The organism is Blastococcus carthaginiensis, from assembly GCF_030731085.1.
GTDB lineage: Bacteria > Actinomycetota > Actinomycetes > Mycobacteriales > Geodermatophilaceae > Blastococcus > Blastococcus carthaginiensis.
On record NZ_JASNFN010000010.1, the window covers coordinates 173,014 to 223,530 of the forward strand.

The 50,517-nt window shown below is 73.6% G+C and carries 48 protein-coding genes and 3 rRNA genes; 33 read left to right on the forward strand and 18 right to left on the reverse strand.

Translation table 11 applies throughout. From position 1 onward, the window contains the following. The first annotated feature begins 80 nt into the window (after positions 1-80). Entirely contained in the window at positions 81-659 is a 579-nt protein-coding gene (locus tag QOZ88_RS10320; RefSeq protein ID WP_305999693.1) for a hypothetical protein, read from the forward strand. 46 nt (positions 660-705) lie between these two features. On the opposite strand, the gene QOZ88_RS10325 is transcribed toward QOZ88_RS10320, so the two are convergent. From QOZ88_RS10325 to QOZ88_RS10335, 3 genes are all read right to left on the reverse strand, one after another. Further along, on the reverse strand, positions 706-1,473 hold the full coding sequence (locus QOZ88_RS10325; RefSeq protein ID WP_305999694.1) for a sulfite exporter TauE/SafE family protein: 768 nt from the start codon (positions 1,471-1,473) through the stop codon (positions 706-708). Beyond that, the gene (locus QOZ88_RS10330; RefSeq protein WP_305999695.1) at positions 1,470-2,249 is read right to left on the reverse strand and encodes a sulfite exporter TauE/SafE family protein; all 780 of its coding nucleotides are present in this window, start codon (positions 2,247-2,249) and stop codon (positions 1,470-1,472) included. Before QOZ88_RS10330 ends, QOZ88_RS10325 begins: the two co-directional genes overlap by 4 nt. A gap of 83 nt (positions 2,250-2,332) precedes the next feature. Then, on the reverse strand, positions 2,333-2,722 hold the full coding sequence (locus QOZ88_RS10335; protein WP_305999696.1) for a universal stress protein: 390 nt from the start codon (positions 2,720-2,722) through the stop codon (positions 2,333-2,335). Positions 2,723-2,913: 191 nt separating this feature from the next. On the opposite strand from QOZ88_RS10335, the gene QOZ88_RS10340 reads away from it, so the two are divergent. After that, the gene (locus QOZ88_RS10340) at positions 2,914-3,792 is read left to right on the forward strand and encodes an arginase family protein (RefSeq protein WP_305999697.1); all 879 of its coding nucleotides are present in this window, start codon (positions 2,914-2,916) and stop codon (positions 3,790-3,792) included. Between the two features lie 22 nt (positions 3,793-3,814). Here the strand turns inward: QOZ88_RS10340 and QOZ88_RS10345 are convergent, their stop codons facing one another. Continuing rightward, complete coding sequence (locus QOZ88_RS10345) at positions 3,815-6,364, reverse strand: DEAD/DEAH box helicase (protein WP_305999698.1); 2,550 nt, start codon at positions 6,362-6,364, stop codon at positions 3,815-3,817. 480 nt (positions 6,365-6,844) lie between these two features. Between QOZ88_RS10345 and QOZ88_RS10350 the strand changes: the two genes are divergently transcribed. Next, positions 6,845-7,702 carry an SDR family oxidoreductase gene (locus QOZ88_RS10350; protein WP_305999699.1) on the forward strand — a complete coding sequence of 286 codons (858 nt, stop codon included), beginning with the start codon at positions 6,845-6,847 and terminating at the stop codon, positions 7,700-7,702. A gap of 106 nt (positions 7,703-7,808) precedes the next feature. On the opposite strand, the gene QOZ88_RS10355 is transcribed toward QOZ88_RS10350, so the two are convergent. Together QOZ88_RS10355 and mmuM are read right to left on the reverse strand one after the other, a co-directional pair. After that, the gene (locus tag QOZ88_RS10355) at positions 7,809-8,291 is read right to left on the reverse strand and encodes a putative immunity protein (RefSeq protein WP_305999700.1); all 483 of its coding nucleotides are present in this window, start codon (positions 8,289-8,291) and stop codon (positions 7,809-7,811) included. Between the two features lie 103 nt (positions 8,292-8,394). Next, the gene (gene mmuM / locus QOZ88_RS10360; RefSeq protein WP_305999701.1) at positions 8,395-9,291 is read right to left on the reverse strand and encodes a homocysteine S-methyltransferase; all 897 of its coding nucleotides are present in this window, start codon (positions 9,289-9,291) and stop codon (positions 8,395-8,397) included. Positions 9,292-9,323: 32 nt separating this feature from the next. On the opposite strand from mmuM, the gene yidD reads away from it, so the two are divergent. Together yidD and arfB are read left to right on the forward strand one after the other, a co-directional pair. Continuing rightward, positions 9,324-9,797, forward strand: a complete 474-nt coding sequence (gene yidD, locus QOZ88_RS10365) for a membrane protein insertion efficiency factor YidD (RefSeq protein ID WP_305999702.1) — start codon at positions 9,324-9,326, stop codon at positions 9,795-9,797. A gap of 35 nt (positions 9,798-9,832) precedes the next feature. Then, a complete protein-coding gene (arfB, locus tag QOZ88_RS10370; protein ID WP_305999703.1) occupies positions 9,833-10,300 on the forward strand; it encodes an alternative ribosome rescue aminoacyl-tRNA hydrolase ArfB in 468 nt (155 codons plus the stop codon). Between the two features lie 18 nt (positions 10,301-10,318). On the opposite strand, the gene QOZ88_RS10375 is transcribed toward arfB, so the two are convergent. Then, positions 10,319-11,218, reverse strand: coding sequence for an alpha/beta hydrolase (locus QOZ88_RS10375; protein ID WP_305999704.1), 900 nt, complete (start codon positions 11,216-11,218; stop codon positions 10,319-10,321). 32 nt (positions 11,219-11,250) lie between these two features. Next, a complete protein-coding gene (locus QOZ88_RS10380) occupies positions 11,251-11,913 on the reverse strand; it encodes an N-acetyltransferase (protein WP_305999705.1) in 663 nt (220 codons plus the stop codon). A gap of 65 nt (positions 11,914-11,978) precedes the next feature. On the opposite strand from QOZ88_RS10380, the gene QOZ88_RS10385 reads away from it, so the two are divergent. Next, positions 11,979-12,449 carry a nuclear transport factor 2 family protein gene (locus QOZ88_RS10385; protein WP_305999706.1) on the forward strand — a complete coding sequence of 157 codons (471 nt, stop codon included), beginning with the start codon at positions 11,979-11,981 and terminating at the stop codon, positions 12,447-12,449. 146 nt (positions 12,450-12,595) lie between these two features. On the opposite strand, the gene QOZ88_RS10390 is transcribed toward QOZ88_RS10385, so the two are convergent. After that, the gene (locus QOZ88_RS10390; protein ID WP_305999707.1) at positions 12,596-13,171 is read right to left on the reverse strand and encodes a helix-turn-helix domain-containing protein; all 576 of its coding nucleotides are present in this window, start codon (positions 13,169-13,171) and stop codon (positions 12,596-12,598) included. Between the two features lie 68 nt (positions 13,172-13,239). Between QOZ88_RS10390 and QOZ88_RS10395 the strand changes: the two genes are divergently transcribed. Next, positions 13,240-14,187 (forward strand): NAD(P)/FAD-dependent oxidoreductase, encoded by a 948-nt coding sequence (locus QOZ88_RS10395; RefSeq protein ID WP_305999708.1) that lies wholly within the window; start codon positions 13,240-13,242, stop codon positions 14,185-14,187. Beyond that, positions 14,184-14,825, forward strand: a complete 642-nt coding sequence (locus QOZ88_RS10400; RefSeq protein ID WP_305999709.1) for a class I SAM-dependent methyltransferase — start codon at positions 14,184-14,186, stop codon at positions 14,823-14,825. The genes QOZ88_RS10395 and QOZ88_RS10400 overlap by 4 nt, the downstream gene beginning before the upstream one ends. Positions 14,826-15,030: 205 nt before the next feature. Here QOZ88_RS10400 and QOZ88_RS10405 read toward each other — a convergent pair whose 3' ends face one another. Both QOZ88_RS10405 and QOZ88_RS10410 read right to left on the reverse strand, forming a co-directional pair. Continuing rightward, positions 15,031-15,822 carry a hypothetical protein gene (locus tag QOZ88_RS10405; protein WP_305999710.1) on the reverse strand — a complete coding sequence of 264 codons (792 nt, stop codon included), beginning with the start codon at positions 15,820-15,822 and terminating at the stop codon, positions 15,031-15,033. Between the two features lie 163 nt (positions 15,823-15,985). Further along, positions 15,986-16,393, reverse strand: a complete 408-nt coding sequence (locus tag QOZ88_RS10410) for an MFS transporter (RefSeq protein ID WP_305999711.1) — start codon at positions 16,391-16,393, stop codon at positions 15,986-15,988. A gap of 383 nt (positions 16,394-16,776) precedes the next feature. On the opposite strand from QOZ88_RS10410, the gene QOZ88_RS10415 reads away from it, so the two are divergent. Next, on the forward strand, positions 16,777-17,361 hold the full coding sequence (locus QOZ88_RS10415) for a GNAT family N-acetyltransferase (protein ID WP_305999712.1): 585 nt from the start codon (positions 16,777-16,779) through the stop codon (positions 17,359-17,361). Here the strand turns inward: QOZ88_RS10415 and QOZ88_RS10420 are convergent. The 3 genes from QOZ88_RS10420 to QOZ88_RS10430 all read right to left on the reverse strand — a co-directional run bounded on the left by QOZ88_RS10420 (position 17,358) and on the right by QOZ88_RS10430 (position 20,159). Further along, positions 17,358-18,476 carry a uroporphyrinogen-III synthase gene (locus tag QOZ88_RS10420; RefSeq protein ID WP_305999713.1) on the reverse strand — a complete coding sequence of 373 codons (1,119 nt, stop codon included), beginning with the start codon at positions 18,474-18,476 and terminating at the stop codon, positions 17,358-17,360. The two genes, QOZ88_RS10415 and QOZ88_RS10420, sit on opposite strands and share 4 nt — an antisense overlap. Positions 18,477-18,570: 94 nt before the next feature. Then, on the reverse strand, positions 18,571-19,131 hold the full coding sequence (locus QOZ88_RS10425; protein ID WP_305999714.1) for a uridine kinase family protein: 561 nt from the start codon (positions 19,129-19,131) through the stop codon (positions 18,571-18,573). Further along, positions 19,110-20,159, reverse strand: a complete 1,050-nt coding sequence (locus QOZ88_RS10430; protein WP_305999715.1) for an MBL fold metallo-hydrolase — start codon at positions 20,157-20,159, stop codon at positions 19,110-19,112. Before QOZ88_RS10430 ends, QOZ88_RS10425 begins: the two co-directional genes overlap by 22 nt. A 44-nt stretch (positions 20,160-20,203) precedes the next feature. Here QOZ88_RS10430 and QOZ88_RS10435 point away from each other — a divergent pair, with 44 nt between their 5' ends. The 6 genes from QOZ88_RS10435 to QOZ88_RS10460 all read left to right on the forward strand — a co-directional run bounded on the left by QOZ88_RS10435 (position 20,204) and on the right by QOZ88_RS10460 (position 23,765). Further along, positions 20,204-20,704 carry a PH domain-containing protein gene (locus QOZ88_RS10435; RefSeq protein ID WP_305999716.1) on the forward strand — a complete coding sequence of 167 codons (501 nt, stop codon included), beginning with the start codon at positions 20,204-20,206 and terminating at the stop codon, positions 20,702-20,704. Positions 20,705-21,169: 465 nt separating this feature from the next. After that, positions 21,170-21,730 (forward strand): translation initiation factor IF-3, encoded by a 561-nt coding sequence (infC, locus tag QOZ88_RS10440; RefSeq protein WP_406568223.1) that lies wholly within the window; start codon positions 21,170-21,172, stop codon positions 21,728-21,730. Positions 21,731-21,877: 147 nt separating this feature from the next. After that, positions 21,878-22,072, forward strand: a complete 195-nt coding sequence (gene rpmI / locus QOZ88_RS10445; RefSeq protein WP_091934213.1) for a 50S ribosomal protein L35 — start codon at positions 21,878-21,880, stop codon at positions 22,070-22,072. A 41-nt stretch (positions 22,073-22,113) separates the two neighbouring features. Further along, positions 22,114-22,503: a 50S ribosomal protein L20 gene (gene rplT, locus QOZ88_RS10450; protein ID WP_091934216.1), complete on the forward strand. Its 390-nt coding sequence runs from the start codon at positions 22,114-22,116 to the stop codon at positions 22,501-22,503. 111 nt (positions 22,504-22,614) lie between these two features. After that, on the forward strand, positions 22,615-23,409 hold the full coding sequence (locus QOZ88_RS10455; RefSeq protein WP_305999717.1) for a TrmH family RNA methyltransferase: 795 nt from the start codon (positions 22,615-22,617) through the stop codon (positions 23,407-23,409). A 188-nt stretch (positions 23,410-23,597) separates the two neighbouring features. Further along, positions 23,598-23,765 (forward strand): hypothetical protein, encoded by a 168-nt coding sequence (locus tag QOZ88_RS10460; RefSeq protein WP_305999718.1) that lies wholly within the window; start codon positions 23,598-23,600, stop codon positions 23,763-23,765. Positions 23,766-23,789: 24 nt separating this feature from the next. Here the strand turns inward: QOZ88_RS10460 and QOZ88_RS10465 are convergent, their stop codons facing one another. After that, the gene (locus QOZ88_RS10465) at positions 23,790-24,716 is read right to left on the reverse strand and encodes an AurF N-oxygenase family protein (RefSeq protein ID WP_305999719.1); all 927 of its coding nucleotides are present in this window, start codon (positions 24,714-24,716) and stop codon (positions 23,790-23,792) included. A 62-nt stretch (positions 24,717-24,778) separates the two neighbouring features. Between QOZ88_RS10465 and QOZ88_RS10470 the strand changes: the two genes are divergently transcribed. Continuing rightward, on the forward strand, positions 24,779-25,429 hold the full coding sequence (locus tag QOZ88_RS10470) for a TetR/AcrR family transcriptional regulator (RefSeq protein WP_305999720.1): 651 nt from the start codon (positions 24,779-24,781) through the stop codon (positions 25,427-25,429). Positions 25,430-25,440: 11 nt separating this feature from the next. Further along, a complete protein-coding gene (locus QOZ88_RS10475) occupies positions 25,441-25,731 on the forward strand; it encodes a DUF4873 domain-containing protein (protein ID WP_305999721.1) in 291 nt (96 codons plus the stop codon). A gap of 12 nt (positions 25,732-25,743) precedes the next feature. On the opposite strand, the gene QOZ88_RS10480 is transcribed toward QOZ88_RS10475, so the two are convergent. From QOZ88_RS10480 to QOZ88_RS10490, 3 genes are all read right to left on the reverse strand, one after another. Beyond that, a complete protein-coding gene (locus QOZ88_RS10480; protein WP_305999722.1) occupies positions 25,744-26,757 on the reverse strand; it encodes a diguanylate cyclase domain-containing protein in 1,014 nt (337 codons plus the stop codon). Continuing rightward, complete coding sequence (locus tag QOZ88_RS10485) at positions 26,682-27,995, reverse strand: sensor domain-containing phosphodiesterase (RefSeq protein WP_305999723.1); 1,314 nt, start codon at positions 27,993-27,995, stop codon at positions 26,682-26,684. Before QOZ88_RS10485 ends, QOZ88_RS10480 begins: the two co-directional genes overlap by 76 nt. A gap of 68 nt (positions 27,996-28,063) precedes the next feature. Beyond that, positions 28,064-28,906 carry a DMT family transporter gene (locus QOZ88_RS10490; RefSeq protein WP_305999724.1) on the reverse strand — a complete coding sequence of 281 codons (843 nt, stop codon included), beginning with the start codon at positions 28,904-28,906 and terminating at the stop codon, positions 28,064-28,066. 251 nt (positions 28,907-29,157) lie between these two features. On the opposite strand from QOZ88_RS10490, the gene pheS reads away from it, so the two are divergent. The 16 genes from pheS (at position 29,158) to rrf (ending at position 50,516) form a co-directional block, all read left to right on the forward strand. Next, on the forward strand, positions 29,158-30,225 hold the full coding sequence (gene pheS, locus QOZ88_RS10495) for a phenylalanine--tRNA ligase subunit alpha (protein WP_305999725.1): 1,068 nt from the start codon (positions 29,158-29,160) through the stop codon (positions 30,223-30,225). Beyond that, positions 30,222-32,684 carry a phenylalanine--tRNA ligase subunit beta gene (pheT, locus tag QOZ88_RS10500; protein WP_305999726.1) on the forward strand — a complete coding sequence of 821 codons (2,463 nt, stop codon included), beginning with the start codon at positions 30,222-30,224 and terminating at the stop codon, positions 32,682-32,684. Before pheS ends, pheT begins: the two co-directional genes overlap by 4 nt. Next, entirely contained in the window at positions 32,677-33,480 is an 804-nt protein-coding gene (locus QOZ88_RS10505) for an SDR family NAD(P)-dependent oxidoreductase (protein ID WP_305999727.1), read from the forward strand. The genes pheT and QOZ88_RS10505 overlap by 8 nt, the downstream gene beginning before the upstream one ends. Before the next feature lie 102 nt (positions 33,481-33,582). Beyond that, positions 33,583-35,301, forward strand: coding sequence for a SpoIIE family protein phosphatase (locus tag QOZ88_RS10510; RefSeq protein WP_305999740.1), 1,719 nt, complete (start codon positions 33,583-33,585; stop codon positions 35,299-35,301). 79 nt (positions 35,302-35,380) lie between these two features. Then, the gene (gene argC / locus QOZ88_RS10515) at positions 35,381-36,421 is read left to right on the forward strand and encodes an N-acetyl-gamma-glutamyl-phosphate reductase (protein ID WP_305999728.1); all 1,041 of its coding nucleotides are present in this window, start codon (positions 35,381-35,383) and stop codon (positions 36,419-36,421) included. After that, positions 36,418-37,569 carry a bifunctional glutamate N-acetyltransferase/amino-acid acetyltransferase ArgJ gene (gene argJ, locus QOZ88_RS10520; protein WP_305999729.1) on the forward strand — a complete coding sequence of 384 codons (1,152 nt, stop codon included), beginning with the start codon at positions 36,418-36,420 and terminating at the stop codon, positions 37,567-37,569. The genes argC and argJ overlap by 4 nt, the downstream gene beginning before the upstream one ends. After that, positions 37,566-38,567 (forward strand): acetylglutamate kinase, encoded by a 1,002-nt coding sequence (gene argB, locus QOZ88_RS10525; protein WP_305999730.1) that lies wholly within the window; start codon positions 37,566-37,568, stop codon positions 38,565-38,567. Before argJ ends, argB begins: the two co-directional genes overlap by 4 nt. After that, positions 38,564-39,754: an acetylornithine transaminase gene (locus QOZ88_RS10530; RefSeq protein ID WP_305999731.1), complete on the forward strand. Its 1,191-nt coding sequence runs from the start codon at positions 38,564-38,566 to the stop codon at positions 39,752-39,754. The genes argB and QOZ88_RS10530 overlap by 4 nt, the downstream gene beginning before the upstream one ends. 79 nt (positions 39,755-39,833) lie before the next feature. After that, positions 39,834-40,781 carry an ornithine carbamoyltransferase gene (gene argF, locus QOZ88_RS10535; RefSeq protein WP_305999732.1) on the forward strand — a complete coding sequence of 316 codons (948 nt, stop codon included), beginning with the start codon at positions 39,834-39,836 and terminating at the stop codon, positions 40,779-40,781. 58 nt (positions 40,782-40,839) lie between these two features. Next, a complete protein-coding gene (locus tag QOZ88_RS10540; RefSeq protein ID WP_305999733.1) occupies positions 40,840-41,391 on the forward strand; it encodes an arginine repressor in 552 nt (183 codons plus the stop codon). Further along, the gene (gene argH, locus QOZ88_RS10545) at positions 41,388-42,833 is read left to right on the forward strand and encodes an argininosuccinate lyase (RefSeq protein WP_305999734.1); all 1,446 of its coding nucleotides are present in this window, start codon (positions 41,388-41,390) and stop codon (positions 42,831-42,833) included. Before QOZ88_RS10540 ends, argH begins: the two co-directional genes overlap by 4 nt. 2 nt (positions 42,834-42,835) lie before the next feature. Next, positions 42,836-43,489, forward strand: coding sequence for a DNA-3-methyladenine glycosylase (locus QOZ88_RS10550; protein ID WP_305999735.1), 654 nt, complete (start codon positions 42,836-42,838; stop codon positions 43,487-43,489). Beyond that, positions 43,486-44,778 (forward strand): tyrosine--tRNA ligase, encoded by a 1,293-nt coding sequence (tyrS, locus tag QOZ88_RS10555; RefSeq protein ID WP_305999736.1) that lies wholly within the window; start codon positions 43,486-43,488, stop codon positions 44,776-44,778. The genes QOZ88_RS10550 and tyrS overlap by 4 nt, the downstream gene beginning before the upstream one ends. Before the next feature lie 365 nt (positions 44,779-45,143). Further along, a 16S ribosomal RNA gene (locus tag QOZ88_RS10560) occupies positions 45,144-46,660 on the forward strand. Positions 46,661-47,148: 488 nt separating this feature from the next. Then, a 23S ribosomal RNA gene (locus tag QOZ88_RS10565) occupies positions 47,149-50,279 on the forward strand. 120 nt (positions 50,280-50,399) lie between these two features. After that, a 5S ribosomal RNA gene (gene rrf / locus QOZ88_RS10570) occupies positions 50,400-50,516 on the forward strand. Together the 16S, 23S and 5S rRNA genes form the textbook arrangement of a ribosomal RNA operon. Position 50,517 lies beyond the last annotated feature (1 nt).

The window sequence follows — 50,517 nt, forward strand, 5'->3', positions numbered from 1 at the left end:
ATGACCCACGTCGACCGCGCGGGGTGTCCTGCGCCCCGCTGGGGGCGGGTGTGCCTAGCGTGGCCGGTGAGGTGAGTGCGATGAGCGAACGCGACCAGACCATGTCCCTGCCCGCGCCCGGGCCCGACGGCGCCGGATCCGCGTCCGGCGGTGCCACGCCGAGCGGCACGTCCGGTGGTGCCACGTCCTCCGGGGCGCCGGGGGCCGCGCCGGTGCCGCCCCTGCCCGAGCCGACCCCGGTGGCGGGGGGGAACGCGCCACCCACCGGGCACGCCACCGCCCCGGTGGGTGTGCGCCCGGCACCCCGCAAGCCGCGGCGCGGCCCCATGACGGTGATGGGCCCCTGGGCGCCGGTGGCCGGCGGCCTCCTCGGCCTGTTCCTCGGGCTCGTCGCCGTCCTGCTGCTGGCGGGGTCGGCGGAGACCTTCGCCGACCGGTTGTCGCTGACGTTCGCCGTCCTCGGCCTCGGGTTGCTCGGCGCCGCCGGCGTGCTGCTCGCCGACGAGGTGCGCATCGTGCGCCAGCGGTCCCGGGAGGCCGGGGTGCGCCCGCAGTGGGTGGAGGCGACGGCGGGGCTGGTGAACGGGCTGACCCCCGCCCGGCTGCTGCTGCTGACCAGCGCCTTCGTGCTCTTCCTGTCCGCCTACGTCGCCCGCTGAGTAGCCGTGCGCCGGTCGGCTCGAGACCGGCGCACGGCGGGGCGGCTCAGGAGTAGGCCTGGACGCCCAGGTGGACGGCGAGCCCCAGCCCGGCGACGGCGATGAGCCGGCGCAGCAGCGTCTGGGGGGCTCGGCGCACCACGCGCGGCCCCAGCCGGCCGCCGGCGAACAGCCCGAGGGCGAGCGGCAGCGCGGCGGACCAGACGACGGGCGCGAGCAGCACGAACGCGACGGCGGCCACCGTGTTGGCCAGGCCGAGCACGACGTTCCGCAGCGCGTTGCTCCGGGCCAGCCCCTCGCCGGTCGTCAGCAGGAACAGCGCGAGCATCATCACGCCGGCGGCCGCGCCGAAGTACCCGCCGTACACGGCGACGGCGAAGGTGCCCAGCGGGAGCCACCGCGGGTCCGGGGCGGCACCTCTCGCCGCCATCCCCTGGGCGGCGAGGGCCCGCGGTGGGCGCTGCAGCAGGAGGACGAGGGAGGCCCCGGCGACGAGCCAGGGGACGATGCGTTCGAACGCCTCGGACGGGGTGGACAGCAGCAGCGCGGCACCGGCGGCGCCGCCCAGGACCGCGCCCGCGGCCAGGCGCACCGTGCGGCGCCCCTGGCCGCGCAGCTCCGGCCGCGACGCGCTCACCGATCCGATCGCGTTGAGCACCAGGGCCACGGTGTTGGTGACGTTGGCGGTCACCGGCGGGAGCCCGGTGGCCAGCAACGCGGGGTAGCTCACCAGCGAGGCCAGCCCGGCGATGCTGCCGGTGAGCCCGGCGCCCACGCCGGCGGCGACGAGGAGGAGGAACTCCGGCACGCTCACCGGCTGAGGAGCACCGCGATCGCGACCACGCCGAGGACGACGATCGCCGTCCGCAGCAGCGGCTCGGGCAGCCGCCGGCCGTAGCGGGAGCTGACGTACCCGCCGACGAGCGAGCCGGCGGCCAGCAGCCCCGCCGCGGACCACACCACCCGGTCGGTCGCGACGACGACGTAGGCGCCCGCCGCCACGCCGTTCACCGTCAGGGTCAGCACGTTCTTGAGCGCGTTCAGCCGCTGCAGCGGCTCGCGCAGCAGGAGCCCGAAGAGGCCGATCTGGATGACGCCCTGGCTGGCCGCGAAGTATCCGCCGTAGGTGCCGGTCAGGTAGGCGGTGCCGAACAGGGCGGCCCGCCGTCCCGTCCCGATGCGCAGCTCGGGGGCGCCGTCAGGGTGCCGCCGGGCGATCCGGCGCTTGACCAGCGGGTGCACGGCGACCAGGACGACGGCCACGGCGATCAGCACCGGCACCACCGCCTCGAAGGCCGCCGCGGGCAGGTGCAGCAGCAGGAAGGCGCCGGTCAGGCCCCCGAGGACGGACGCCGGGATCAAGCCGAGCAGCAGCCGCCCCTGCCCGCGCAGCTCGCGCCGGTAGCCGATCGCGCCGGTCAGGTTCCCGCCGACCAGCCCCAGCGAGTTGCTGATCGTCGCCGGCACCGGTGGGAGGCCGACGGCGAGCAGCACCGGGAAGGAGACCAGCGTGCCCGAGCCGACGACGGCGTTGATCCCGCCGGCGGCGAACCCGGCGGCGGCCACCGCCACCATCTCCCCGCCCGTCATGCGTCCATCCCGACGAGACTGGCACGCCGGGAACGGCCCCCGCTCGCGCGCGGGGCGTCGATCCGGTCACACCGGAGCCCGGCTCAAGGCTTGACGGCGAGGACCGGGCGGTCGGCGTCGAGGAGGATCCGCTGGGCGCTGCTGCCCATGAGCAGCTTGCCGACCGGGGAACGCTTGCGCAGCCCGATCACGATCACCGAGGCGTCGACCTCCCGCGCCACGCGCAGCACCTCGTCGGCCACCTCGCCCTCACGGGTGCCCTGCCGGACCTCGACCGCGACACCCGCCCGCTCGGCCCGGTCGGTGATGTCGCGGAGCGTGTCCTCGTCGGCGACCTCGACGCTGACCGGGGCGCCCCCGCGCGAGGAGTTGAGCACCAGGACCCCCTCGCCGCGGCGCGCGGCCTCGGCGATGCCGGCGTCGAGGGCCGCGCGGGCCTCCGGGGTGGGGACGAAACCGACGAGGACGGTCATACGGGCTCCTTGGCGGGACGGTCGGAGGTCGCCCGTCGACGGGCGAGCAGCCGGGAGAGCAGGGACCTGGGGCGACGAGGAGGAATACCGCGAGCAGTGTCCCCGAGATCGGCCGCGTGCGGAAACCGGCGGGTCGCGGCGCTGCATCGCGCGGGCGAGCGCGGAGGTGGAGCTCCCGGGAGACTGGGTCCGTGACGCTCGTGCGGGCCCCCGTCCGGCTGCTCGGGGTGCCGTACGACTCCGGGCACCGCGACCGCCGGATGGGGGCCGGGCCCACCGCCCTGGCTGCGGCCGGAGCGGCCGACCGGCTGCGGGCCGCCGGTCACGAGGTCATCGATGAGGTGGTCGAACCGGCGTCGCCGTGGAACGCCGAGCTGCGCACCGCCTTCGAACTGCACCGGCTGGTGGCCGCGGCGGCCACCGAGGCGCTCGCCGTCGGACAGGTGCCCGTCCTGCTGGCCGGCAACTGCAACACCACCCTCGGCGTGCTGGCGGCCCTGACCGGCACGGCCCGCCGGATCGGCCTCGTGTGGCTCGACGCGCACGGCGACTTCAACACCCCCGAGACCGACACCTCCGGGTTCCTCGACGGCCAGGGCCTGGCGATCGCCGTGGGGCGCTGCTGGACCGCGCTGGCGGCGGGCATCTCCGGGTTCCGGCCTCTGCCCGAGCGCGACGTCCTGCTGGTCGGCGCCCGGGACCTGACCGAGGCCCAGCTGCAGGTGTTGCACGACTCCGGGGTCACCTGGCTACCTCCCGCGAGGGCGCGGGTCCTTCGGGCGGTCGAGGACGCCCTGGACGCGCTGGCCACGCGGGTCGACGCCGTCCACTTCCATGTCGACCTCGACGTGCACGACCCGTCGATCGCGCCGGCGAACACCTACGCCGCCGACGACGGTCTCACCGCGGAGCAGGTGCGCGCGGTGCTGGCAGCCACCGCCGCGCGGATGCCGGTCGTGTCCGGCGCGCTCGCCTCCTGGGACCCGACCTGCGACGTCGAGGGCCGGATGCTCGCCACCGCGCTGGACCTGCTGGAGGCGGTGGCCGGGGCGGCGGTGCCGCTGCGCTGATGCCTGCGCCAGCGTCGGCGGATCAGTCCTTGCGGCCGGCGTCGACCAGGCGGATCACCGCCGCGCCCTCCTCGTCGGAGGCCTCCAGGTCGACCTCGACGTCGAAGCCCCAGTCGTGGTCGCCCGCGGGGTCGTCGACGATCTGCCGCACCCGCCAGATCCCCGGCTCGGTCTTGTCCCAGATGAGCAGCGCCGGGCCGCGGGCGTCGCCGCCGGTGCGCACCTCGTCGTGCTCGGCGAAGTAGGCCTGCACCACCTCGCCCCAGCGCTCGGCGTCCCAGCCGGAGCCCTGGTCGAGCTCGCCCAGGTCGTACCAGCGGCGGCGGGCCCACAGCTCGACCCGGCGGAACAGCGCGTTGCGCACCATCGCGGTGAAGGCCCGCGCGTTGCCGGTGAGCGGCCGCGGCCGCGCCGGAACGGCGACCTCGGCCACCGGGCCGTCGTCCGGGTTCGTGAGCTGCTCCCACTCGTCGAGCAGGCTGGAGTCGACCTGGCGCACCAGCTCGCCGAGCCACTCGACCAGGTCGGTGACCTCCTCCGTGCGCGCCGCCGCGGGCACGCCCGAGCGCAGCGCCTTGAACGCGTCGGAGAGGTAGCGCAGCACCGCACCCTCGGCCCGGGTGAGGCCGTAGGTGTTGACCAGCTCGCGGAAGGTGAACGCCCGCTCCCACATCTCCCGGACCACCGACTTCGGCGACAGGTACGCGTCCGCGGCCCACGGGTTGCTCTGCCGGTAGACGTCGTAGGCGTGCCCGAGCAGCTCCTCCAGCGGCTTGGGGTAGCTGATCTCCTCGAGCAGCTCCATCCGCTCGTCGTACTCGATGCCCTCGGCCTTCATCTGCGCCACCGCCTCGCCCTTGGCCTTGTTCAGCTGCGCGGCGAGGATCTGGCGCGGGTCGTCGAGGGTGGCCTCGATGACGCTGACGACGTCGAGGGCGTACGTGTCCGACTCCGGGTCGAGCAGGTCGATGGCGGCGAGCGCGAAGGTGGACAGCGGCTGGTTGAGCGCGAAGTCCGGCGGGAGGTCGAGGGTCAGGTCGTAGCGGCGGCCGTCGGGCTCGGGTTCGGGCAGCCGCTCCAGGACGCCGGCCTGCAGCAGCGAGCGGGCGATGCCGATGGCGTCGCGGATCAGCCGCAGCTGCTTCGTGCGCGGCTCGTGGTTTTCGGTGAGCAGCCGGCGCATGGCCGCGAACGGGTCGCCCGGCCGGTCGACGACGTCGAGCACCATCGCCGTCGTCACCCGCATGTGGCTGGTCAGCTTCTCGGGCTCCCCCTCGACCAGCCGGTTCATCGTCGACTCGCTCCAGGGCACCATGCCCTCGGGCACCTTCTTGCGCACCAGCTTGCGGCGCTTCTTCGGGTCGTCGGCCACCTTGGCGAACTGCTTGAGGTTCTCCACCTCGTGCTCCGGCGCCTGGACGACGACGGTGCCGGCGGTGTCGTAGCCGGCCCGGCCGGCCCGCCCCGCGATCTGGTGGAACTCGCGAACCTGCAGCAGCCGGGTGCGGGTGCCGTCGTACTTGGAGAGCGCGGAGAAGACGACGGTGCGGATCGGCACGTTGATGCCCACGCCCAGGGTGTCGGTGCCGCAGATGACCTTGAGCAGCCCGGCCTGCGCCAGCTGCTCCACCAGCCGCCGGTACTTGGGCAGCATGCCGGCGTGGTGGACCCCGATGCCGTGGCGGACCAGCCGCGACAGCGTCGTCCCGAAGGCGGACGAGAAGCGGAACCCGCCGATCATGTCGGCGATCGCGGCCTTCTCCTCCTTGCTGCACACGTTGACGCTCATCAGCGCCTGGGCCCGCTCCAGCGCCGAGGCCTGGGTGAAGTGGACGACGTAGACCGGCGCCTGCTTCGTCTCCAGCAGCTCCTGGATGGTCTCGTGCATCGGCGTCGTCGCGTAGTAGTGGTGCAGCGGCACCGGGCGGACGGCGTTGGCCACCAGCGCGGTGGGCCGGCCGGTGCGGCGGGTCAGGTCCTCCCGGAGCGACGTGACGTCGCCGAGGGTGGCGCTCATCAGCAGGAACTGCGCCCGCGGCAGCTCCAGCAGCGGCACCTGCCAGGCCCAACCGCGGTCGGGGTCGCCGTAGAAGTGGAACTCGTCCATGACGACGAGTCCGATGTCGGCCGCCGGCCCCTCGCGCAGCGCGATGTTGGCGAGCACCTCGGCGGTGCAGGCGATGATCGGGGCGTCCCGGTTGACCGCGGCGTCGCCGGTCAGCATGCCGACGTTCTGCGCGCCGAACACCCCGCAGAGCGCGAAGAACTTCTCGCTCACCAGGGCCTTGATCGGCGCCGTGTAGTAGCTGCGCCGACCGGCGGCCAGGGCCGCGTACTGGGCACCGGTGGCGACCAGCGACTTGCCGGAACCGGTCGGCGTCGCCAGGACGACGTTGGCGCCGCTGACCAGCTCGATCAGCGCCTCCTCCTGGGCCGGGTACAGCACGGTGCCGCGGGCCTCGGCCCAGGCGGCGAAGGCGGCGAACAGCGCGTCGGGGTCGCCACCGGTCGCGCGCAGCGCGGTGAGGTCGGCGGGGTCCTCGAGCAGGGGAGGGGCGGCGGTCGTGGTCATCAGGTGCACCAGCGTGCCCGACGGGCTTCCGCTTCCCCGGACCCAGGGCCGGGGTCGCCTCCGTGTCCAGCAGACGATAACGATCCGGTAACGGAACCTCCGGATGTGTGTGACATGCGCCGTAACCGGAGAGGAAGGTGAACAACAGGTGAACGGAAGGTGGCTGAGACCATGCATGAGCGTTTCTGCCCGGAATGCCGGTGGACCGTTGTGACCGACCCCGCGGGCCGTCGCCGGCTCGAGATGCGCTGGGTGCCGCTCGGCGCCGCGGCGGCCCACAGCCCGGTGGCGCGCGCCGCCTGAGAAGATCACGGTCTCCCGACCCGGGCGGGAGGAGAGGTGCACACCGACCTGCGCCTCCCCTCCCGCCCGGGTCGTGTGCTGTGCGGGTCCGGCGTCCGGGTCCGTCGCGGTTCCGGGTGCGGGAGGGCGGGTAGGCCGCCCCCGCCGCGAGCCGATCCCGACCAGGAAGGTGGACCCGTGTCCGAACCCCGTCCCGACTCCCAGCCCGCCCAGCAGCAGAGCACCCCGGGCACGCTCGGCGAGATGACGCCGAAGCCCGACCACGGCGAGGAGAGCTACCGGGGCTCCGGGAAGCTGACCGGCAAGGTCGCCGTGATCACCGGCGGCGACAGCGGGATCGGCCGCGCCGTCGCGATCGCCTTCGCCCGCGAGGGTGCCGACGTCCTCATCTCCTACCTCGACGAGCACGAGGACGCGCAGGACACCGCCAAGTACGTCGAGCAGGCCGGTCGGAAGTGCGTGCTCGTGCCGGGGGACATCTCCGACCGGGCGCACGCCAAGACGATCATCCCGAAGGCGGTCGAGGAGTTCGGCCGGATCGACGTCCTGGTCAACAACGCCGCGTTCCAGATGAGCCACGACTCGCTCGAGGAGATCAGCGACGAGGAGTGGGACCACACGCTCGCGACGAACCTCTCGGCGATGTTCACCCTCTGCAAGGACGCGCTCCCGCACATGCGGTCGGGTGCCTCGATCATCAACTCGTCGTCGGTGAACAGCGACAACCCCAGTCCGCAGCTCATCGCCTACGCCATGACCAAGGCAGCGATCGCCAACTTCACCGCGTCGCTGGCGCAGCTGTACGGCGAGAAGGGCATCCGGGCCAACAGCGTCGCGCCCGGACCGATCTGGACGCCGCTGATCCCCTCGACGATGCCCGAGGAGAAGGTGGAGAGCTTCGGCGGCAACACCCCGCTCGGGCGGGCGGGGCAGCCGGCCGAGCTGGCGCCGGTGTACGTGCTGCTGGCCAGCGACGCGGCGTCCTACGTCTCCGGGGCCCGCGTCGCCGTCACGGGCGGCCGCCCCATCCTGTGACTTCACCTCGATGATCAGGTGACCTGATCGTTCCGGGTCCTGGCTCAGCACCGGTCGTGAGCCAGGACCCCTCGTGATCAGGTCACCTGATCATTGCGGCGGCCGCTCAGCAGTCGAAGACGGACCAGCAGATCTCGTTCCGCATCCGTTGGTCGTCCAGGACGAGGGCGCGGATCGCCTCGGGGAGCCGGTCCCGCTGCCACCGGCACTCGGCCCGCCCCGCGGCGTCGCTCCCGCCGTCGGGCGCCGCCGCACGCACCGCCTTGATGGCGTAGGCGGCGGCGCCGAGCTCGTGCGCCGCGACGTGCGCCACCGCACCGGCCTGCCCGGCGGCGTAGGCGGCGTACCGCGCTGCCCCGCGCAGGTCCCTGGCCGCGCCCATCGCGTGGCCTCCGGCTGCACGGGCCCGCATCATCGCGGTCTCGTCGCGGGTCCAGGCGCGGGCGGCCTCGATCGCCGCACGAGGCCGGTGATCGTCGGGACGCACCGCCTCGAAGAGCTCGAGGACGTGCTCCGCGCACGACGCCGCCCACAGGGCGAGGAGGTGGTGATCGGCGTCGGTGAGGGTCCCGCCACGGCGGATGGTCACGAATCGGGGGTCCCGGACCGCCGGCAGGATCATGGTGGCAACGTCTACCACCGGCTCCGCGCCGGGGACGTCCCTCCCGCTCCCGCGGTACCGCACGCGTCGATCAGGGCAGTGCGCGGGCGAGGCCGGCGACGTGCTGCGGCCGGACCCGGCAGCAGCCACCGACCAGCCGCGCGCCGTCCGCGATCCACCCGGGGACGGCGTCCGGGGCGATCCCCGGGCTGCCGGTCCACCCCCGCGCGACGGCGTCCCAGCCCTCGCCGCTGTTCGGGTAGACGACGACCGGCTTCCCGGTGCGGGACGCCTGGGTCACCGCCGGGCCGACGGCGGTCGGCGCCGTGCAGTTGACGCCGACCGCGATCACGGCGTCGACGTCCGCGGCCATCGCGAACACCTCGGACGCCGGCTCGCCCCGCCGGGTGCGGACCACGCCGTCGTCGTCCACCACCGTGGTCAGCGACAGCCACACGGGCACGCCGAGCGCCTGCGCCTCCAGCAGCAGCGCCTCGGCCTCCGCAGCCGCGGGCACCGTCTCGCAGGCGAGCACGTCGGCCCCGGCCTCGGCGAGCAGCTCCATGCGCGGCCGGTGGAACGCGCGCAGCGCGGCGACGCCAACCGGGTCCGCGTAGGCCCCGGTGTACTCCGAGCCGTCGGCGAGCATCGCGCCGTAGGGGCCGACCGAGCCCGCGACCCAGCCCTCGCCCTGCCCCTCCCGGGCCAGCGCGACCGACGACGCGATCAGCCGCCGCGCCTCGGCCGCGCCCACGCCCGCGGCGGCGAACCCCTCGACCGTCGCCTGGTAGCTCGCCGTCGTCGCCACCTGGGCGCCGGCCGCGGCGAACGCGGCGTGCGCGGCCACGACCGCCGCCGGGTCGTCGCGCAGCAGCCGGGCGGACCACAGCGCGGAGGAGACGTCGTGCCCCCGCGCCTCGAGCTCGGTGGACAGGCCGCCGTCCAGCACGACCGGTCCGGCAGCGAGCGCAGCGGCGAGATCGGGCATGGCGACCATCCTCCCGCGGTACCTGCGCACCCATGGTCTTCATCTGGAGCAGTGGCTGGGGTCCCCGCCGTCGCAGGCCGCGCTACGGCGGCTACCGCGGGCACTACGCCGGGCACTACGGGCGAGGCCCCGGCTACGGCCACGGCCGCCGCCGGGACGACTCGTGCCTGCGCGACCTGCTGTTCCTCAACACCGGCTGCTGCCTGGCCAACGCCATCGGCTGCGGGATGGACCTGCTGCTGGTCGCGCCCCGCTCGCTGCCGGCCATCCGTGCGGGGCAGCGGGGAAGCGGCGCCGCGGCGCGGCTCGTCGCGGGCGTCCGCTACTACCAGCGGGAGATCAGCCCGCGGCGCCGGCCGTGCTGCCGGTACACCCCCACCTGCTCGGCGTACGCGATCGAGGCGCTGGAGGCCCACGGCGCCCCGCGCGGCTCCTGGCTGGCGGTCCGCCGGCTCGCGCGCTGCCGGCCCGGCGCCGCCGGTGGTGCCGACCCGGTACCGGCCTGACCCCGCGCCGCCGCGCCCTCGCCTACGGTCGGCCGGTGAACCGCGTCGGCCAGACTGTGCCGGTGCCCGGGACCGACGACGCCTCCGGTGACCTGCCGGTCACCGGATCCCTCGTCGTGCCCGCGGCCGCCCAGTCCTGGCGGTTCTCCCGCAGCTCGGGACCGGGCGGGCAGGGCGTCAACACCGCCGACTCGCGGGTCGAGCTCTCGGTGCGCCCGCTCGACCTGCCGGGGTTGAGCGATCCGCAGCGGGCACGGCTGGCGTCCCGGCTCGGCAGCCGGCTGGTCGACGGCGTCCTCACCATCGCCGCCAGCGAGCACCGCCAGCAGCTGCGCAACCGGCAGGCGGCCCGCGAGCGGCTGGCCGCGGTGCTGCGGGCCGCGCTGGCCCCGCCGGCGCCGGCGCGGCGGCGCACCAAGCCCACGCGGGGCTCCCAGGAGCGCCGGATCTCGGCGAAGAAGCAGCGCGGTCAGCTCAAGAAGCAGCGCCGGAACTGGGACTGACGCGCGCGCCCCGCCGCGTCAGCCGGCGAGGACCTCGGCCATCACCCGCCGGGCCCGCCGGCCCTCGGGCACCGGCAGCAGCGGGTGCACGTGGACCAGGCCCTCCTCCTCGTGGTGGTCGACCGGCACGCCGGCCGCACGGGCGCGGTCGACCAGCAGCCGGGTGTCCGGGCTGGTGATGTCGCGGGTGCCGCTGAAGACGGTGAGCGGGCCGAGCCCGGCCAGCTCCCCGAAGAGCGGGCTGACCAGGGGATCGGTCAGCGGCAGCTCGCCCCGCCAGAGCTCGATCGCCGCCCGGGTGCCGGGGCGGGCCAGCCAGGGGTCCCGCGGCTCGACCAGGTCGATCTCCGGGTTGGCGAGGGTCAGGTCCAGCGCGGGGGAGACGAGCACCGTCCGGTGCAGCGGTGGCACGCCCCGGTCGCGGAGCAGCAGGGCGGCGGACAGCGCGATCTGGCCGCCGGCCGAATCGCCCATCGCGGTGACCCGCCCGGCGCCGTGCCGGTCGACCAGCGCGGCGATCAGGTCGGCCACCTGGGGCACCACCGTCGCCGCCGTCCCCACGGGCGCCAGCGGGTAGACGGGCACGGTGATCGCGGCGCCGCTGCGGGCGGCGAGCCGGGCGACCAGGCGCCAGTGCAGCGGGTGGATCTGGTTCACCCAGGCACCCCCGTGCACGTACACGGCGGCGCGGTCCGGCGTCCGGTCCCGGGGCAGGACGCGGTAGACCGGCCAGCCGGTGGCGTGGTGGACGTCCACCTCGACCTCCACCGGGCCGAGCCCGCGGTGTGGCCCGTACGGCACCGGGCGCAGCAGGCGGTCCTGCACTCCCTGCAGCAGCAGCTCCGGGCGCTCGAACTCCTTCCGGAAGCCGAGCAGGCGGAGCAGCGGGGGCAGCAGGCGGCTGGCCGGGCTGGGCACGGGACCTCCGGTTCGACGGGTCTGGGAAGCGGTCAGCTGAGCGACAGCGGTTCGCGCACGAGCACCCACAGCGGCAGCTCGTCGTCGCTGGTGCGGGTGGTCTCGGTGACCTGGAAGCCGAAGCCGCGGAAGAAGCGCACGTTGGCCCAGCCGAACACCGCCGCGGCGGCCGACGTCCTCTCCGCGTCGCAGCGCACCAGCACCGGCGCGAGCACGGCAGCGGCCAGCCCCCTGCGCCGGGACGACGGCCGCACACCCAGGTGCCGCAGCCGCCAGTGCGGCCGGTCGGGCAGCGCCGCGGTCACCAGCGCCTCGGTCTCGGCGACCACCCGGGCGCGGTCGGCCGACAGGTAGGGCAGTTCGCGGGCCAGGGCGGCCCGCACGTCATCCGGCAGGGGGCGGGTGCCGGGCGCACCGGCCGGCGGCTCCCAGACGGCGACGGCGTCGCGGTCCTCGGTCACCCAGGCGGCGCCGGTGGCCACCCCGCGGTGTGCGGCGTCGAGCTCGTGCAGCCGGGTGAGCCGCTGCATGCGGCCGTCGTCCGGCAGCGCCCACCGGGTCCAGCGGGAGTCGGCCAGGGCGACGGTGAGGGTCGCGGCGATCGCCGGGACGTCGCGCTGCTCGGCCACCCGGACGTCGGGGCCGGGTTCGTCGGGGTCGTCGATCCGCCGGACGATCGGGCCTGGGGGAGTCACCCCCGAATCCCACCACGGCCGCCGGCACCGTCGACGGCGGCCGCCGGTGGGCCATGATCGGGACCATGCCTCCACCCGCGCGCGGTCTCCGCAGCCGCACCACCCGCGAGGTCATGGCCTCCCACCTCGAGCACCGCCGCACCGGCGACCTCGAGGCCGACCTCGTCGAGAACTACCACCCCGAGGTCGTGGTCCTCTCCGCCCGCGAGGTGTTCCGCGGCCACGACGGCGTGCGCGCCTCGGCCCACCGGCTGTGGCGGGCCGCCGCCGAGGGCAGCTACTCCTACGGCTACGTGCTGGCCGACGAGCGCATGGCGATGCTCGAGTGGGCCGGGCGCAACCCGCAGTTCGACATCCGGTGCGGGATCGACTCCTACCTCATCGAGGACGGCTGGGTCACCGCCCAGACGATCCACTACCGGGTGGAGGACGCCGGGCTGTCGGTCGCCGGGGCGCTCCTCGTCCCACCGGACCAGGTGGGGATGCACGCGGTCGACGACCCGGCCCGCATGCCCGGTCTCGCCGACGGCAGCTGACCGGCGCGCACCCGCACACCGCCCCGGCGTCCACGGTGAGGTGAACGGAACCTGCTCGACCTGAGCTCTGGCCGTCCCGAACGGTGGGCGCGGAGCGCCGTTTCAGGCACTCGACCTGCGCATCCGCGTTCAGCGGGGGACCGCCATCAGGCCGGGCGGGCGCGCACGTGCATGCGCTCGCCCTGCGGGCCGACCAGGATGAGCGTCTCCGCCGGCTCGGCGAACGGGTTGGAGAAGGCGTGCGGCACGCGGGTGTCGAACTCGACGACCTCGCCCGGGCCGAGCACGAAGTCGCGGGAGCCCAGCAGCAGGCGGATGCGCCCGGACAGCACGTAGAGCCACTCGTACCCCTCGTGCACCTTCTGGTCGGTGTTGCCGACCTGCCACCGCGGCGGGAACAGCTGCTTGTACGCCTGCAACCCGGTGCCGGGCTGCCGCGTCAGCGGCACCATCGTCATGCCGTCGCGCTCCACGGGGTGCCCGTGCACCCGCGGGTCGGCCGGCGCCTGGGCGTCGACGAGGTCGTCCAGGGCGACGCCGTAGGTGCGGGCGAGGGGCAGCAGAAGCTCCAGCGTCGGCCGGCGGCCACCGGCCTCAAGCCGCGACAGGGTGCTCACCGAGATGCCGGTGTCCTCGGCGATCTCGGTCAGGGTGCGCCCGCGGTCGGTGCGCAGCGCCCGCAGGCGGGTGCCGACGTTCTGCAGGACGTCGTCGTCGGTCATGCACGGCAGTTTGCCACTTCGGCAAGGCGGTTTGCCAGGTGGCGGGTGCCGGGTCGACAGTGGGCGCCATGGACGAGCGGTACGACGTGGTGGTCATCGGAGGCGGCGCGGCGGGGCTGAGCGGAGCGCTCACCCTGGCCCGCGCCCGGCGCAGCGTGCTGGTGGTGGACGCGGGCGAGCCCCGCAACGCCTCCGCCGGGCACGTGCACAACTACCTCGGCCGGGAGGGCACGCCCCCCGCCGAGCTCTACGCGATCGGCCGGGAGGAGGTCGAGGGCTATGGCGGCACGGTGGTGCCCGGCCGGATCGTGCAGGTGCGGCGGGAGGACGACGGCTTCCGGTTCGCTCTCGAGGACGGCGGGTCCGCCCGTGCCCGCCGGCTGCTGCTGGCCGCCGGCCTGACCGACGAGCTGCCCGCGCTCCCGGGCCTCGACGAGCGGTGGGGGAGCACGGTGCTGCACTGCCCCTACTGCCACGGCTGGGAGGTGCGCGACCGGGCCGTCGGCATCGTCAGCACGGGCCCGATGGGCGCCTACGCGGCGCAGCTCTGGCGGCAGTGGACCGACGACGTGGTCCTCTTCGTGCACACCGGCTCCGAGCCGGCCGAGGAGGAGCTGGAGCAGCTGGAGGCGCGCGGGGTCCGCATCGTCCGCGGCGAGGTGGCGGGGCTGGAGGGTGCCGCCGCCGTCCGGCTGGCCTCCGGCGAGTTGGTCGACCGGGACGCCGTCGTCGTCGCGCCGCGCTTCGTGGCCAACGCCGAGCTGCTCGCCGACCTCGGCGCCATGCCAGTGCCGATGGAGATGCACGGGGCGGTGCTGGGCACCCACCTGCCCGCCGACCCGACCGGACGTACCGAGGTGCCCGGCGTCTGGGTCGCCGGCAACGCCGGTGACCTGAGCGCGCAGGTGATCGTCGCTGCGGCCCAGGGACTCCGCGCCGGGGCGATGATCAACGCCGACCTCATCCAGGAGGACACCCGGGCAGCCGTGGTGCAGCGGCGGAGCGTGGCGGCGTGAGGGCCACCGACCGCGAGACCTACGACGAGCTCTACCGCTCGGCCCCGGCGGTGTGGAGCGGTCGCCCCAACAGGCAGCTCGTCGTCGAGGCGGCTGACCTGCCGCCGAGCCGTGCGCTCGACGCCGGCAGCGGCGAGGGCGGTGACGCCCTGTGGCTCGCCGAGCGCGGCTGGCGGGTCACCGCGGTGGACTTCTCACCCGTGGCCCTGCAGCGCGGCGCCGCGGCGGCGCGGGCACGGGGGCTGGCGGACCGGGTCGAGTGGGTGCACGCCGACCTGGAGGAGTGGACGCCATCGGCGGGCGGCTTCGACCTGGTGACGGCGCACTACCTGCATGCACGGAGCGCCGGCGAGCGCGCGGAGCTGTTCCGGCGGCTGGCCGCGGCGGTGGCGCCCGGCGGGACGCTGCTCGTCGTCGGGCACCTGCTCGACGCCGCCGCCGCGCACCACCACGGGGCCGGGCACCTGGACCCCGCGGTCTTCTACCGCGCCGAGGACGTCGCGGCGGTGCTCGAGCCGGGGGAGTGGTCCGACGTCGTCACCGAGACCCGGGAGCGGGATCACGGGGCGGCGGAGCGGACCGGCAACCCGGTGCCCGACACCGTGCTCGTCGCACGACGGGCGTCGAGGGCGCGGTAGCGCCCGGGGCGGAGCTCGCCGAGGGCCCGGCGACGGTGCGCCTCCTCGGCCAGCTGGCGCGCGGCGACGACGGCTGCGCTGTCCGGCCGCTCGTGCTGGCTGACGGGCATGGCGGGCTCCCTCCGGTGTCCTCTACCGGGAAGACGTGCCGGGAAAGGCGGAGGGCGCCGGCGCGCAGGTCACGAAACGGTCACGATCCGCCGGGTCAGCTGCGCGGCAGGCCCAGGTCGGCGAGCGCGGCGGTCACCGCGTCCTCGCGCAGCACCTCCAGCACGAGCAGCCGGTGCACCAGCACCCCCCGGCGGGTGAGCCGCAGATCGGCGATCCGGAGGCGGGGCAGTGCGGCGCCGCCGGGGCGCGGCTGGGCCGGCGGCGGGTCGAGCAGGCCGGTGCGTTGCAGCTCGGCGACGTCCTCCCGCGCGCCCCACGCCGTCCAGCCGCGCGGGTCGTCGTCGAGCGGGATCATGGGCAGCGGCACGCGGTCGCGGCGGCCGACGGCGGCCAGCAGCGCGAGCTGCCGCCAGCTCAGTGCGCCGGCCAGCCGCAGCGCGCGGCCGACCAGCCCGGCGTCGATGTCGGGGGAGACGGCCACCTCGGCCAGCAGATAGCCCAGGTGGCGCACCCGGCGCTCGTCGGTGGAGGTGCGGGCGGCGAGGAGCACCGCCTCGGTCAGCTCGTCGGCGGCGGGGCGGTTGCCCGGGCGGTCGTCGAGGTAGCCGTCGCCGCGCACCGCCCGACCGGCGCGGTGCACCGTGACCGCGTGCTCCACCGCGAAGGCGAGCGCGGCACCGGTCCGCACCTGCTCGCGGCCCTCCGGCATGCCGGCGGCGTCCGCCGCGGCCCGGCGGAGCACCGCCGCGAAGCCGTCGTGCACCTGCACCCGGGCGGCCGCCGGCTCGAACACCACCGTCGCCGCGGCGGCGCTCATCGACCCCGCCACCGGCGCTCCGGCCTCGACGAGCGCGCGCCCGGTGCTGGTCTCCTCGGCTGCGGTCACCTGGCGATCTTCGTCGGTCCGGAGGTCCGGCTGCACCCCGGGACCGGACCGCCTCACCCGCTGGGGCCACGGAGCGGGCACCGGGCCCGGTCCCGGGGGAGAGCCGGGCCCGGTCCCGGGGGAGGGCCGGGCCCGGTGGGTGCTCAAACGCCGGCGCGCTGCATCAGCGTGCCGCGCCGGAGCAGACCGACCAGGTGACCGCGACGCAGACGACGTAGAAGCCGCAGAACGCCAGCAGCGCCGTCTCCACGCCTACGGTGGCGTTGTAGGACGACGACACCGCCCGCGGGATGAAGAGAGCGCCCAGGGCGCCCACCGTCGAGATGATGCCGACGGCCGCCGCCGTGTCCCGTCGGGCGCGGTAGAGCACCTCCGCGGCGTTCTCCCCGGGGTACCCGGCGGCGGCCTCGGCCCGGTAGATGATCGGAGTCATCCGATAGGTGGAGCCGTTGGTCATGCCCACGACCGCGAAGAGCACCAGGAAGCTCGCGAGGAAGGCGCCGAAGCTGCCGGCCGGGAGGAACGCGATGGCCGAGCCGATCGCCACCGCCTGCCCGACGACGGTGACCATTGCGCCGCCCCACCCGGTCGGCCTGCCAGCCGCCGAACGGCCGGGACAGCGAGCCGACCAGCGGGCCGAGGAAGGCGTAGCGGTAGGTGTCGGGGAACTCGTCGGCCAGCACCAGCGGAAAGGCGCCGGAGAAGCCGATGACGGAGCCGAACGCGCCGAGGTAGAGGAAGGACATGACCCACGGCTGCCTGCGGCGGGCGATCGCGGCCTGGCCGGCGATGTCGGCCCGCGCGCAGGAGCACGCTGCGCGCACTCCGCGCTGCACCGGGGTGCTGGCTCAAGGGTGTGCGCGGATCGGCAGTTCCGCTCGCGAGAACTGCGGATCCGCGCACACCGTCGCGGCGGCCGGCTGAGTTGTCGGTCGGCGGTGCCACCATCCGTCCATGGCGATCGAGGTGCGGCCGGCGAGGAGCTTCCCCGACGTGGCGGCGGTGCTCGGCCCGAAGCGGCCGGACGCGAACGTGTGCTGGTGCCTGAGCTACCGGCTGCCGACGTCGAGGGAGAACCGGGAGCTGGTCGGGCCGGCGCGCGGTGAGCGGGTGCGGGAGCTGGTGGGGGAGGAGCCGCCCCCGGGCGTGCTCGCCTACGACGGCGAGGAGGTCGTGGGATGGGCGGCGGTGCACCCGCGGGCCGGCACGAGCTTCGCCCGCAACCGGAAGATCCCGCTCGTCGACGACCTCGACGTCTGGTCGCTGTGGTGCATCCGCGTCCGCCCCGGGCACCGGGGGGAGGGCGTCGCCCACCACCTGGTCGCGGGCGCCGTGGAGTTCGCCCGCGCGCACGGGGCGCCGGCGGTCGAGGCCTACCCGGTCGACAACCAGGGTCGGAAGGTCGACCTGACGATGGCCTACGTCGGCACCCGGGCGCTGTTCGAGCGGGCCGGCTTCGTGAAGGTGGCCGACACCGAGTCGGTCCTCAACGGCTTCCCGCGGGTGCTGGTGCGGCGCGACCTCCGGCCGGGGCGCTAGACCGCGAGCCGGTAGCCGCGCGTGACGACCGCCTCCACGAGCGGGGCGCCGAGCGCCGCGCGCAGCCGGGTCACCGCGATCCCCACCGCGTGGCCGTCACCGCCGCCGGGCAGCGCGGCCACCAGGTCGGCGCGGGGGAGGACGTGGCCGGGGTGGCGGGCCAGCTCCCGCAGGACCGCCAGCGGGCCGGGCGGCAGCTCGACCAGCCGGCCGTCGACGACGGCGGCGTGGCCGCGCACCTGCAGCGTGTGCGGCCCGACCTGCAGCACGGGATCCCGCTCGGGCAGCCGGGCGACGACCTCGCGGGCGAGCGCGCCGAGGCGCGCGCGGACGGGCTGGAAGGAGCTGATCCCGGCGGCGTCCAGCGGCCCCGCCGTCACCGGGCCGACCGCGATCGCCTGCACCCGGTCGCCGAAGGCGGCGACCACGGCCTCCCGCTGGCCGGCCTCCTCGGCCACCTGCAGCAGGCTCGCCGCGGCCGGCGCGCTGGTGAAGGTGACTGCGTCGATCGAGCCGGCGACGATGCCCGCGACCAGGCGGCGCACGGGGGTGACGTCCTCCGGCAGCACCCACCGGTACACCGGGACGGTGAGCACCTCGGCGCCGGTCTCCCGCAGGCCGGCGACGAGCTCGGGCAGCGGGTCGCCGTGCAGCTGGACGGCGATCCGGCGGCCGGCCAGCGGGCCCTCGGCGCCCGACAGCAGGTGCTCGAGCACCTCGGCGGAGGACTCCGACTCCGGTGACCAGGCGTCGACCAGCCCAGCGCCGCGGATCGCGCCGCGGGCCTTGGGACCGCGGGCCAGCACCCGGGAGCCGGACAGGTGCGCGACCAGGGGCAGGTCCCAGGCGTCGGCGGCCTCCAGCCAGCCGCGGAAGCCGACCCCGGTCGTGGCGACCACCAGGTCCACGGGCGCCTCGAGCACCCGGCGCGTGGCCGCCACGAGCTCGGTGTCGTCGGCCAGCGGGACGATGCGGATCGCCGGGGCGTGGACGACGCGCGCCCCGCGGCGGTCCAGCAGCGCCCCCAGCTCCTCCTTGCGGCGCGCCGCGGTCACCGCGACGGTGTACCCGGCCAGCGGGAGCTCGGTCGGCTGTTCCGGGTCGGTGTCGGTCACGTGTCCCCCTCGCATGCGGTCGGCTCCCATGGTCGCCGTCCGGCGTCACCGGCGTGTGTCGCACCCCGGCGCGGGAGCGTGGAAGTGGGCCGGGTCACCGTCCGCCGTCGACCACCACGTCGGCCCGGGCGCGCGTCCCCTCGGTCGCGAAGTGCACCGCCTCCGTGCGCTGCCAGCGCCGCCACTCGCCGGCCAGGTGCGCCCCGTCCCGGGCCACCCCCCGCGCCAGCCGCACCGACGGGTCGGCCTCCACCCAGATCCGCAGGCTCGCCCAGGGGTCGACCTCGCGCGACCCGCTGCCGCACCCCTCGACCACCAGCACGCCGGGCACGGGCACCGGCGTCCGATCGGGCGCAAAGCGCCCCTGCGCCCAGTCGTAGCGGTGGTAGGCGCCCGGCCGCCCCTCGGCCAGCGGGCCCAGCACCCCGGCGGCCAGCCGGGCCACCGCGCCGGTCAGCGTCCAGCCGGCGTAGAGGTCGTCCATGTGCACGACGGCGACGTCGGGCAGGGCGGCGGCCAGCCCGGCGGCGAGCGTGGTCTTGCCCGAGCCGGCCGGCCCGTCGACCCGGACCAGCCTGGTGCCGCCCAGGAGCGGAGGAGATGCCAGCAGCCGGTCGGCCAGGCCGGTCGTGGTCAGCGGGGGCGCAGCGTCCACGTCGGCACCGCCCCGCCGTCGCCGACCACCAGCCCCCGGCTGGCCAGCAGCCGCAGGTGCGCATCGGTCTCGGTGACCGCGAAGATCCGCATCCGCCGCGCGTACTGCTCCCACGGCCGCGACCACGTCAGGTGGGCCGCGAGGTCCCACGGCGTCGAGCCGGGGTGCTCGCGGATCGCGCCGAGCAGTTCGGTCAGCCGACGCTCGTGGTGGGCGGTCAGCGCGTCGGTCCGCTCGGCCAGGCCGCGGAAGCGCCACTCGTGCCCGGGCAGCACCTCGCTCGGGTCGAGGTCGCGCACGGCGGCGAGGGAGTCGAGGTAGTCCCGCAGCGGGTCGGCGGAGCCGCCGGTGGTGCTCGAGACGTTCGGGCTGATGCGCGGCAGCACGTGGTCCCCGGAGAAGAGCAGCCCGGTGCGCTCCTCGGCGAAGCACAGGTGACCGGGCGTGTGCCCGGGCGTGTGGACGGCGCGCAGCGTCCACCCGGGGAAGGCGGCGTGGTCGCCGTCCCCCAGCAGGCGGTCGGGCACGGCCATGCGGTGGAAGCCGGACAGGTTCTCCGCACCACCCACGTCGCCCAGCGCCTCCTCGCGGGGAGCGCCCAGCCGGACGAGGAAGGCCACCTCGGCGTCGACGGCGGCCTGCGCCTCGGTGGCGGTCAACCGGCGGACGGCGTCGGCGTCGGCCGGGTGCATGGCCACCCACGCGCCGCTGGCCTCGCGCACGCGGGCCGCCAGCCCGAGGTGGTCGAAGTGCAGGTGGGTGACGAGCACGCCGCGGACATCGGCGATCGAGCCGCCGACGGAGGCCAGTCCCTCGGTCAGCGCCGACCAGCCGGCCTCGCTCTCCCACCCGGTGTCGAGCAGGCCCAGACCGCCGCCGTCCAGGGCGAAGAGGTAGACGTTCACGTAGCGCAGCGGGTTGTGCGGGATCGGGACCGGCACCGACCACAGGTCGCTGCGCAACTGCTCGACCGGGGGGAGGGAGCGCTGCTCCCACGCCGTGCGCTGGGCGGTGCCGGTGGTCTCCACGTCCCCGCACTCTGCCAGCCGGGTCCGGCGCGCCGGCTGTCACCATGGGGCTCGTGAGCGGTTCCCACGATCCCCTGCCCGCCGTCTCGGCCGTCCCGCACCGGTTGCGGCTCCTGCTGGCCGTCGTCGCCGGCGTGGTCGCACTGGTGGGCCTCCTGGTCGCGCTGAGCCTGCCCTCGACCGAGAACACCGTGGTCGCCTACGGCCCGGTCGACCAGATCGCCATCGCCGGCCTCGGCGTGCTCCTCGCCGCGGGGGTGCTCGCCCTGGGGCGGTCGCGGGTCGACGCCGACGAGCACGGCGTCCGCGTCCGCAACCTCCTCGTGCACCACCGGTTGCCGTGGACGGCGGTGCGCGCGGTGCGCTTCGAGCGGACGTCGGCCTGGGGCTCGCTCGCCCTGGAGAACGGCGACGAGATTTCGCTGCACGCGCTGCAGGCCGCCGATGGCGAGCGCGCCGTCCGTGCCGTCGAGGGGCTGCGCGGCCTGCACGCCGCCGCCCGGGCGAAGGACCCGGTCCGGCCGCCGCTGCTCTACGACGATTGAGGCCTCGTCCTCCTCACCCCTCGCTCCGCCCGGGGCGAGCCTCGGGGCGGGGCCGTCCCAGCACGTCGCGAGGCTCGGCGCAGGCCCCTGCAGGGAGGCCGTTCCAGCACGTCGACGGGCTCTTCCGGCACGTCGGCGCAGGGGGGAATGACCACGGGCACCGGGACGCTGTAGCATGGGCGTGCCTCCCCGCTACATGAGGCGCGCGAACCACCAGCGGCCCCGCCCCGGGCCGCTATCCAAGAGGAGCCCGCTCCCACCTGACGCCGTCCAGGCGCCCAGGTCCCGGATCGCGAGAAACCGGCCACCGGTCGGTGATCGCGTGCGCACGACCCACGGGTCGTGGGCCACCGGCGAGTGGGCCCCGTGAGCAGCTGCTCGCGGGGCCTTTTCCCGTCGGCGCCCGGGTGGGCCAGCGACTCCTCCCACGCAGCAGCGTAAGGAGAGGCCATCACCGAGCCCCGCATCAACGACCGCATCCGAGTCCCCGAGGTCCGCCTGGTCGGGCCCGAGGGCGAGCAGGTCGGCATCGTGTCGATCGGCGAGGCGCTGCGCCTGGCACAGGACTCCGAGCTCGACCTGGTCGAGGTCGCTCCCATGGCCCGGCCGCCCGTCGCCAAGCTCATGGACTACGGGAAGTTCAAGTACGAGTCCGCCCAGAAGGCCCGCGAGGCCCGGCGGAACCAGGCGCTCACCGTCATCAAGGAGATGCGGCTGCGCCTCAAGATCGACCCGCACGACTACGAGACCAAGAAGGGCCACGTCGAGCGCTTCCTCAAGGGCGGCGACAAGGTCAAGATCACCGTGATGTTCCGAGGCCGCGAGCAGTCGCGCCCGGAGATGGGCTACCGCCTCCTCCAGCGGCTGGCCGCTGACGTCAGCGAGCTGGGCGTCGTCGAGTCCAACCCGAAGCAGGACGGTCGGAACATGGTCATGGTGATCGCCCCGCACAAGGGCGCGCAGACCGCTCAGGAGAAGCGCCGGCCCAAGAACGAGCAGGCCGAGGAGCAGGCGCCGAGCGCCTGAAGCAGGGCCCTCCTGCCTCCCGCCGTGAGCAGGCTCGCGGCGGGACCGCGCGGGAGAGCCGGAGACCAGCACCACCGAGGACGGCCGGTGCGTGCGGCAGCTGCGTGCTGCCGCGCGCCCCGGCACCAGACGACAGGGACCGAGGACATGCCGAAGCAGAAGACCCACAAGGGCACCGCCAAGCGGGTGCGCATCACGGGCACCGGGAAGCTCATGCGCGAGCAGGCGAACAACCAGCACAAGTTCGAGCACAAGTCCGGGACCCGCAAGCGCCGGCTGGACCGGGACCAGGTCGTCTCCCCGGCCGACGCCAAGAACCTGAAGAAGCTCCTGGGCCTCTGAGCGCCCCTCCCACCGACCTTTAGAAAGACAGGAGCACTCACGTGGCACGCGTGAAGCGGGCGGTCAACGCCCAGAAGAAGCGCCGGACGACCCTCGAGGCCGCCAGCGGCTACCGCGGTCAGCGGTCGCGGCTGTACCGCAAGGCCAAGGAGCAGATCCTCCACTCGGCGACCTACAGTTACCGCGACCGCAAGGCGCGCAAGGGTGACTTCCGCAAGCTGTGGATCACCCGGATCAACGCCGCGGCCCGCCTCAACGACATGACCTACAACCGGTTCATGCAGGGGCTGAAGCTCGCCGAGATTGAGCTGGACCGCCGCGTCCTCGCCGAGCTCGCCGTGAACGAGCCCGCCGCCTTCGCCGCCCTGGTGGAGACCGCCCGGGCCGCGCTCGCCGCCAACCCCGAAGCGACCGGCAAGCAGGCCGCTTGATCGAGGCCCCGCCTGCTCTCTGCAGGCAGGGCGACCGACGCCGTCGGTGACCGACCCCTCGGGGCCTGGCACCGGCGGCGTCGGCGTCTGCACGACCACGGAGGAGACCGCGTGACCGAGCTGCTCACCGAGCGGTCCGCGCGCATCGCCGCCGCGCGCAAGCTCACCCGCCGCGCCGGCCGGGACGCTGCCGGGCTGTTCCTCGCCGAAGGGCGGCAGGCCGTCGCCGAGGCGCTGGCCGACCCGGCCGGCGTGCGGGAGGTCTTCGCCACCGAGGCCGCGGCCACCGCGCACGCAGACCTGCTGGCCGCCGCACGGGTGCCGGTGCGGCTGGTCACCGACAAGGCCGCCGCCGGGCTGTCGGAGACGGTCACGCCGCAGGGGCTGGTGGCGGTCTGCGCGCTGCGCGACGTCCCCGCCGGGACGCTGACCACGGCGCCGCCGCGGCTCGCCGTCGCGCTCGCCGAGCTGGCCGATCCCGGCAACGCGGGCACCGTGCTGCGGACGGCGGACGCCTGCGGGGCCGGCGCGGTTGTGTTCGGCGCGGGCTCCGCCGACCCCTACGGCGGGAAGGCGGTGCGGTCCAGCGCCGGCAGCCTGTTCCACCTCGACGTCGTCCGCGGGGCGCCGCTGGGCACGCTGCTGCCGGAACTGCGCGCGGCCGGGGTGACCGTGCTCGCGGCCGACGGCGGCGGAGAGGTGGAGCTCCCGGCGCTCGTCACCGGCGGGCGGCTGGCCGGGCCGGTGCTCTGGCTGTTCGGCAACGAGGCCCGCGGCGTGCCGTCCGAGCTCGCGGAGCTGGCCGACGCGCGGGTCCGCATCCCCATGCGCGGACGCGCGGAGAGCCTCAATCTCGCGGCCGCAGCCGCGATCTGCCTTTACAGCACCCAGCTCGCCCAGGGCTGATGCCATGGCTTCTGGACGACGTCCTCCGTGTCGGTGGCGCCGCATCGCTTCTGCCCGTGGCCACGCTCCCCACCTGGGGGTCCACCTGGTGTCGTCCGGTACGCCGGTGACGACGCAGCAGTCGTGGAGGTGGACAGGGTGTCCGAGCACCGGGACAGTGACGGCGACTGAGCGAGAGGGATGACATCGTGCCCAAGGTGGTCAAGGTGACGCCTGCCCAGGTGAACGCCGCACGGCTCGCGGTCAAGCGATCGGCTCTCTCGGGCCGGCTCGTGCCTTCCAGCGTGATGCGTATCGCGAACGCCAAGAGGACCGCAGCGTCGAGCACTCCTGTCGACGGTCGCAGCACGAAGTAGGCCTCCGCGCACCGCCCGGCCGGGTCAGAGCAGCCCGGCGCGCCGCCAGAGCCGCTCGGTCGGGCCGCCGATCAGCCCGGTCTCGCGGAGGAACGCCACCAGGCCGGCGGCGGCGTCGCGGAGCTTCGCCCGGTAGTGCTCGTTGCGCTGCGCGACGGCCCGCGTCCGCGCCGGGTCCAGCCCCACCGCCGCGTACACCTGCGGCTGCACCAGGTTCTCCGCCACGACCGCCGCGACGGCGGCCACCACCGTCCGGTGCTTCCGCAGCTGCCAGGCCGAGAGCTCCGGCGTCCGGCGGGCGACCTCCTCGCGCGCGAAACGCATGTGCCGCGCCTCCTCCACGACGTGGATCTGGCTGGTGGCCCGGGTGAGCGGCTGCACCCGCTCGTCCTTCATCAGGTCGCGCTGGAAGATGTCGAGGATCTCCTCGGCCACGAGGATCGCCGCGTAGGCCGCCGGCCCGTCGCCCTTCGCCGCGAAGGCGCGCCCGAGCCGCTGCAGCTTCGGCGGCGGCTGGTAGGAGGGCGCGCCGAAGGTCTGGGCCGTGCGCGCGAACATCACCGAGTGGCGGCACTCGTCGGCGATCTCGGTCAGCGCCCACTGCACGTGGGGCCGGGCCGGGTCCTCGCCGTAGACGTCGCGCAGGACGAGCTGCATGAGCAGCCCCTCGAACCAGATGCCGACGCCGGAGATCGAGCAGTACTCGTGGATGGTCAGCCTGACCCGCCGCGCGTGGTCCAGCGCGTCCCACTCCGGCGTGCCGAAGAGCGTGGACCACTCCGGTGACAGACCGTAGAGATGCTCAGGGATCGGCGCGGACCAGTCGATGTCGACCACGGGGTCGTAGGACTTCTTGGCGGCGGAGCCGAGGAGCCTGGTCGAGAGCGTCTCGCGGTCGACGGGGGACTTCCGGGTGTCCTGCCGGGCTCCGGACGGGAGGATGGTGGTCACAGGCGGGCTCCCCGGGACGACGACTAGGGCCGCGAGAGAAGGTAGCTGTTACCGTGAAACACATGCAAGAGGTGGCCGATGCGCCGGCGACCGCACAGACGGACGGGCGCCGCTCCCGGTGGACCGAGCACCGGCGCGCGCGCCGGGAGGACCTCGTCGGGGCGGCCGTCGAGGCGGTGCGCCTGGCCGGCCCCGACTTCTCCGTCGACGACGTCGCGCGCAGCGCCGGCGTCTCGAAGACGGTCATCTACCGCTACTTCAGCGACAAGGACGAGCTGATCGACGCCGTCCTCGAACGGATCTCCCAGGCCGTCCTGCTGCCGCGGCTGCTGGGCGAGCTGACCGCCGGCCGCGCCGATGACCGGGCGCAGCTGCGGGCGGTGATCGCCGCCTTCGTCTCGCTGATCGAGGACGAGCCCGCGCTCTACCGCTTCGCCTACGCGCAGGCCGGGCGAGCGGGCCGGGCCGACCTGGTCGCCGCCACCGAGCACGCCGTCGCCACCGCGCTCGGCGGTCTGCTGGCCGCGCGGCTGACCGAGGCCGGCCGCCCGGCCGACGGGGCGATGACCTGGGCCTACGGGGTGGTGGGCATGGTGCAGCTGGCGACGCACTGGTGGTCGGGGGACCGGAGGGTCTCCGCCGCCGACCTGGTCGACCAGCTCACCGACCTGGCCGACCGCGGGCTGACCACGCTGCTCCCCCCGCGCGGCTGAGGGGGCAACCGGTGCACGAGGAGCCGGAGGGCTACGAGGACGAGGTGACCGTCGCCGTCGAGGGCGCGGAACCCCGGACGGCACGCGCCGCGCTGGCCGCCCGCTTCGACTCGCTCGCGGGCTCGGTGATCTGGTCCGGGCGGGTCGCGGTCGCCGTCGCGCCGCGCACCCGGCTGGAGCTCACCACGCCCCACGGCAGCTCGGTCGCCGAGGCCACCGAGCGCGACCCCTGGGGCAGCACCCGGGTGCGCGGCGTCGGGCGCCCACCGTTCCCGGTCGAGCTGCTCGACGCGGGCGCCTGAGTCCGGCCCGGGTCAGCTCGGCGAGACAGGCAACCGGCCGGCCGCGCGCTCGGCGACCGCGAGCAGCCCGGTGACGTCGTCGCCGTCCGCGGGGAAGCACGCGGCACCGGTGCTGATCCCGGTGACCACGGGCGCGCCGGCGAGGAGGACGGGGCCGCGGGCAGCCTCCGCCAGCCCGGCCCGGACCCGAGCCGCCTCCCGGCCGGCGCTGCCGGCCGCGAGCCCCGGCAGCACGACCACGAACGAGTCGCGGGCCCAGCGCGCCACCAGGTCGCCGCGCCGCAGCCGTGCGCGGAGGCGCTGACCCGTGGCGGCGAGCAGCTGCTCGGCGGCGGTCGACCCGTAGCGCTCCTCGATCGACGTGAAGCCGTCGACGGCGACCACGACCAGCGCCACGGCGTCGCCGGCGCAGCGCGCGTTCCACAACGCAGTCTCGGTCTGCTCCTCCACGTGCCGGCGGGTGGACAGCCCGGTGAGCGGATCGGTGACCGACAGCTCCTCGATCCGGGCCAGGTACCCGCGGGTGCGGTCGCGCTCCTGCTCCAGCGCCCGCTGCGCCCTCACCTGCCCGGTGACGTCGACCTGGACGCCGATGTACTGCACGACGGCCCCGGTCGCGTCCGTCACGGGCGCCAGGTGCAGCTCGTTGTACCACGGCGTGCGGTCGGGCCCGCGGTGGTTCACCAGCACCTCGCGGCACTCCTGGCCGGCGGCGATGGCGGCACGGATGCGCGCCAGGGCGCCCGGGTCGGTGTCCGGCCCCTGCAGGAACCGGCAGTTGCGGCCCAGCAGCTCCTCGCCCGGCATCCCGGCGAGCCGTTCGAACGCCGGGTTGACGTAGACAAGCGGCTGGTCGGGGAGCCGGACGTCGACGAGGCACACGCCGCTCGGGGTGGCCGCGAGCGCGCGGCGCACCAGGGTGGCGTCGCCGAGCAGCTCCGCGCCCATGGTCACCGGAGCGGTGGCCGCCGGGGTCGCGGGCCGCACCGGGGCGGCCGGGGTCGCCCGGTGGGTGCGCGGTGCCACCCGGCCGAGCAGACTGCGCGCCGCGCGGACGGCGACGCCGCGGAATTGGTCAGGGCGTACTCGAACTCCCGCTGCGGGTCCGGACCGGTCGTGCCGAGGTCGCGGGCCAGCAGGGCCACGCTGAAGTGCGGGGCCAGCACGACGACGTCCCACTCGCCGCGCACGGGGTCGTCCGCGGCGAGGTCGGTGCCACGCAGGCCGGGCAGCGGCTCGGCGGGGAGCCCCTCGCCGAGGGCGCACACGAAGCCGGTGCGCTCGACCAGGTCGCGGTAGCGCTGCGTCGTCGACGGGGTGAAGTGGCGGGCCTCCTGGAAGGTCGCGGTGACCACGCAGGTCTCGCCGAGGCGCAGCGCTTCCCGCTCCAGCTGTTTGCTGAGCTCGATGAGCAGCGTCTTCGGGGAGCGGCGCAGCACGGTGCCGGCGGGCAGGCAGGCGAAGGGGGAGCCCGGCTCGCCGTCGGTCGCGGCGTCCTCGACCGGCGGCGGCAGCGAGCCGAGGGGGCGGTCGCAGGCGGGCTCCGGCGCGGGGCGGCCGAACAGCCACCCCTGGCCCAGGGTGGCCCCGAGCGCCCGGGCCATGGCCAGGTGGGTGTCGTTCTCGATGCCCTCGGCGAGCACGGCGGCGCCGGTCGCCTGCGCGTAGGCGTTGACCGCGTTCATGATCTCGGCGATGGCCGGGCCGGGCCGCTCCTGCACCAGCCGCAGGTCGAGCTTGATCACGTCGGGGCGCAGGATCGGCATGAAGGCCAGCGACATCGAGTCGGCCCCGACGTCGTCCAGGGCGACGCCCCAGCCGAGCTCGCGGACGCGGGCGACGGTGCGGAGCAGCTCGGCCGGCCGGGTGGCCAGCGCCCGCTCGGTGATCTCCAGGACCACGCGCAGCCCGCCGGGGGCCTCGGCGGCGATCGCCAGCAGCTCGTCGAGGGGCGCGGTGTCGAGGACCTCCGGCTCCACGTTCACGAACAGGGCGATCGGCGCGGGCAGCCCGTGCCGCGCCGCGCCGGAGAAGGCGGCGACCCGGCAGGCGGCGTCCAGCTCGGCCAGCGCACCGGCCTCGCGGGCGGCGGCGAAGAGCAGGTCGGGGCGCTGCAGCGGGCCCTCGGGGCCCCGCGCGAGGGCCTCGTAGGCGACGACCGCGCCGGTGTCGAGCTCGACGATGGGCTGGAAGACGCTGCGCACGCCGCCGGGGCGGAGGGCGGCGGCGAGGGCTGCGTCGGTGTCAGGACGCACAGGGCTCACGGACGGCTCATCGGCCCCGGGGAGTGCGGGCCGGAGCCGGGTACCGGGAGCCTGCCCCGAAGGGGTGGTCAGCCGGGCAGCGTGATCAGGACGACGGCGGTCGCCGCGGTGGCGAGGCCGGCCAGCTGGGCGGGCACCAGGCGCTCGCGCAGCACGAGCTGGGCGAGCACGACCGTGCTCACCGGGTACAGCGAGGCGAGCACCCCGGTGATGGCGAGCTGCCCGCCCTGCTGGGTGGCGAGCAGGAACAGCGCGTTGGCCGTCATGTCGCCGAGGCCGGAGACCAGCACCAGCGGCAGCGCGACCCGTCCCGGCCGCAGCACCTGGCGGGTGGCGAGCGCGACGCCGACCACCAGCGCCACCGAGGCGATCCGGGCAGCCGCCAGCGGGGTGAGGCCGGCGCCGGCCGAGGTGCGGTCCAGCAGCACGAAGAACAGGCCGAAGGCCGTGCCGGCGACCAGCGCCGGGGCGAGGCTGGGTGCCCGGACCCCGCGGAGCGCCCGCAGACCGCCCTCGGCGGAGACGAGCACCACCGCGGCGAGAGCCAGCAGGATGCCCGCCGTCGCCCACGGGCCGATGCGCTCGCCGCCGAGGATCCCGACCAGCACCGGGACGGCGGCGGCGGTGAGGGCGGTGACCGGGGCGATCACGCTCATGACGCCGCCGGCGAGCGCCCGGAAGAAGACCAGCAGCCCGGCGGAACCGGCGAGCCCCGCGGCGGCGCCCCACGCCAGGTCCGCGGCGGTGACCGGCCCGCCGAGCCAGGGCAGCAGCACGACCAGCGCGAGCAGGCCGGCGGCCTGGGAGACGGCCACGACGCCGAAGACCGGCGCCCGGCGGCTGGCGAGCCCGCCCAGGAAGTCGGCGGTCCCGTAGACGACCGCGGACGCCAGCGCGAGCACGACCGCCACCGCCCACCTCCGGTCCGCTCGTCCACGATCAGCTCACCTGATCATGGCGTGCCCTCCCTCGGCGTCTGCGGTGGGGGAGGACGCCGCGGTGAGGGTGGACGCGGTCACCGGGGACGCGGTGCGGTGAGGGTGGACGCGGCCGCCCGGGACGCTGCGCGGTGGGGGAGGACGCCGGTGCCGGGGACGCCGCGTCGTCCTCGCAGCGGAACCCAGGCGCGCGCGGGGGCGGGCGCCGGGCAGAATGGCCTCCCGTGTCTGGCGCCAACGATCCCTACGACCCCAAGCAGGTCGCCGCCCTCTCGCCCGAGGCCCTCGACGAGGCGGTGCGCGCCGCGCTCGGGGCGTTCGCGGCGGCCGCGGACCTGGAGGCGCTGGCCGCCGTCCGCCCGGCCCACCTGGGCGACCGCGCCCCGGTGCTGCTCGCCCGGCGGGAGCTGGGTGCGCTGCCCCCGGCCGCGCGCAGCGACGCCGGTAAGCGGGTGAACGCCGCCCGGGTCGCGGTCACCGAGGCCTACGAGGCGCGCCGGGCCGAGCTGGAGGCCGAGCGCGACGCACGGGTGCTGGCCGAGGAGCGGGTCGACGTCACGCTGCCGTGGGACCGCACCCCGCGCGGCGCCCGGCACCCGCTGACCACTCTGATCGACCGGATCGCCGACATCTTCGTCGGCATGGGCTACGAGGTGGCCGACGGCCCGGAGCTCGAGGCCGAGTGGCTCAACTTCGATGCGCTCAACTTCGGCCCCGACCACCCGGCCCGGTGGCTGTCGGACACGTTCTTCGTCGCCCCCGAGGACTCCGGCCTGGTGCTGCGCACCCACACCAGCCCGGTGCAGGCGCGCACGATGCTGGACCGGCAGCCGCCGATCTACGTCGTCGCCCCGGGGCGGGTGTACCGCACCGACGAGCTCGACGCGACGCACCTGCCGGTCTTCCACCAGGTCGAGGGCCTGGCCGTGGACCGCGGGCTCACCATGGCCCACCTGCGCGGCACGCTGGACCACCTGGCCCGCCAGCTGTTCGGCCCGGACGCCCGCACCCGGTGGCGGCCGCACTTCTTCCCCTTCACCGAGCCCTCGGCGGAGTTCGACGTGTGGTTCCCCGAGCACCGCGACGGCCCGCAGTGGGTGGAGTGGGGCGGCTGCGGGATGGTGAACCCGCGGGTGCTGCGCGCCTGCGGCGTCGACCCCGACACCTACACCGGCTTCGCCTTCGGCATGGGCATCGAGCGGGCGCTGCAGTTCCGGTCGGCCCTCTCGGACATGCACGACATCGCGGAGGCGGACGTCCGCTTCACCAGCGTCTTCGGAGTTGAGCAGTGAAGGTCCCCGTCAGCTGGCTGTCCGAGCTCGTCGACCTCCCGGCCGGGATCACGGTCGAGGAGCTCGACGCCGCCTTCGTGCGCCTGGGCTTCGAGGTGGAGGACGTCGTCCGCCCGCCGGTGACCACCGGCCCGCTCGTGGTCGGCCGCGTGCTGGAGATCGAGGAGCTCACCGGCTTCAAGAAGCCGATCCGCTACACGCAGGTGGAGGTCGGGGAGGCGGAACCGCGCGGCATCGTCTGCGGCGCCCAGAACTTCGCCGTCGGCGACCTGGTGGTCGCCGCGCTGCCCGGTGTGGTGCTCCCCGGAGACTTCGCCATCGCCGCGCGGAAGACCTACGACCACGTCTCCGACGGGATGATCTGCTCGGTCCGCGAGCTCGGCATCGGCGAGGATCACGCCGGCATCCTGGTGCTCGGGCAGGGCGGTTACGTGCCGGGTACGCCGGCCACCGACGTCCTCGGCCTGGAGGACGTCGTCTTCGACCTCGAGGTGACGCCGGACCGCGGCTACGCCATGTCGATGCGCGGGATCGCCCGCGACCTGGCCGGCGTGCTCGGCGTGACCTGGCGCGACCCGGCCGACCTGCCGCTGCCGGACTGGTCGGGCGCGCCGGCGTGGGAGGTCACCGTCGCCGACGCCGACCGCTGCGACCGCTTCTCCATGCTGGCCGTGGAGGACCTCGACCCGGCGGCGCCCAGCCCCTGGCCGCTGCGCCGCCGGCTGGCCCAGTGCGGCATCCGCAGCATCTCGCTGGCCGTCGACGTCACCAACTACGTGATGCTCGAGCTCGGCCAGCCGATGCACGCCTTCGACCGGGCCACCGTCACCGGTCCGATCACGGTCCGCAGGGCGACGGCGGGGGAGCGGCTGACCACCCTGGACGGCGCCGACCGCCGGCTGACCGACGACGACCTGCTCATCACCGACGAGTCGGGACCGATCGGGCTGGCCGGGGTCATGGGCGGCGCCTCCACCGAGATCGGCGACGCCACCAGCGCGGTGCTGCTGGAGGCCGCGCACTGGGAGCCGACCGGCATCTCCCGCGGGGTGCGGCGGCACCGGCTGCCCAGCGAGGCCGGCAAGCGCTTCGAGCGCGGCACCGACCCCGAGGTCACCGTCGTCGCGCTCGCCCGGGCCGCGGCCCTGCTCGCCGAGCACGGTGGTGCGCGGGTCGTCGGCGCACCGGTCGACGTCGACACCCGTGAGCCGCGCATGCCCATCCAGCTGGACGCCGGGCTCCCCGGCCGCATCGCCGGCGTCCCCTACACCCGGGCCCAGGTCCTCGAGGTGCTGACCGCGATCGGTGCCGAGGTGGCCGGCGACGGCGACGCCCTGCGCGTGACTCCGCCGTCCTGGCGCGGCGACCTGCTGGAGCCGGCCGATCTGGTCGAGGAGGTCGTGCGCTTCCGCGGGTTCGACGAGATCCCCTCGATCCTGCCCACCGCCCCGCCCGGCGGCGGGCTCACCGAGCGGCAGCGCCGCCGCCGCAGCATCGGCCGGGCGCTGGCCGAGGCCGGCTACGTGGAGGCCCCCGCGTTCCCGTTCACCGGGACGGCGCAGCTCGACGCGCTCGGGCTGCCCGCGGACGACGACCGGCGCCGGGTGATCACCGTGCGCAACCCGCTGTCGGAGGAGGCCCCGGCCCTGCGCACCACGCTGCTGCCCGGCCTGCTCGCCGCGCTCGGCCGCAACCTGGCCCGGGGGCTCCGCGACGTCGCCCTGTTTGAGCACGGCTCGGTGTTCCCCGGCGGGGACGGCGCACCCGCGCCGCTGCCCGGGGCCGACCGCCGTCCGGACGACGCCACCCTCGCGGCGCTCCTGGGCGCGGTGCCGGCGCAACCGTGGTACGTCGCGGTGGCGCTGACCGGGCACCGCGAGCCGCGTGGCTGGTGGGGGTCGGGCCGGCCGGCCGCGTGGGCCGATGCCGTGCAGGCCGCGCGCGTGGTGGCCGCGGCCGCCGGGGCCGAGCTCACCGTCGAGCAGGCCGAGCGGGCCCCGTGGCACCCGGGCCGGTGCGCCGCGCTGCTGGTCGGCGACCGGGTCATCGGGTACGCGGGCGAGCTGCACCCCAAGGTGTGCGAGGTGCTCGGCCTGCCGGCCCGCACCGCGGTGATGGAGCTGGACGCCGACGCGCTGCCCGAGCCGACCGTGCCCCAGGCGCCGTCGATCTCGACCTTCCCGCCGGTGCTCATCGACCTCGCCCTCGTGGTGGCCGACGACATCCCCGCCGCCGACGTCGCCGCGGCGCTGCGGGAGGGCGCCGGTGAGCTGCTGGAGCACCTGCGCCTCTTCGACGTCTACACCGGCGCGCCGGTGCCGGCCGGGTCGCGGTCGCTGGCGTACGCGCTGATGTTGCGGGCGCCGGACCGGACGCTCACCAGCGAGGAGGCGACCGCGGTGCGCGATGCGGCGATGGCGGCCGCCGCCGCGGCGACCGGGGCGCAGCCCCGTGCCTGAGCTGGAGGGGGTCGCGCTCGTCACGGGGGCGTCCACGGGCATCGGCCGGCACCTGGTCGAGGGGCTGGCGCGCCGGGGGATGGCCGTGGCCGGGCTGGCCCGCGGCGAGGAGCGGCTGCGCGCGGCCATGGCCGAGGTCGCCGACGCCACCGGCGGCCGCACGCTGGCCGTGGCCGCCGACGTCACCGATCAGGCCTCGGTCGAGGCCGCGGTGGGCGAGGTGCGCGAGCAGCTGGGGCCGGTCGACCTGCTGGTGAACAACGCGGGGCTGATCGACGAGGCCGAGGTGCCGCTGTGGGAGGCCGACCCCGAGCAGTGGTGGGACGTCGTCACCAGCCACCTGCGGGGCAGTTTCCTGCTCAGCCGCGCCGTCGTCCCGTGGATGCTGCTGCGCGACCGCGGCCGGGTGGTGAGCATCGCCAGCGGGATGAGCACCCGCGCCAACCCCGACTACTCGGCCTACTCGGTGGCCAAGACGGGGCTCATGCGGATCACCGAGTCCCTCGCGCTCGCGCTCGAGGGCTCCGACGTCCGCGCGTTCGACGTCGCCCCCGGCGTCGTGGACACCCCGATGACCCGGTCGATGCGCATGTGGCAGGGGTTCGAGGACTGGACGCCGCCGGAGCAGGTCCTCGAGATCGTCGCGGCGATCGCCGGGGGTGAGCTGGACCAGTGGTCCGGCCGCTTCCTCCGTGCCGGCGCCGACGACCTGGCGACGCTGCGCTCGACGACCCCGGAGGACACCGCCCGGCAGCTGCGGCTGCGCCCGTACGGGGACACCGACCCCCTGGCGTGAGCACCGCCGGCGGTCGCCTCCCACGAGCGTCGTGCGCCACGTAGGGTGCCTGGCGACGAGCTGTCGGTAGGTGCGTCTCGCGCCGGTGGAGGCGTGAGCGCGATGCACGGTCGGGCCGAGGAGCACCCCAGGCGGCCGGTGACCCAGGACCCGCTCCGCGATCTCCACCTCCTGCGAGCCGCCGTCGAGGGCGGTCTGGACGGGATGGTCGTCGTCTCGTCGGGCGGCGTCATGATCACCTCCAACCGCAAGTTCCAGGAGATCTGGCCGATCCCGGCCGAGATCGTCGCCTCCGGTGACGACGACGCCGCGCTCGCCTCGGTGCTCGACAAGCTCGTCGACCCCGACGCCTTCCTGGCCCGGGTGCACGATCTCTACGCGCAGGCGGCGGGGGCTGCGCGCGACGAGCTGCTGCTGCTCGACGGCCGCGTCCTGGACCGGTACGGCACGGCACTGCGCGGTCCGGACGGCGACTACATCGGGTGGGCGTGGTACTTCCGCGACGTCACCGCGGAACGTGCCGCAGCCGTGGACGCCGAACGGCTGGGCGCACTGGTCGCGGTGGCCCGCGCCCTTGCCGACGCCGGGTCGGAGGACGACGTGCTCGCCGTCATCAGCGGCCGTGGCGCCTCGGTCCTCGGCGCGCAGGGAGCCGCGTTGTGCCTCGTGGAGCCGCGTGGCACGCACGCCCGGATCCTGGGGACGACGTTCTTCGACGAGGAGCTGCGAACCGACGTCGCGACCCTGCCGGTCGACGCGCCGCTGCCCATCGTGCACGCCGCTGTGACCGGGCGACCCCAGTTCCTGGACGATCGGGCCGAGGGGGTGCGGTCGTTCCCCGGGGCCCTGGAGGTGTACGAGCGGGCGCGCACCGAGGCGACCGCCGCCGTGCCGCTGGTCGTGCACGGCCGGGCCATCGGCTCGTTGGCCCTCGCGTTCGAGAACCGCAGGCCCTGGCTGGTCTCGGACAAGGTGCTCGTCACGGCACTGGCCGCGCTGACGGCGCTGGCGCTGGACCGGCTTGCTGCCCAGGCGGCGGAGCGGGAGGCGGTCCGGGAGGTCCGCCGGCTCTCCGAGAGCCTGCAGCGCAGCCTGCTCGCGCCCCTACCGCGGTCCGACCGGCTGCAGATCGCCGCCCGCTACCAGCCGGCCGCACGCGAAGCGGAGATCGGCGGTGACTGGTACGACGCCTTCTCCACCGTCGACGGGGCGATGACGCTGGTCGTGGGCGACGTCACCGGCCACGACCGCACCGCGGCCGCCGCGATGGCCCAGGTGCGCAACGTGCTGCGCGGCGTGGCGCAGACGCTCCGGGGATCTCCCGAAGCCGTCCTGTCCGCACTCGACGATGCCCTGGCGCGCCTGCACGTGGCGAACCTGTCCACCGCCGTCCTCTGCCAGCTGTGGCCGAGCGACGAGGACCCGAGCGGCCGCACGTTGCGGCTCCGGTGGTCCAACGCGGGGCATCCGCCGCCGCTGCTGGTGCACGCCGACGGCCGCTGCGAGCTGCTCGCCGGCGCCCCGGAGGTCCTGCTGGGCGCGCACGTCGAAGGCCGGCGCACGGACCGCGAGGTCGAGATGCCACCCGGAACGGCACTGGTGCTGTACACCGACGGGCTCGTCGAGCGCCGCGACCAGCTGTTCGACGACGGCATCGAGCAGCTCCGGCAGGCGGTGGAGGAACTGCACGGTCTGCCCATCGAGCAGCTCTGCGACGAGGTGCTGGCGCGACTCACCGGCGGCGGCAGCGAGGACGACGTCGTCCTGCTCGTCGCGCGCGTACCCGGTCGGCCGACGGAGCACCGGCCACCGCAGGACTGACGAGGCGGCTGAGCCCTCCGGTCCCGTGGCCGGGAACTCCTGGTGAACGGCTATGCATGGGCGTGTATGGTCATGCATCGTGAGCACAGCGCAGACGTGGACGGTCGGGGTCACCGGCGCCACCGGGTACGCCGGGGGAGAGGTGTGCCGGCTGCTGGCCGGGCACCCGAACCTCCGGCTGGCCGGGGTGCACGCCAACTCGAGCGCCGGCCGACGCCTGGGTGAGCTGCAGCCCCACCTGCTCCCGTTCGCCGACCTGACCGTCCGGCCCAGCGACGCGGCGAGCCTGGCCGGCTATGACGTCGTCGTCCTGGCGCTGCCGCACGGCGAGTCGGCGGCCATCGCCGACCAGCTGCCCGCCGAGACCCTCGTCATCGACTGCGGCGCCGACCACCGGCTGAACGACCCCGCCGCCTGGGCGCGCTGGTACGGCGGCGTGCACGCCGGCACCTGGCCCTACGGCCTGCCCGAGCTCCCCGGCCAGCGCGAGAAGCTCGCGGGAGCCACGCGGGTCGCCGTTCCCGGCTGCTACCCGACCTCGGTCACCCTCGCGATGGCCCCGGCGCTCGCCGCCGGCCTGGTGGAGCCCGACGTCGTCGTGGTGGCCGCCAGCGGCACCAGCGGCGCGGGGAAGTCGCCGAAGGCCCATCTGCTCGGCAGCGAGGTCATGGGCGCGGCCAGCGCCTACGGCGTCGGGGGCGTGCACCGGCACACGCCGGAGATGGTCCAGGGTCTGTCGCAGGCGGGCGGTACCGGGGTCACCGTCAGCTTCACGCCGACCCTGGTGCCCATGAGCCGGGGCATCCTCGCCACCTGCTCGGCGCCGCTGCGGCCCGGGGTCGACGCCGAGGCCGCCCGGGCCGCGTACGCGCAGGCCTACGCCGACGAGCCGTTCGTGCACGTGCTGCCCGAGGGCCAGTGGCCCACGACGGCCCAGGTGCTCGGCGCGAACATCGTCGCGCTGCAACTGGCCGTCGACGCCGACGCGCGCCGGCTCGTCGTCGTCGCCGCCGTCGACAACCTCACCAAGGGCACCGGGGGAGCGGCGGTCCAGTGCGCCAACCTCGCCCTGGGCCTCCCCGAGACCACCGGTCTTCCGCTCGTAGGAGTCGCACCGTGAGCACCACCTCCCCGAAGGGCTTCTCCGCGGCGGGCGTCGCGGCGGGGCTCAAGTCCTCCGGCGACCCAGACGTCGCCGTCGTCCTCAACACCGGCCCCGACGACGCCGCGGCCGCCGTCTTCACCACCAACCGCTTCCCGGCCGCGCCGGTGCAGTGGAGCCGCCAGGTGCTCGCCGGTCAGCGCGCCCGCGCCGTCGTCCTCAACTCCGGGGGCGCCAACGCCTGCACCGGGCCCGAGGGCTTCCAGGACACCCACGCCACCGCCGAGCACGCGGCGGGAGAGCTCGGGATCGGGGCGATCGACGTCGCCGTCGCCAGCACCGGCCTGATCGGCCTGCGGCTGCCGATGGCGAAGCTCGTCGCCGGCGTCACCGCCGCGGTCGAGAAGCTCTCCGAGGACGGCGGCGCCGACGCCGCGCGGGCGATCATGACCACCGACTCGGTCCCGAAGACGACGGTTCAGCAGCGGGACGGGTGGACCGTCGGCGGCATGGCCAAGGGCGCCGGCATGCTCGCCCCGAGCCTGGCCACGATGCTCGTCGTCCTCACCACCGATGCCGCCGCCGACCCCGACGTGCTCCAGCGGGCGCTGGAGGCGGCCACCGCGGTCAGCTTCGAGCGGGTCGACTCCGACGGGTGCCTCTCGACCAACGACACCGTCATCGTGCTGGCCAACGGCGCGAGCGGCGTCACGCCGAGCGGGGAGGAGCTCACCGAGGCGCTCACCGCGGCGGCGACGGACCTGGCGATGCAGCTGCTCGCCGACGCCGAGGGCTCGACCAAGGACATCGCGATCACCGTCCGGAACGCGGCCACCGTCGAGGACGCGCTCACCGCGGGCCGGGCCTGCGCGCGCAACAACCTGCTCAAGACGGCGCTGTTCGGCAACGACCCCAACTGGGGCCGGGTGCTCGCCGCGATCGGCACCACCGACGCCGCCTTCGAGGCCGACCGGGTCGACGTGACGATCAACGGCGTCACCGTCTGCCGGGGCGGCTCGATCGGCGACCCGCGCGAGGGCGTCGACCTCACCGGCCGGGAGATCACCATCGACGTCGACCTCCGGGCCGGCGGCGAGCAGGCCACGATCTGGACCAACGACCTGTCCATCGCCTACGTGCACGAGAACTCGGCCTACTCGTCATGAGCCAGCAGGACCCCACCCCGCCCGACGTCCGCATCGACGAGCCGGCGCCGCCGCCCAAGCTGCCCCGCCGGGTCGGCACCAGCCGGGTCATGCGCACCCACGACCCCGAGGGCGACGCCGCCAAGGTCGCCGTCCTCACCGGCGCGCTGCCCTGGCTCAAGGAGTTCCACTCCCATGTCGTCGTCATCAAGTACGGCGGGCACGCCATGGTCGACGACGAGTGCCGGCGTGCGTTCGCCGACGACATGGTGTTCCTGCGGACCTGCGGCATCCTGCCCGTCGTCGTGCACGGGGGCGGCCCGCAGATCACCGAGATGCTCGGCCGGCTGGGCATCGCCAGCGAGTTCCGCGGTGGCCTGCGCGTGACCACGCCGGAGACGATCGACGTCGTCCGCATGGTGCTCACCGGGCAGGTCGGCCCCGACATCGTCGGGCTGATCAACCAGCACGGCCCGATGGCGGTGCACCTCTCCGGTGAGGACGGCGGACTGCTCACGGCCCGGCGGACCGCCGCGGTCGTCGACGGCGAGCCGGTGGACGTCGGGCTGGTCGGGGACATCTCGGCCGTCGATCCCACCCCGGTCACGGCGCTGCTCGAGGCCGGGCACATCCCGGTCGTCGCCAGCGTCGCTCCCGACGCGGACGGCGTCGTGCACAACGTCAACGCCGACACCGCGGCCGCCGCCCTGGCCGCGGCGCTGGGCGCGGTGAAGCTGGTCGTGCTGACCGACGTGGAGGGCCTCTACGCCGACTGGCCCGACCGCGGCTCGCTCGTCCAGCAGATCGACGCCCGCGAGCTGGCGGAGATCCTTCCCGACCTCGACGCCGGGATGATCCCGAAGATGGCCGCCTGCCTGCGGGCGGTCGAGGGCGGGGTGAAGCGGGCGACCGTCGTCGACGGCCGCACCCCGCACGCCCTGCTCCTGGAGACGTTCACCACCGAGGGCACCGGGACGATGGTCGTCCCGGCCAGGGACCAGAAGGAGGGCACAGCATGACCACGCGCACGGAGGAGCTGGCCCGCCGCTGGTCGGCCGTGATGATGAACAACTACAAGGCGCCGCCGGTCGCCCTCGACTCCGGCGCCGGGGCGACCGTCACCGACGTCGACGGGCACGAGTACACCGACCTGCTCGGCGGCATCGCGACCACCATCCTCGGGCACGCGCACCCCCGGGTCGTCGAGGCGATCAGCACGCAGGCGGCGAAGCTCGGTCACGTCTCCAACCTGGCGATGCACGAACCGGGCATCCTGCTCGCCGAGCGGCTGCTGGAGCTGGCCGGGCGCCCGGGCCGCGTCTTCTTCTGCAACTCCGGCGCGGAGGCCAACGAGGCGGCGTTCAAGGTCAGCCGGCTGACCGGCCGCACCGGGGTGGTCACCGCCGAGGGCGCCTTCCACGGCCGCACGATGGGCGCGCTGGCGCTCACCGGCCAGCCGTCCAAGGCCGCCGCCTTCGCGCCGCTGCCCGGTGGGGTCTCCTACGTGCCCTACGGCGACGCCGACGCCCTGCGCGCGGCGGTGTCCGGCGAGACGGCCATGGTGCTGCTCGAGCCGATGCTGGGCGAGGGCGGCGTGCTGCCCGCACCGGCCGGCTACCTGCCGGCGGCCGCCGCGGCCGCGACCGACGTCGGCGCGCTGTTCGCCGTCGACGAGGTGCAGACCGGGATCGGCCGCACCGGCTCGTGGTTCGCGCACCAGGCCGACGGGCTGCACCCCGACCTCATCACCCTGGCCAAGGCGCTGGGCGGAGGGCTGCCGATCGGCGCGATGCTGGCCTTCGGCGAGGCCGCGGAGCTGCTGACCGCGGGCTCGCACGGCTCCACCTTCGGCGGCAACCCGATCGCCGCCGCCGCCGCGCTCGCCGTGCTCGATACCATCCGCGACGAGGGGCTGCTGGAGCGCGCCAAGGAGCTCGAGCACCGCTTCACCGCCGGCATCGAGGCGCTCGGCCACGCCGGCATCAGCGGCGTCCGGGGGAGGGGCGCGCTGCTCGGCGTCGTCCTCACCGCCGACGTCGCCGTCGCTCTCGAGCTGCAGCTGCGCGCCGCCGGCTTCCTGACCAACGCGGTCGCCCCGGGCGTGCTCCGGCTCGCCCCGCCGCTGGTCCTCGCCGACGCGCAGGTGGACGCCTTCGTGGCCGCGCTGCCCGCCGCCCTCGACACCGCGATGGAGGGCGAGCCGTGAACATGACGTGCGAGCGAGCATCGCAGGGAGCGCCAGCGACCGAGGAGCGGAACGAGCACGGAATGGAGCCATCAGCACAGTGACCCGGCACTTCCTCAAGGACGACGACCTCACCCCGGCCGAGCAGGCCGAGGTGCTCGCCCTCGCCGCCTCCCTCAAGGCCTCCCGGCACACCGGCGAGGCGCCCACCCCGCTGCGCGCCGCCAACGGGGTGCCGAAGGCGGTCGCCGTGCTGTTCGACAAGCCCTCCACCCGCACCCGGGTCTCGTTCTCCGTGGGCGTCGCCGAGCTCGGTGGCTACCCGCTGGTCATCGACGCCGGCAGCAGCCAGCTCGGCCGCGGGGAGCCGATCGAGGACACCACCCGCGTGCTCGACCGGCAGGCCGCCGCGATCGTGTGGCGGACCTTCGGCCAGGACCGCATCGAGGCGATGGCGGCGGTCAGCCGGGTGCCGGTGGTCAACGCGCTGACCGACGCCTACCACCCCTGCCAGATCCTGGCCGACCTGCAGACGGTCATCGAGCGCAAGGGCTCGCTGGCCGGCCGGTCGATGACCTACCTCGGCGACGGCGCCAACAACATGGCGCACTCCTACCTGCTCGGGGGCGCGACGGCGGGCATGCACGTGCGGATCGGCTCGCCCGAGTCCTTCCGGCCCGACCCGGCCGTGCTGGAGCGGGCGGGGCGGATCGCGGCGGAGACCGGCGGCTCGGTGGCGTGGACGCCGGACGCCGCGGCCGCCGCCGACGGGGCCGACGTCCTGGTCACCGACACCTGGGTGTCGATGGGGCAGGAGGACGAGTACGACACGCGCGTCGCGCCGTTCCTGCCCTACGCGGTGGACGACGCCGCCCTCGCCCGCGCCGCCGCCGACGCCGTCGTCCTGCACTGCCTGCCGGCCTACCGCGGCAAGGAGATCGCCGCCGAGGTGATCGACGGGCCGCAGAGTGCGGTCTGGGACGAGGCGGAGAACCGGCTGCACGTGCAGAAGGCTGTGCTCATCTGGCTCCTGGAGAAGAGTTCGTGACCGTCGCCGACCCGGCTCGCCGCTGCTCCGCAGGGCTCCCGCGACTCCTGGCGCGCGCATGACCTCTGCCCTCAACCGTTCGGCGCGTCAGGCCCGCATCCGCGAGCTCATCGAGGCCCGTTCGATCACCTCGCAGACCCAGCTGGCCGTGCTGCTGGCCGAGTCGGGCATCGAGGTCACCCAGGCGACGCTCTCGCGGGACCTGGAGGAGCTGGGCGCGGTGAAGCTGCGCGGCTCCGACGGCGCGCCGGCCTCCTACGTGCTGCCGCCGGAGAACGCGCCGCTGCGCCCCGCGCAGGCCGCGCCGGCCCGGCTCACCCGCCTGCTGGCCGACCTGCTCACCGCGGCTGAGGGCAGCGCCAACCTGGCGGTGCTGCGCACCCCGCCCGGGGCCGCGCAGTTCCTGGCCTCGGCCCTGGACAAGGTCGGCCTCCCCGACGTGCTGGGAACGATCGCCGGCGACGACACTCTCCTGGTGGTGTCCCGCGCTCCCGACGGCGGCCCCGCGCTCGCGGAGCGGCTGCGGGCCATGGCCGCCCGCACCCCCGCCGTCTACCCCGAGCTGCACAGCGACCTGGCCGACGACCCCTCCGGAGGAACGACCCCGTGACCGACCCGCACGCCCCCGCGACCCACACCCGGCTCTGGGGCGGGCGCTTCGGTGGTGGCCCGTCCCCGGCGATGGCCGCGTTGTCCAAGTCGACGCACTTCGACTGGAAGCTCGCCCCCTTCGACCTGGCCGGCTCCCGGGCGCACGCCCGCGTGCTGCACCGCGCCGGGCTGCTCGCCGACGACGAGCTGGAGCAGATGCTCGGCGCGCTGCGGGAGCTGTCGGACGAGGTCGCCGCCGGCACCTTCGTCGCGGTCGAGTCCGACGAGGACGTGCACGAGGCGCTCGAGCGCGGGCTCACCGAGAAGCTGGGTGCCCTCGGCGGCAAGCTGCGCGCCGGCCGCAGCCGCAACGACCAGATCGCCACCGACCTGCGGCTCTACCTGCGGCACACCGTGCGGTCGCTGGTCGGGGAGCTGTCGTCGCTGGAGTACGCGCTGGTCGGCCTGGCCGAGCGCTATCAGGACGTCGCCGCACCCGGCATGACGCACCTGCAGCACGCCCAGCCGGTGCTCTTCGCCCACCAGCTGCTCGCCCACGCGCACGCCTTCGCCCGCGACGTCGACCGGCTGCGGGACTGGGACCGACGGACCGCTGTGAGCCCCTACGGCTCCGGCGCGCTCGCCGGCTCCTCGCTGCCGCTGGACCCGGACGCCGTCGCCGCCGAGCTCGGCTTCGACCGCGCATCGGACAACTCGATCGACGGGGTGAGCGACCGGGACTTCGCCGCGGAGTTCTGCTTCGCGGCGGCGCTGATCGGCGTCCACCTCTCCCGGCTGGGGGAGGAGGTCGTGCTCTGGACGTCGACCGAGTTCGGCTGGGCGCGCCTGGACGACGCCTGGGCCACCGGGTCGTCGATCATGCCGCAGAAGAAGAACCCCGACATCGCCGAGCTGGCCCGGGGCAAGTCCGGCCGCTTCGTCGGCAACCTGACGGGCCTGCTGACGATGCTGAAGGGCCTGCCGCTGGCCTACGACCGCGACCTGCAGGAGGACAAGGAGCCGGTCTTCGACTCCATGGAGCAGCTGCTCCTCCTCCTGCCGGCGGTGACCGGGATGGTCGCGACCCTCACCCTGCGCCCCGAGGTGCTGGAGGCGGCCGCACCGCAGGGCTTCGCCCTGGCCACCGACGTCGCGGAGTGGCTGGTCCGGCAGGGGGTCCCCTTCCGGTCGGCGCACGAGATCTCCGGTGCGATGGTGGCCTTCTGCGAGGAGGCCGGGCTCGAGCTCGACCAGCTGGACGACGAGCAGCTCGCCGGCATCGACGCGCGGCTCACCCCCGACGTCCGCGCCGTGCTGTCGGTGCCGGGCGCGCTGGCCGCGCGGTCGGCCCGGGGCGGGACGGCGCCGGAGCGCGTCGCCGGGCAGCTGACCCAGCTCGCCGAGGCGGCGCGGCAGCACGCCGAGTGGGCGGTGTCCTCGCCCGTGGCGGCGGCCCTCTGAACGTGCCGCCGCCCGGACCGGGGCCGCTGGTCCGGGCGGGAGAGCTGCTCGGGCCGGTCGACGAGGTGGCGCCGTCCCTGCTGGGTTGCTGGGTGGTCGCCGACCGGCCGGAGGGCACCGTCGCGCTGCGGCTCACCGAGGTCGAGGCCTACTCCGGGTCGGGCGTCGACCCCGCGGCGCACTCCCACCGGGGCCCCACGCCGCGCGCGGCGATCATGTTCGGGCCTCCGGGACGGCTGTACGTGTACTTCTCCTACGGGGTGCACTGGTGCGCCAACGTCGTCGTGGGGCAGGAGGGCGAGGGCTCGGCGGTCCTGCTGCGGGCCGGGGAGGTAGTGCTGGGGGAGGAGCTGGCGCAGGCCCGACGACCGGCGGCGCGCAGCCCGCGTGACCTGGCCGGAGGGCCCGCCCGGCTGACGCAGGCGCTCGCCGTCGGGCGCGCCGACCTGGGCATCGACCTGCTGGACCCGTCCTCCCCGGTGCGGCTGCACCGGGGGGCCCCGCCGGCCGCCGTCTCGGCCGGCCCCCGCGTCGGGATCAGCGTGGCGACCGAACTGCCCTGGCGGTTCTGGGAGACCGGCGCCCCGTCGGTGAGCGCATTCCGGTCGGGTGGCCGACCGCGTCGCCGCCGGGGCGGGCAGGATGGACCCCCGTGACCACGCCTTCCGCTCCCGGAGTCATCGACGAGCTGCACCGCCGCGGGCTGATCGCCCAGAGCACCGACGAGGCCGCCCTGCGCGCCCACCTCGCCGAGGGCCCGGTCACCTACTACGCCGGCTTCGACCCGACGGCGCAGAGCCTCCACGTCGGCCACCTGCTGCAGTTCATGGTCCTGCGGGCGCTGCACCGGGCCGGTCACCAGCCCGTCGTCCTCGTCGGCGGGGCGACCGGGCTGATCGGTGACCCGCGCCCCTCGGCCGAGCGCCAGCTCAACGACCGCGACACGGTCGCCGCCTGGGTGGAGCGGATCCGGGAGCAGGTCGCGCCGTTCCTGGAGGTGCCCGCTGAGGCGGACGGGTTGCGCGGCCCGATCTACGTGGACAACCTGGACTGGACCGCCCCGGTCTCGGCGATCGACTTCCTCCGCGAGCTCGGCAAGCACTTCCGGGTCAGCCAGATGCTGGCCAAGGAGGCGGTGTCCGCCCGGCTGAACTCGGAGGCCGGCATCAGCTACACGGAGTTCAGCTACCAGATCCTGCAGGCCAACGACTACCGGCAGCTGCACCGGCGGCACGGGGTCACGCTGCAGACGGGCGGCTCCGACCAGTGGGGAAACCTGACCGCGGGCATCGACCTGGTCCGGCGGACCGAGGGTGCACGGGTGCACGCGCTCAGCACGCCGCTGGTGACCAAGTCCGACGGCACCAAGTTCGGGAAGTCCGAAGGCGGGGCCGTGTGGCTCGACCCGGCGCTGACGTCGCCGTACGCCTTCTTCCAGTTCTGGCTGAACGCCGAGGACGCCGACGCCCGCGCGTGGCTGCCGCTCTACTCCGAGCGCCCCGCCGAGGAGGTGCAGGCGCTGGTGGCCGAGAGCCTCGAGCGGCCGGCCGCCAGGGCGGCGCAGCGGGCGCTGGCCGAGGAGCTCACCCGGCTCGTGCACGGACCCGAGCAGCTCCGCCAGGCCGAGGCGGCCGGCCGTGCGCTGTTCGGCCGCGAGGACCTGCGCTCCCTGGACGAGGCCACCCTCGGTGCGGCCCTCCAGGAGGCGGGCAGCATCACGGTCGACGGCGAGCTGCCGACCGTGGCGCAGCTGCTGCAGCAGACCGGCCTGGTCGGTTCGCTCTCCGAGGCACGGCGCACGGTCAAGGAGGGCGGCGCCTACCTGAACAACGAGCGGGTGACCGACGGCGAGGCCCGGCCGGGGGAGGACGTCTGGCTGCCCGGCGGCTGGCTCGTCCTCCGCCGCGGGCGCCGTTCGATCGCCGGCGTCCGGCGAGCCGGTTGAGGCCTGAGGGGCGGGTGAACGCCCGGCGACAGCCGTGTGACGGCAGCGTGTCGGGCGTCACCGGACCCGGGTTTGACACCGCCTGCGCAGCCACGTAACTTTCTCTTTGCGCCGCGCGGCCCGGAAGGGCCGCCGGACCAGCCCCCGCTAGACGGGCTGCTGGAAACCGGCGTAGAGTTGAACATCCAGCCAGGGACGAAGCCCGGAAGGGTCGAGTTTCTGCGCGTCCGCTCCTTGAGAACTCAACAGCGTGCCGAAAGTCAGTGCCAAGTAATACCCCGTGCCGGTCTTCGGATCGGCTGGGATTCCTTTGGTTGATTGATATCGAGAGTGTCAGCTCTCGGTTCTCAGCCGGTATCAAATCATCTACGGAGAGTTTGATCCTGGCTCAGGACGAACGCTGGCGGCGTGCTTAACACATGCAAGTCGAACGGTGAACCGCTTCGGTGGGGATCAGTGGCGAACGGGTGAGTAACACGTGGGCAACCTGCCCCTGGCTCTGGGATAACTCCAAGAAATTGGGGCTAATACCGGATATGACCGCTGACCGCATGGTCTGGTGGTGGAAAGATTTATCGGCTGGGGATGGGCCCGCGGCCTATCAGCTTGTTGGTGGGGTAGTGGCCTACCAAGGCGACGACGGGTAGCCGGCCTGAGAGGGTGACCGGCCACACTGGGACTGAGACACGGCCCAGACTCCTACGGGAGGCAGCAGTGGGGAATATTGCGCAATGGGCGGAAGCCTGACGCAGCGACGCCGCGTGGGGGATGACGGCCTTCGGGTTGTAAACCTCTTTCAGCAGGGACGAAGCGAGAGTGACGGTACCTGCAGAAGAAGCACCGGCCAACTACGTGCCAGCAGCCGCGGTAATACGTAGGGTGCAAGCGTTGTCCGGAATTATTGGGCGTAAAGAGCTCGTAGGCGGTTCGTCGCGTCGGCTGTGAAAACCTGAGGCTCAACCTCAGGCCTGCAGTCGATACGGGCGGACTTGAGTTCGGCAGGGGAGACTGGAATTCCTGGTGTAGCGGTGAAATGCGCAGATATCAGGAGGAACACCGGTGGCGAAGGCGGGTCTCTGGGCCGAAACTGACGCTGAGGAGCGAAAGCGTGGGGAGCGAACAGGATTAGATACCCTGGTAGTCCACGCCGTAAACGTTGGGCGCTAGGTGTGGGGGCCATTCCACGGTCTCCGTGCCGCAGCTAACGCATTAAGCGCCCCGCCTGGGGAGTACGGCCGCAAGGCTAAAACTCAAAGGAATTGACGGGGGCCCGCACAAGCGGCGGAGCATGTTGCTTAATTCGATGCAACGCGAAGAACCTTACCTAGGCTTGACATGCACGGAAATCCTCCAGAGATGGGGGGTCCGTAAGGGCCGTGCACAGGTGGTGCATGGTTGTCGTCAGCTCGTGTCGTGAGATGTTGGGTTAAGTCCCGCAACGAGCGCAACCCTCGTTCTATGTTGCCAGCACGTGATGGTGGGGACTCATAGGAGACTGCCGGGGTCAACTCGGAGGAAGGTGGGGATGACGTCAAATCATCATGCCCCTTATGTCTAGGGCTGCAAACATGCTACAATGGCCGGTACAAAGGGCTGCGATACCGCGAGGTGGAGCGAATCCCAAAAAGCCGGTCTCAGTTCGGATTGGGGTCTGCAACTCGACCCCATGAAGTTGGAGTCGCTAGTAATCGCAGATCAGCAACGCTGCGGTGAATACGTTCCCGGGCCTTGTACACACCGCCCGTCACGTCACGAAAGTCGGTAACGCCCGAAGCCGGTGGCCCAACCCCTGTGGAGGGAGCCGTCGAAGGCGGGATCGGCGATTGGGACGAAGTCGTAACAAGGTAGCCGTACCGGAAGGTGCGGCTGGATCACCTCCTTTCTAAGGAGCATCTCACTACCTCCGCTTCGCGGGGGTGGTGCAGAGCCGCGCCCAGGCCGTGACGGCCCCTCAGTCTCGGGGGGTCGCGTCGTGTCTGGGGTGGTGCTCGAGGGTGGAACGCTGACCAGTTCGCACCGGCAGCCTGGTGCTGCCCCTAGTACTGCACACATCTGGTGTGTGCGTGGAGCGGGGTGGGGTCGGGTGGCTGGTGGTAGGCACGCTGTTGGGTCCTGAGGGAGCGGACCCGGGGTCCCCGTGAAGGGGGGTTCTGGTTCTGGTTTCTCGTGTCAGGGCCGTCTGGGTCTCGTACCGCTGATCGCCGCCTGTGGGTGGGGTCGGGTCTGGCGGGGTCGGTGCAGGCGGTGGCTGGTCGTACGTTGAGAACTGCACAGTGGACGCGAGCATCTTCTGACTCTGGTAGCAGAGTTTCAAGTGTTGTAGGCCCGCTGCACGCTTCCTTCCGGGGGTGTGGGGCGGGATTTTTGTGTGGCCAAGTTGTTAAGGGCACACGGTGGATGCCTGGGCACCAGGAGCCGATGAAGGACGTAGGAGGCTGCGATAAGCCTCGGGGAGCTGTCAACCGAGCGTTGATCCGAGGATTTCCGAATGGGGGAACCCCGCACCAGTCATGTGGTGTGACCCGCGCCTGAACACATAGGGCGTGTGGAGGGAACGTGGGGAAGTGAAACATCTCAGTACCCACAGGAAGAGAAAACAACAGTGATTCCGTGAGTAGTGGCGAGCGAAAGCGGAAGAGGCTAAACCGATCGCATGTGATAGCCGGCAGGCGTTGTGTGGTCGGGGTCGTGGGACAGTTCTGCATCCTCTGCCGGGGGTGCGGGGAGTCATAAAGGATCTGTGTTAGTGGAAGGCCTCTGGAAAGGGTCGCCGTAGAGGGTGAGAGCCCCGTACACGAAAACACGGTCCCTCCCGAACTTGTTTCCCAAGTAGCACCGAGCCCGTGAAATTCGGTGTGAATCCGGCGGGACCACCCGCTAAGCCTGAATACTCCCTGGTGACCGATAGCGGACAAGTACCGTGAGGGAAAGGTGAAAAGTACCCCGGGAGGGGAGTGAAATAGTACCTGAAACCGTGTGCCTACAAGCCGTGAGAGCCTTATGCCACTTCGTGTGGCGGGGGTGATTGCGTGCCTTTTGAAGAATGAGCCTGCGAGTTAGCGGTACGTGGCGAGGTTAACCCGTGTGGGGTAGCCGTAGCGAAAGCGAGTCCGAACAGGGCGATCTCCAGTCGCGTGCTCTAGACCCGAAGCCGAGTGATCTACCCATGGCCAGGTTGAAGCGCGGGTAAGACCGCGTGGAGGACCGAACCCACCAGGGTTGAAAACCTGGGGGATGAGCTGTGGGTAGGGGTGAAAGGCCAATCAAACTCGGTGATAGCTGGTTCTCCCCGAAATGCATTTAGGTGCAGCGTCACGTGTTTCTTGCCGGAGGTAGAGCACTGGATGGCCGATGGGCCCCACAAGGTTACTGACGTCAACCAAACTCCGAATGCCGGTAAGTGAGAGCGTGGCAGTGAGACTGCGGGCGATAAGGTTCGTAGTCGAGAGGGAAACAGCCCAGATCATCGGCTAAGGCCCCTAAGCGTGTGCTAAGTGGAAAAGGATGTGGGATCGCAGAGACAACCAGGAGGTTGGCTTAGAAGCAGCCACCCTTGAAAGAGTGCGTAATAGCTCACTGGTCAAGTGGTTCCGCGCCGACAATGTAGCGGGGCTCAAGCACACCGCCGAAGCCGTGGCATTCACACAACAACCCGCCGGCATCTTTCGTGGGTGCCGGCCAGGTGTGTGGATGGGTAGGGGAGCGTCGTGTGGCGGTGGAAGCGGCGGAGTGATCCAGCCGTGGACGCCACACGAGTGAGAATGCAGGCATGAGTAGCGAGAGGGGAGTGAGAACCTCCCCCGCCGGAAGACCAAGGGTTCCTGGGCCAGGCTAATCCGCCCAGGGTGAGTCGGGACCTAAGGCGAGGCCGACAGGCGTAGTCGATGGACAACGGGTTGATATTCCCGTACCCGCGAAGGAACGCCCATGCTGAACCCAGCGATGCTGACCCACCGACGCCGGGGAGCCTCCTTGTGAGGTGAACCGGGGAAGCTGGGGACCCGGACTGGTAGTAGGCAAGCGATGGGGTGACGCAGGAAGGTAGTCCTACCGGTGAGTGGTAGTACCGGTGCAAGGGTGTGGCCCGTCCGATAGGTAAATCCGTCGGACATGAGGGTGAGGCCCGACGCATAGCCGATTGAGGCGAATTGGATGATCCTATGCTGCCGAGAAAAGCCTCTAGCGAGTTCCGAGCGGCCCGTACCCCAAACCAACTCAGGTGGTCAGGTAGAGAATACCGAGGCGATCGAGCGAACTGTGGTTAAGGAACTCGGCAAAATGCCCCCGTAACTTCGGGAGAAGGGGGGCCCCAGCCCGTGAACCACCTAGCGTGGGGCAGCGGGAGGGGGTCGCAGAGACCAGTGAGAAGCGACTGTTTACTAAAAACACAGGTCCGTGCGAAGTCGTAAGACGATGTATACGGACTGACGCCTGCCCGGTGCTGGAACGTTAAGGGGACGGGTTAGCCGCAAGGCGAAGCTCAGAACTCAAGCGCCAGTAAACGGCGGTGGTAACTATAACCATCCTAAGGTAGCGAAATTCCTTGTCGGGTAAGTTCCGACCTGCACGAATGGCGTAACGACTTCTCAGCTGTCTCAACCACAGGCTCGGCGAAATTGCACTACGAGTAAAGATGCTCGTTACGCGCGGCAGGACGGAAAGACCCCGGGACCTTTACTATAGCTTGATATTGGTGTTCGGTTCGGCTTGTGTAGGATAGGTGGGAGACTGCGAAGCGGGCACGCCAGTGTTCGTGGAGTCGCCGTTGAAATACCACTCTGGTCGAATTGGATGTCTAACCTCGGTCCGTGATCCGGATCAGGGACAGTGTCAGGTGGGTAGTTTAACTGGGGCGGTTGCCTCCCAAAATGTAACGGAGGCGCCCAAAGGTTCCCTCAGCCTGGTTGGCAATCAGGTGTCGAGTGCAAGTGCACAAGGGAGCTTGACTGCGAGACCGACGGGTCGAGCAGGAGCGAAAGCTGGGACTAGTGACCCGGCACCGGCATGTGGAAGCGGTGTCGCTCAACGGATAAAAGGTACCCCGGGGATAACAGGCTGATCTTCCCCAAGAGTCCATATCGACGGGATGGTTTGGCACCTCGATGTCGGCTCGTCGCATCCTGGGGCTGGAGTAGGTCCCAAGGGTTGGGCTGTTCGCCCATTAAAGCGGTACGCGAGCTGGGTTTAGAACGTCGTGAGACAGTTCGGTCCCTATCCGCCGTGCGCGTAAGAGACTTGAGAAGAGCTGTCCCTAGTACGAGAGGACCGGGACGGACGAACCTCTGGTGTGCCAGTTGTACCGCCAGGTGCACTGCTGGTTGGCTACGTTCGGCAGGGATAACCGCTGAAAGCATCTAAGCGGGAAGCTCGCTTCAAGATGAGGTCTCTCACCGGGTCAACCGGGTAAGGCCCCCGCCCAGACCAGCGGGTTGATAGGCCGGAAGTGGAAGCACCGCAAGGTGTGGAGCTGACCGGTACTAACAGGCCGAGGGCTTGACCACACACACCTCCTCCACGAGGGCCCTGTGTACCAAGTCATCAACGAAGATTGTCGCGTCCACTGTGCGGTTCTGAACGCACGAACCAGCCCCCCCGCCGGGGAAGTTCGAAGTTCACAGAGTTACGGCGGCCATGGCGAGAGGGAAACGCCCGGCAACATTCCGAACCCGGAAGCTAAGCCTCTCAGCGCCGATGGTACTGCCCTGGAGACGGGGTGGGAGAGTAGGACGCCGCCGGACA

What these genes read in the sequence shown, in the direction of transcription:
- QOZ88_RS10320 (WP_305999693.1), top strand. Translation starts at nt 81, where the DNA reads ATGAGCGAACGCGACCAGACCATGTCCCTGCCCGCGCCCGGGCCCGAC.
- QOZ88_RS10330 (WP_305999695.1), bottom strand. Translation starts at nt 2,249, where the DNA reads ATGACGGGCGGGGAGATGGTGGCGGTGGCCGCCGCCGGGTTCGCCGCC.
- QOZ88_RS10335 (WP_305999696.1), bottom strand. Translation starts at nt 2,722, where the DNA reads ATGACCGTCCTCGTCGGTTTCGTCCCCACCCCGGAGGCCCGCGCGGCC.
- QOZ88_RS10345 (WP_305999698.1), bottom strand. Translation starts at nt 6,364, where the DNA reads ATGACCACGACCGCCGCCCCTCCCCTGCTCGAGGACCCCGCCGACCTC.
- mmuM (WP_305999701.1), bottom strand. Translation starts at nt 9,291, where the DNA reads ATGCCCGATCTCGCCGCTGCGCTCGCTGCCGGACCGGTCGTGCTGGAC.
- yidD (WP_305999702.1), top strand. Translation starts at nt 9,324, where the DNA reads ATGGTCTTCATCTGGAGCAGTGGCTGGGGTCCCCGCCGTCGCAGGCCG.
- QOZ88_RS10385 (WP_305999706.1), top strand. Translation starts at nt 11,979, where the DNA reads ATGCCTCCACCCGCGCGCGGTCTCCGCAGCCGCACCACCCGCGAGGTC.
- QOZ88_RS10390 (WP_305999707.1), bottom strand. Translation starts at nt 13,171, where the DNA reads ATGACCGACGACGACGTCCTGCAGAACGTCGGCACCCGCCTGCGGGCG.
- QOZ88_RS10395 (WP_305999708.1), top strand. Translation starts at nt 13,240, where the DNA reads ATGGACGAGCGGTACGACGTGGTGGTCATCGGAGGCGGCGCGGCGGGG.
- QOZ88_RS10410 (WP_305999711.1), bottom strand. Translation starts at nt 16,393, where the DNA reads ATGGTCACCGTCGTCGGGCAGGCGGTGGCGATCGGCTCGGCCATCGCG.
- QOZ88_RS10415 (WP_305999712.1), top strand. Translation starts at nt 16,777, where the DNA reads ATGGCGATCGAGGTGCGGCCGGCGAGGAGCTTCCCCGACGTGGCGGCG.
- QOZ88_RS10435 (WP_305999716.1), top strand. Translation starts at nt 20,204, where the DNA reads ATGGGGCTCGTGAGCGGTTCCCACGATCCCCTGCCCGCCGTCTCGGCC.
- rpmI (WP_091934213.1), top strand. Translation starts at nt 21,878, where the DNA reads ATGCCGAAGCAGAAGACCCACAAGGGCACCGCCAAGCGGGTGCGCATC.
- QOZ88_RS10470 (WP_305999720.1), top strand. Translation starts at nt 24,779, where the DNA reads ATGCAAGAGGTGGCCGATGCGCCGGCGACCGCACAGACGGACGGGCGC.
- QOZ88_RS10510 (WP_305999740.1), top strand. Translation starts at nt 33,583, where the DNA reads ATGCACGGTCGGGCCGAGGAGCACCCCAGGCGGCCGGTGACCCAGGAC.
- argB (WP_305999730.1), top strand. Translation starts at nt 37,566, where the DNA reads ATGAGCCAGCAGGACCCCACCCCGCCCGACGTCCGCATCGACGAGCCG.
- QOZ88_RS10530 (WP_305999731.1), top strand. Translation starts at nt 38,564, where the DNA reads ATGACCACGCGCACGGAGGAGCTGGCCCGCCGCTGGTCGGCCGTGATG.
- QOZ88_RS10540 (WP_305999733.1), top strand. Translation starts at nt 40,840, where the DNA reads ATGACCTCTGCCCTCAACCGTTCGGCGCGTCAGGCCCGCATCCGCGAG.